The sequence below is a fragment of the Streptomyces sp. NPDC002520 genome (assembly GCF_053595235.1).
The window spans coordinates 1-55735 of the sequence record NZ_JBSFXG010000041.1; the positions used below are offsets into that span (position 1 = coordinate 1).

The following is a 55735-nucleotide window of genomic DNA, read 5'->3' on the forward strand; positions in this document are numbered from 1 at the left end:
ACCACAGAAGTCGGATGCTTCCGGCGGCATGAGTGCTCACCTGCTGGCGGCTACGGCACCGAGTCTCTCCGACCCGGCAAGTCCCATTAGGCGTCAGGGTCGACTTCGGGTGCGTGAACCGCACGGGCTTGCCCAGCGACCGGGCGTAGGCGATTTCGGCTCGGGTGCTGTCTCCGATGTAGTCGCCGACTACGAGCACCTCATCAGCGAGCCGGATCTTCGCCCGGTGCAGATCGTCGAGTCGAACCTTCAGCGCCTCGGCCTCGCCAGGATCGGACCAAAGTTCGTGCGGCGACTTCATGTCACAGCCCGGTTTGACGACAATCTTTCCGGCTTTGGTCTCCCGCAGATCGGCCTCGTTCATCTCGGTCATGAAGCGGGTGGAGCCGCAGATCACGACGATACGCGGGAGGCTCAACAGCTTCTTCGCGTCGGCGAGCTTCTCCTCGGGAGTGAGCAGTTGCGGGTATGACACTGGTTCCTCCTGGTGGTGTGTCCGGGCAGCATGCCGCAGGAGTGCACTTGGCACGGTCCCGCACGGCGTGCGAACGAGTGCGGGACCGCGTGCCCAGCCGTCCTGTCCGAGCGGGGCGTACATGACCATACGGACGGTCAGGTTGTCGACGGTCACGTAATTCCCCCGCGGCAGCCTCAACTTCCCCGCCCACACGTATGAGCCCGCGCCACCCGCCAGCTGCAATGTCACACCGTGCTGACAGCATGCTGCCATGACAACCACATCGCCCGATCAACGGCCTGCCGAGGCCACCCTGGAGTTCCTGCGCTCGGCGTTCGAGCCTGAGTGGCGCGAGCAGCCACTGGGATACGAAGCAGTCGAGGCATGGGAATCCGAGCACGGGGTCGCTCTCCCAGAGCCATACCGCACTGTGGTCGCCGAGATCTGCGACGGATACGGCCTCGGCCCTCCGGAAGATGGCGGCCTGGAGCGACTCGGCTGCCTCCCGACGGGCTGGCCGGACCTCGGATCCCGCCAACCGGGTGCTCCGTTTCCGCTGGTTGAAGGTTGGCCGTGGGAAGACGACGCCAGCGTCGATCCCGATGAAGATGAGCGCATCGACGCCGTCTACACCCAGGGGTCGGTCGTGCTCGGCTCCGAGGACGGTCAGTCCTTCTGGCTGCTCGTGACAACTGGCCCCCGGCGCGGTGAGGTTTGGATGGTCGCTGACGTGGGCGCCGGCCCGGTCCCGGGAGACGAAGCGTGGGGATTCCTGGAATGGGTGCAGCGCTGGCACGCCGGCAACGGTTGGTGGGACTGACGGTGCCCGAAGCTCGCCACTGACGGGTGGCGCGGGGCTCGAACGCGTAGGCGGGTAAGTTGATGCTGCCGCTGCCGAATTACGTGACCGTCGACGGTCAGGTTGAAGGAGCGCTCGACGCACTGTGCTACGGCGTCGGGTCGTCAGGGTCCAGCCGAATGGCAGGCCTGCGCCTCACCCGGGGCGCGCAGGCAGCAGCCTCTGCTGCCCACGATGGAGGAAGACTGCTGCCAAGCCCTGGGCAGTCGGCCACCCACTCACCCAGACGGTCGCCGCAGCCCACCGATGAGACAACGGCCACCCGCCGCATCTACAGGCCGAGTTGGGTAAGGGCCTGCCGTCCCTGGGCGCTCAAGGTCTCCTTGCGGCAGCGCAGGTTGGTCAGCCACTGGCCCAAGCGCACAAGGTCGCCTTCGACGTCTTCGACGTGTCGTTGGGGAACTTTGAGGTGGCCTTCCCGCTCGAGGAACGCCCGTGCGGCCGCCAGTCCTCGTTGAAAGGACCTTTCACGTGCGGGCAGTTGGTGCTGCGATGTGGGAGCGGATTCTGGGTGCAGGTCGACTCCGAGGGCGGTGAGGAGGCGCTGCTGCTCGGGGTGTAGGGCTGGGGCGTGTGCACGCTGGGCCTGGAGCCACTCCCCCGCGTCGGGAGCTGTCTGGGCATCTGTCAGGCCCCGGCGGGTGTCACGGTAGGCACGTTGCCAGGCGATCGGCCAGGGCGGTTTCCACCAAGGGTCCAGGGCGGTGAAGGCCGCAGCGCGTTCGGCGGTCAGCTCGCCGGCACACGCCTTGCCGCTCCACTGAGGGAACTGTTCTTGGATCAAGGTCGCAACGATTTCGGTGGTCACGTCCACTTGGTCATCGTGCATGGTCATTCTCGCGCGCTCTTCCACTAGTCCAATTCGAAACGCCGGAAGCAGGCAAGACCAACTGAGACGACAGCCAGTCTTCCTACGCCAGGGTCCAGATCAACTGAGATTTTCGGCCACCCAGGTGTCTCAACCGTTCTGGTCGCCCCAGGTCACAGCCGCGCCTTCGGACCAGATCACCTGAGACGGGACAACAGCCCGGGGTTCTTGCGGACGAAATCGGCTACTCCTGCAGCGGACCGCCCGGCGAGCTCTGTCATGCCGTCTGCCTGGCGGTCACAGCGGCCGGCCACGTGTAGGCGAGCCACAGTGAAGATGTGCTGGAAGACATGGTCCGGCAGGCCCAGCGCCCCGAGATCGTTGTCGAGCCATTCCTGCAACGGGACGTCGGTGTAGCCGACCGCGCGGTGCAAAGCATCGGAAATCTACGCGGCCAAAGCGGCCATGTCCTGTGATCGGGGACCGGTCAGCTCATAGATCCAGCCGATGTGCCGGGCCGGATCGGCCAGAATCTCCTCGACGACCGCGGCAACGTCACCGTCCGCGATCGGGGAGGTTCGCCTTGCCGAAGGGTCACCTGATGGCGCCGTCCTTGGCGGTCGAGGAAAACGCGGTCTGGAAGAGCGGGGTTCTCCATGAAGACGGTGGGCCTGGCCTGGACCACGGGCAGGCCTGACCCGTCGAGAGCCTGCTCGACCAGCCACTGCTGACGATGCTGATGAGACTCGGAGGTGCTGGTGGCGTCCGTCTCGGAGACAGTCGGCTGCGCCATGTTCACGAACGCCTCCAGCCGTCCGTAGGCGCGCGACCGCCGCTGTGGTCACGGCGGCCAGCAGATACTGAGCCGACACGGCCATGCCGAAACAAACCCGTCCGCAGCCGTCGAGGGTGCGAGGTCGTCGGCGACATCACCGGCACGCGTCAGATCTCCGACGACGACTTCGGCGCCCGTCGCGCGCAGCGCCCGGGCTCGGTCGTCATCCCGGCGCACCCCAGCGCACCAGAGCACGGGCCTGGAGGCTCCGGCGCCGAAGACCTTGGACCACGGTCCTGCCGGCGGCCCCGACGCGCCCGCAGCACCGGTCACCAGAATGGGCCGCACGCCTGCTTCCGGGCTGTAGTCCACGGGGCAGCCTGCGGCCCGCACGACCAGGGCGCAACCGGGGTTTCGTCCAGCCCCCGGACCACCCCAGGGAACGATTCTCCTGAGACGACCGGACCCTCGCGGGCAGAGATCCGGGTGACTATCCGGGTGAGTCCGTCCGCGGCGATCGACGACATGCTGCAGCCGGCGAAGAGATCGGCATGCGTCCAAGGCCTGGCCCGCTCGGCCGCCCCGCCGCCACTCCCGGGCACGCGGGGCAATGAACCCGACGCATCCGCGACAGGCGCCGTAACCAGCGGCTTGGAGCACAGCTCACACCGCGACTCCAGAGATATCACCCAAATACAATTGATCCAACTATGCCCGCTATTGCTGGCAAAAGAGAGGTCCGACCATGGATGGTATCGCCGACATGGGAGGAGCCCCGGGCTGGGGCTCCATGCATCCGCCGAGACGGGATGAACCTGTTTTCGCAGAGCCCTGGGAGAGTCGGGCATTCGCGCTCGCGGTCCTCTCGAACCGGGTGTCCGGGGGAAACCTGGACTCCTTCCGGCACGCGCTGGAGCGCCTGGACCGAGCGCACTACATCGACGACGGCTACTACGGGCGCTGGCTCAACGCCGGAGAGCTGAGACTCCTCGACAGCGCCATCCTGGCGCCTGGTGCGGTCGACGCCCGCGCCCGCAACCTCCGCGGCGAGCACGTGACGGAGCCCCCGATCCCGGAGCCGGCCAAGCCCGACTACGCCCCGACCACCGAGGGCACGCTGCGCTCCCTCGACACCGCGCCCGCCTTCTCCGTCGGCGAGCGCGTGCGCGCCAAGGACATGTCGCCGTCCGGACACACCAGACTGCCGCGCTATGTGCGAGGGCATGTCGGCGTTGTCGACATCATTCAGCCCGCCGGCGTGCTGCCGGACACCAACGCGCACTTCCTGGGCGAGAACCCGCAGTACGTCTACACCGTGCGCTTCGACTCACATGACTTGTGGGGCACCGACGCCGAGCCGTTCGAGCTCACCGTGGAACTGTTCGAGAGCTACCTGGAGACCACCTCATGACCACCACCCCTGGATCGGCCGAGCACCTTCCCCCGGCCTTGCGCACCGAGGCACTCGAGCAGTTGCTGACCGAGCGGGGCCTGATCGACCCGAAGGCGATGAACGGGCTCATCACCACCTATGAGACCAACATCGGACCGCTCAACGGCGCGAAGGTCGTCGCCAGGGCCTGGACGGACCCCGAGTACCGTCGCCGACTGCTCGAGGACGGCACGGCCGCCATCAAGGAACTGGGCTTCGGAGGATTCCAGGGCGAGCACATCGTCGTGGTGGAGAACACCGCGACCACGCACAACGTGGTGGTCTGCACGCTGTGCTCGTGCTACCCGTGGCCGGTGCTCGGCCTGCCGCCGAGCTGGTACAAGGATCCCGCCTACCGCGCCCGGGTGGTGAAGGAACCGCGCGCGGTGCTGTCCGAGATGGGACTCGAGCTGGCCGACGATGTACGGATCACCGTCCGCGACTCCACCAGCGAGGTGCGCTGGCTGGTGCTGCCCGAGCGGCCGTCCGGCACCGAGCATCTGACCGAGGAAGAACTCGTGCCTCTGGTGACGAGGGACGCAATGGTCGGCGTGGCCAAGGTGGCGGCACCATGAGCGCGCCTCTTGACATCGAGGGCCCCGCCGCACCGCCCCGCTCCAACGGCGAGTTGGTGTTCGCCGAGCCGTGGGAGAGCCGCGCCTTCGGGATGGCCGTCACCCTGTACGACGCGGGAGCGTTCACGTGGCCGGAATTCCAGACCGCACTGATCGCCCGGATCGCCGCCTGGGAAGCCTCGGCGGAGCGGGACGAACCGTACAACTACTACAGGCTCTGGCTGGCCGCCCTGGAGGATGTACTCACGGGTTTGAGAGCCGTGACCACAGACGAGGTCACCACACGCGCCCGATCCCTGGCCCAACGCCCCCCGGGCCACGACCACCGCGACCAACGTGACCACTCCGACCACCACGACCACCCACACTGATCCGCAGCGCACTCCCGGTGTTCTCCGCGACGACTTGTCGGCGCGCCCTTGGCAGGTTGGCCGGGCAACGGAGCACAGGAAGTATCGACCGGCCCCAGCCCGCCATCGCGCCACCCGGGGCCAGACCGACCGCACCGAGGCCCGTGCCGTGCCCGCGCCCACGGTCTGCGAAATCCCGTGCGGAGTCCGGCGCGAAGCGGTGGCCGGTCGCCTTCCCGGTGCGGGTCTCGTGCGGGCCGCGGCGCTGGACCTGGCGGACCTGTCGCCGGTGGACGCGTTCGCGCGGGCCTGGCGCGGGCCGCTCGACATCCTTGTCGCCAATGCGGGAATCATGGCGCTTCGCGCTGCATGGTTCGCTGCGCGAGGCAGGCTCGGCCCGCATCGTGGTCGTCAGCTCCGGCGCCCACCGCTGGGCGTCCTTCGACTCGACGACCCACACGTCGATCGGCGTCCCTACGAACCCTGGGCGGCCTACGAGCAGTCCCAGACCGCCGACGTCCTGTTCGACCGCCGACGTCCTGTTCGCCGTGGGCGCCCGTCACTGGGCGGTCAACGGCATCACGGCCAACGCGGTCGACCCCGGGTTCGTCCTCGCCAATCTCCAGCGCCATCTCGACGGCGACACCATCGTTGCGTTCGGCGTGATGGACGAGGACGGGAACCTCACCCCGCTGCCGCACTACAAGACGCCGTCCAGGGCGAAGTGCCCGAGAAATTGGTGGCGAGCTGCATCTCCCAGCCCGCCACGGTGAGGGTCCGCTCCGGCTGGCGCAGGGGGCCGCGACGTCCGTGCTGCTCGCCGCGTCACCGCTGCTGGACGCCGTGACCGGCCGCTACTTCGAGGACAACCAGGAGGCGCAGGTCGTACAGGCGGACGCGGAAGGAGACGACGTCGCCACCCACGCACTGGACCCCGCAGCGACGGGCAGACTCTGCGAGTACGCAGCAGACGCCGTCCGAGCCTGACCGAAGGCGCAGTAGGCACCTCCGACCCCGGCGAGCCCTCGTTCACTGCGGGAGAGCGGCGGTACACGCCGACCACCCGCAGCCAGCTCGCGCGCGCGGCCGCGGCGTTGTCCCTGTCGCTGCCGGAAACCTGCTGGGCGACAAGTCGCACCAAGCTGGACAGACCCGGTGGTCCAGCCGGCGCCGTCGTCGCCTGGATCCTGTTTTTCCTCTCGCAGCGCCGCGCCGCAGAGCCGATCACCCCGCTGCGGCTGTTCCGAGCCGGATATTCGGCGTCGCAACGCTCAGCCGGCCGGCTTCCACCGCCCCGAGCCATCCGGGGTCCATCCGGATACCCCTCCGAGTACCGCCGGCGCTGCACTTCCTGCTGCACCGGTTGAGCCGGGACTGCCGAGCCGGGACTGCTGAGCCGGGATCAGGCATCACCCGCCTGTGGGGCGCTGAGTGTGTAGGTGGTGCCGACGCTTGACTGCACCCATGCGTCCGGGAGAGCTGTGGCTAGGATGTGCTGGGCGCGCCAGCCGGTGCAGTGACCGGGGACGATCAGCTCGGGTGCGAGTTCGGTGAGTGCGGCCACCGTCGGGCCGATGACCGGCTCGAAGCGGGGCCGCTCAGGTGGAAGCCGCCGATGAGGGCCAGCAGTTTGCTGACGCCGGTCAGTCGCATGGCGTGGCGGATGATGTTGACCACTCCGGCATGGCCGCACCCGGTGATGATGACAAGTCCCCGGCCCCGCACGTTGATGACGAGTGCCTGGTCGTCGATGACGGCGGGGTCGTGTCGCCAGCCGTTCCCGTCCCAGGCCTGGTGTGCCTGCGGCATGCCGTGCTCGAACGGTGACGCGATCCACCTCGCCGGTGATCAGGATGCCGCCGGCCAGCAACGACGGCTGCCGCCGCTCGATTACCTCGAACCCTTCGCGTTCCAGGGCACCCCGTGACAGCGTGGGTATCTCCAGACCCTGTCCGGCGGGTAGTGCCAGGCGGCGGCGGGTCCAGACCGCGGGGTGGACGGTCAGCGGCAGGCCGGAGCGCCCGCGCAGCCGGGCCAGCCCGTCGAAGCCGCCCGCGTGGTCGAAGTGTCCGTGACTGAGCACGACGCTCTGCAGGCCGCCGACATCGACGCCAAGACGCTCGGCGTTCACCGCCAGCCCGTCCGGTGACGCGCCGGTATCGAACAGCAGCGTGCTGCTCGCGTTCCCGCTTTGGACGGTGACCAGGGCGGAGAAGCCGTGCTCGGCACGCAGCCCCGCGAGGGCCTCGCCGCCGGCGAACTGTCGCGCGGTGGTCCGCCCGGCAGCGATCGACGCCCGGGTGACGCCTTCGGCAGAGGCCAGCAGGGCGTCGAAGGTGTTGTCGACCATCGTCGTGACTCTGACCTCGTCGACCTCGGGCAGCGTCACCGGGTCAACAGCCGGTCCCTCCGCGACGCGAGGCGCTGACCACGCCGCCTCGGTCACCGAGTGCCCGTGATCGTCGCACATGCTAGAAAGCGCCTCCCCGCGGATACGACCACCGGCCAGGGAAGCAGATCCCGGCACCAGCCGCAGGCCCACGGCGGTCACGCCTGCCGGACCGGCCGCAGGCGCCGCGCGGTGTCATGCTTCCACTCGCGCCGGCGGGACGGCGACGTCGATGAGCCCGGTGGCCACGTCGTACACGAGCCCTGAGACGAGGGCTCCGGCCGGAAGCTTCCGCTTGAGGATTTCGACGTCGACACGGACGGCGGCGACCGGGTCGGTGACCGCCTTGGCGTCCAGGGCTCCGGCCGGAACTTCGAAGTAATCGGCCAGCAGCTCGGGGAACGCGGCCAGGTCCGTGATCCCGCAGTCGGTGTGGTGCAGGACCGCATAGTGGACGTCGCCCGGGCGAGGGCCGCCCGTGCGGGCCTGGACGACCTTCGAGAGCATCCCCAGCGTCCGGAGTGTCGCGGGCGTGACCCGCCCTCCGACGTTGCGGATCACCGCTGCCTCGCCGAGCTTGAGCCCGAGCACGTCGGACGGGTCGACACGAGGGTCGACGCATCCGATGACCGTCAGACTGCCGCTGGGCATGAGCTTGAGGTCGGCGAACGATCCGCCGTCGGCGAACCCGGCGTTCCGCTTGGCCAGCTCGTCCGTGTCGATCACTGTGACGGTAACCCCTTCTCGCTCTGAGCATGGACGCCCGGTGGCGCGACGGCGACCTCCAGCTGCCGCCAATCCTGGACCGCCGCTGCCGCCCATGCCACTCGACTTTGCGGCAAATCGTGATCATGCAGGTCAACGCGTTGCCTGATCCGACACGGCGAGTCGGCGCCACGGCGCGATTCGTAGCTGAGGGCCGTCACCTCTGCGGGCACGATTGGCCGGCTGTCTCCCGTCACCATGGTCACCCGGTTCCGGTGCGCCACGAGGCGCACGGTGTCCGAATAGCGTGCGGCCCCGACGGCAATGAACAGGTCGTCCTGTCAGCCCATCGCGGTTGAACTCCGCCGACAGCGTCGGAACAACCCTCAGGGCGCGGTCGATATCGCGTCGAGGACCAATTGCGCGGCCATCCTGCGGCCGGCCGGGCTTGCGCGATGGGTCCGACAGCAGCTCCAACATCAAGCCCACCACGCGACGCGGGGGTTCGACGCGGGCGAACCGGTCCGCGATGCGGCCCATCAGGGCCTCGAACGGCTCCTGCCAGCAGGCGGGTCTACGCTGTGACCTGCGGCCACCGCGTGATCGTTTGTCTTCATACACCGATGATCAGCGGTGGCCGCATCCCCTTGTCGGCCGGGCCTCCCGACAAGACCACCAGCGGTGCGACCGACCGGGAAAAGTCGGCTGCCCCCCGGGTCATCCCTCCTTGAGGACGCTCCGGGCGATGACCGCCTCACGAAGGCGTGCGGCCATCGAGGCCGCCTGGTCCGGCGACAGCTCCAGGACACCGTTCTCCGTCATCAGGGTGTGGAACTGCTGCTCAGGGTAGGGGACGCCGGGCGGCAGAGCGGCGATGTGCCAGTGCAGATGAGCGTTGCCCTGCTGGCTGCCGAGCGAGTACAGGTACGTGCGCTCCGGCTCGCAGACAGCCTCGACGGCGAGGGCGATCTCCCGGACGAACAGCATGAGCCGGCTGTAGGCCGCCTCGTCCAGGTCGCGCACGACGTGCTCAAGGTGCGCCTTCGGCGCGACCAGGACCTTGCCCGGCACCGTGGGCCACCTGTCCAGGAACGCCACGTGATCGGCGTCCTCAAAAACCGTCACATGCGGGTAGTCCGGGTTCCCGGCCAGGAACGCACACACGAAGCACGGGCCGCTCCGAGTCCGCTCCATGTACACCTCAAGGTCCATCGACTGTCGATCCACTGACACCTGCGCACCTCTCCGCGGGGGGGTGCACCAGTCTGCCGCGGCCATACGATCCCACCGACGCACAGCGATCCAACATGATCAGGAGCCGTTCGCGTAAGGCGCGGGCCGCTGCTCCGGATCGCAGCAGGTTGGCGGACCTGAAGCAGGGACCACATGTTGTGGATGTTGAGGTCCACCGATCCATGCGGGGGTGCGATCCCCTCGACCAGGTGGGCAAGGAGCCGGTCCCCGTGCCGGGCCGAGAGACCCGTCGGCAATGAACTTGTCCGAGAACTGTGGCACGTTCGTCTCACCGATCCATGGAAATCGGTAAGAGGTGAAGGTTTGATCCTGCCCCCTCGAACGCCTCCCACCAGGTGCTTTTACGGAAAACTTCACTGCTTCTAGAATCTCTCATACCTGCGTCGGGAGGCGCGGTCGGACCGGATCGGTGAGCCTGATCTCAAGTGGATCGCCACGAAGGACATGCGTGGAGCCGGAGGAAGAGTCCCTCAACCCAACGGTAGCCGCGATGAACAGCACTTTCCGTGGCCGGGGCATCCGGGCGGTAGCCGCCGAGGTCCTGACGGCAGAACTCACGGATGGAGCGGCCGACCCGTCGCTGTGGGCTCAACGCCCCCTACGCGATGTCAACTGACCGGCTAAAGGGCCGAGTGCGACAGGAGAAGCGGTTCCTGGGATCGAGGTGCCTGTGATGCCTTTCAGCACAGGATGGCGGCGCGTGATGACGGTCGCAGCCGCGGCCACGCTCAGCGCGTTCACAGCCGTGCCAGGCCTGCCATCATCGACCGCCGCTGCGCTGTCCCACGGGCCCGCCCGGTCCGGCGTCGGCACACCGGCTCCCGTCGTCGACTGCCGGGTCACCAAGTGTGTCGCGCTGACCTTTGACGACGGACCGACCCAGTACACAGCGACCGTACTCGACACACTCGAGCGCCAGCACACCGTGGCCACGTTTTTCCTGATCGGACCGCACGCTCTTCGGTACCGGAAAGATGTATTGAGACAGCAGCGGGACGGCGACGCGATCGGCGACCACACGGTCACCCACCCCTACCTCACCCGCCTCCCACCCGCCCGGATCGACTACGAACTAAAGACCGCGGCGGGGCAGATCGCCTCCGCCACAGGGCACCGGCCGACCCTGTTCAGACCGCCGTTCGGAGCATGGAACGCCAAGGTGCGTGCGGCAGCCGGTGCGGAACGTCTGTCGGTGGTGATGTGGAGCGTCAGCCCCAAAGACTGGAAATACCACAACCCTCACCTCATCGAGCAGCGTGTGCTGGCCCGTGTGCGCCCCGGCGCGATCATCGTCCTGCACGACCGGTACGCGACGACCCCACCAGCCGTCCCCCACATCATCGCCGCGCTGAAGGCCCGCGGCTATGTCCTGGTCACCATCCCCCAGATGTTCGCCACGTCCGGCGGCCTGCAACCCGGTGTGGTCTACCACCATGGGCCGTAGTCGAGCCCTCCGAGGGCGGCAGTGTGCTCGGCTCTGCTGAGCGGCGGATACACCAGCCGCGACCACCCCGTGCCAGCCCGGTGAGCATCGCGCTTTCATGAGCTCGTCCACGCTTGATCAAATAAGCGGAGAGAGCAGCTGGCGTGCAACGATTGGACTTTTCTAGGGCACTTGGCTGTACGGAAAGAAGCACTCGCCAGGTGAGCAAGCGTATCGGGGCCTACCCGCGTGTCCGCGTCGAGGCCGGTGGCAGCGGGAGGTCTCGCAGGCCGCGGGGCGGTGCTGCTGGTCGAGACGCTCCGCAAGTCCGGCCTGGACACCGCCATATCGGCGGCAATGGCGCCGTGACGCAACAGGCGCGGCAAGCCGTCTGTCAGCGTTCCCAAGGTCCGACTGGGCCAGCCGTCCGAGCGCCTGATTCCTTGCGCGCCGCGAGCTGGAACAGGACGGCACCGGCGGCGCCGAAGGCGCCGCCGACGTACATGCAGGCCATGACCGTCTCGTAGGAGGCGTCGGCGATCCGGGGGATGCTGTTGACGACTATGAGGGCGTAGAAGCACAGGAAGCCGTAGGCGCGAAACCGCATCCCTGCCTGCCGCTTCCGCATCCACGACGGTGTCCACCCTGCCAGCAGCACCGCCACCGGGACCGGCAGCATGAGCAACGTCGACACGGCCAGCCCCATCCAGTGGTACAGCGGATTGCCGTTCACCCTGCCCCCTTCGTAGGCGGTCACCAGCCTACGGAAGGGTGACGAGGCCCGTCCATGGTCGACGCCCGACGGGTAAACAGGCACGTGAAGCCTCTGGTGGAGACGGTTCTCTTGGCCGAAAACCCATCCACCAGGGGCTTCACCACGTTGTCAGCCCAACTGCCAATCTCGCGGGCCAGGTTGGAAAGGGCTCACTGCCTGAAACCTGGCCGTAAGATCCTCAGAACTCCCGGCCCCGGGTTGCGTCAATGACGAAGGAGCTCCCGCATGAGCACGTTCACGACGACCGATGGCGTCGAGCTTGTCTACGAGGACCGCGGCACCTCAGGCCCGCAGCCGCCGCTGCTGATGCTCCACGGCTGGGGACAGACACAGGCGATGTTCCGCCACCAGTTGGAAGAGCTGTCCCGGACCCGCCGCGTGGTGACCGTCGACCTGCGCGGGCACGGGCGCTCGGCCAAGCCCCGCCACGGCTACCGCATCGCTCGCTTCGCCCGCGACGTCCAAGAACTCCTCGACCACCTGGACCTGACTTCCGTCGACGCACTGGGCTGGTCCATGGGCGTGTCGGTGTGGTGGAGCTTCATCGACCAGTACGGCACCGGCCGTATCCGGCGTCTCGTCGCGGTCGACCAGCCCGCCGCGGTCGCCGCCGTGCCGTGGATGTCACCCCAGGCCCAGTCCGACAGCGGAGCGATCTTCGACGTCACCGACTTGCTGGCCCTCGGTGACGCGTTGAACGGACCCGAGGGCGCCAAAGCCACCCGGGACTTCGTACGGAGCATGTTCAGCGGCGAACCCGACCCAGAGGTCTGGGCGTTCGTCGAGCAGGAGATCACCCACACCCCTGCCTACGCCGCCGTTCCCCTGCTGTGGGACCACTGCGCGCAGGACTGGCGGGACGTCCTGCCCCGCATCGACGTCCCCACCCTGGTCATCGGCTGCGACGGCAGCCACGTTGCCCCCTCCTCCCAGCGTTACATCGCCGAACAGGTCCCGGGCGCGCGGCTCCACATCTTCCCCCGGGACGTGGCCAACTCGCACTTCCCCTTCCTGGAGAACCCGCCGGCCTTCAACACGGTGGTGGAGGACTTCCTCGACGGGGAGTGAACGCCCTCTGGGCCGGCCGGGACACCAGCCGACGTCAAGCAGGACCTTGCCGGCGACGCCCGTCGAGAGGCGACCGCATCCACACAGCACCTGCGCGGAGGCCGCCCGACTCGCCAGAGATCGCAGAAGCGTGACGAACGGTGAAGCGCACCCCACAAGATGCGCTGTTCGGGAATGCGGTTCCGTTCGGCGCCGCGTTGTTCTGGGGTGTGTTGTCATGCGCCGCTTCTTCCAAGCACCTGCTTTGTTTCTGCATGGCGCAACTCGCTGCCACTGCCCATCAAACGCGTTCGTGACTTGGTAACCGAGGAAGGGCGGAACGTCGCGCTCTAACCGTGGAAGCCACCAGGCAGCGTCCGCTGGCGGCGACGCCTGCCTGGCCTTCCCCGCAAGCGGAACCTCCGACTGGCCCCTGGACGACTCCGCGGGCAAGACCGTCGAAGTCGTCCGCCTCATCCGCGACGAAATCGAGCGCCGCGTCCACGGCCTCCTCGATGAACTCGGCGCCCCGGCCCGTCGACTGACCACATGTCATGTGCGTAGCGGTACAGACTGACGTGCCCTGCCAGCCGCTCAACGGCCGGCAGGGACTCAGGCGTCAAAGTCAGCTGGTCCGAGCTGGGGGCAGGAGCACCCCGGGACTCCAAGCCACTCCCGGTCCGGCGTTACGCAGCGCTACATGTCCGTTCGCCGTAGCTATACGAGAACGGCGCCGAATAGTCGCCACAGATCTTCGTCCTCCGTAGCCGAAGCAGATCGCCGAACGCCATAAAAGGCGTCGCGATGCTCACGACACCGCGCGTCCAAGTTCATCTTGAAAGTGCTTCGCATCAGGGCCAAACATGGGAATCCGTCTCGTCGGCGACTATGTCAAAAGCACGGCCGACTTCGACCGACTGCTCGCCGACGATCACCCGAACGAGTCGGAAAGCCCTTCGTCGACGTCCGTCAAGGGCCGAGTTGCAAGCACAGTTGCTCTCACAAACGGTCGTTCCGATCCTCCTCATGGGCCGGTATACCTATCTGCGCGTGCCCCACGGCCCGGAACTCGCGGACGGGTGGCCCGTCGTGCTGTTCGTCTTCGGGCCGGACGTCTACCGGACCGACCATCCGCCGCACCCCCACCCATTCGGCCAGGAGAGCAATGGTGTCATCCGTGCAGAGCACACGTTTCGAAGGCAAGGTCGCGATCGTCACCGGCGGCAGTCGTGGGATCGGCGCGGCCGTCGCACGACGGCTGGCCAGCGAAGGCGCAGCGGTGGCGATCGGCTACCGAGGCAACAAGGAGGCGGCTGACGCCCTCGTCACCGAACTGGGCGAGCGTGGCGGTCGGGCGATCGCCGTGCAGGCGGACGTCGCTGATCCGGAGCAGACCCGGGTACTGACCGAGCAGACCGTCGCAGAGTTCGGCCGGCTGGACGTGCTCGTGTCCTGTGCCGGTGTCGAGCACTTCGACGCCCTGGAGAAGATCACGCCTGCCGACTTCGACCGGATCTTCGCCGTCAACACGCGCGGACAACTGTTCGCAGTCCAGCACGCCGTGCCTCACATGCGCCGGGGCGGCCGTATCGTACTCACCTCCTCGGTGAGTGCCTCCAAGGCGTTCTTCCGCCACACGCTGTACGCGGCCAGCAAGGCCGCGGTGGAGTCGATGGTCCTGAACCTGTCCGCCGAGCTCGGGCAGAAGGGCATCACGATCAATGCCGTCGCCCCTGGCGGCACTGCCACGGACATGGCCGCGGAGTTCGGCGCGGGCTACCAGCACCCGGAGCTGGTCGGCCGGCAGGACCTGTCCGAGTGGCTCGACACCGCGGTGGCGCTCCGCCGGCTCGCGGAGCCCGCGGAGATCGCAGCAGGCTACGCCTTCCTCGCCTCGGACGATGCGGCCTACATGACGGGCCGCACACTGCAGCTGGACGGCGGGATGTTCTGACGGGCAGGCCTGCTTCCCGGCGGCGGTGGCCACGCCGCCGCCCTGCCTCTGATCGACGGCCAGGGTGTCCCAGTCCGGCTCGCCCATGACCAGCCGCCCGCCGGGTCGTGGCACGCGGTGAATCTCCCGGAGCGCTCGGACAGGATCAGCGACGTGTTGCAGCACCCGGTCGGTGCGGGCACGGTCAGCGGCCTGGTCGGACGGCGGCAGGTCGTGGATGTCACCGAGTCTTACCATGACAGTGCGCTGGTCCGCGGTGCGCTCCCTGGCCGCGTCGACCGTGGCCTGATCATGGTCGACACCGATCACCGTGCCTGCCGCGGCTGTCGCCGGGAGGGACAGTTCTTCAGTGCTGGATGTCCTGGACGACGAGGCTATGCGTGTCCATGTTGATGCTGCTCTGAGGGTTCCGTACGACGGTTCCGGGCGCGGCCCTGGTTTGTGATCACGGATGGGGTTTCTGCCGACGACCGTTCCCGATCCTGCAATCATTCGACCGATTCGGTGTCAGTAAGTGACATCTGGCACCGGATGTGTCGGCGGTACGCTGGGATGGCCCGAATCACCAGCAGTGAGTCGCTTTGAGGTTGTGATGGCAGATACGGGCAGAATGATGGCTGGCCGAGCGGCCTTCGGCGCGGGCGCGTCGGCAACCGCCGAGGATCGGTTCCGGGGGCTGCTGGAAGCGGCTCCGGATGCCATGGTCATCGTGGACGACACCGGCACCATCAAGCTCGTCAACGCACAGACCGAGGCCCTGTTCGGCTACCGCCGCGAGGAACTCCTCGGGCGCCCGGTGGAACTGCTCGTACCGGCCCGGTTCCGGGAGCACCACACCCACCACCGCGACCACTACGTCGCCAACCGGCAGGTGCGTCCGATGGGTGCCGGGCTGGAGCTGTACGGGCTGCGCAAGGACGGCACCGAGTTCCCCGTCGAGATCAGCCTCAGCCCACTGGAGACTGCCGAAGGCCCCCTCGTCTCCGCCGCCGTCCGCGACATCAGCGAACGCAAAGCCGCCGAACAACGCATCAACGAGCTCGCCGGCCTCGTCGAGTCCTCGCAGGACGCCATCCTCGCCAAGACCCTCGATGGATACATAACCTATTGGAACGCCGCCGCCCAGTGCATGTACGGCTACACGGCCGCCGAGGCCATAGGCCGCCATGTGAGCTTCCTGGCCCCGGCCGACTGCGGGGACGAGGTCAGCGCGCTCCTCGACCGACTGAGGCATGGGGAGAAGGTCGAGCACTATGAAAGCCTCCGGGTCACCCGCGCAGGCAATCTGCTGGACGTCGACGTCACACTGTGGCCCACCCGCACCGCTGACGGCACCGTCAACGGCGTGTGCGCCATAGTCCGTGACATCAGCGACCTCAAGCGCGCCGAGGCCGAACTCACCGCCCTCTACGAACAGCAGCGCCACATCGCCCTCACCCTCCAGCGCAGCCTCATGGGCACCCCACCCGATCTCCCCGGCCTGGCCGCCGCCTACCGCTACCGGGCCGCCACCCAGGGCGCCGGAGTGGGCGGCGACTGGTTCGACCTCATTCCCCTGGGCGCCGGCCACGTGGGAATCCTGATCGGCGACGTGATGGGCCGCGGCCTGGAGGCCGCTGCCGTCATGGGACAGCTGCGCTCCGCCGCCCACGCCCTGGCCACAACCGGCATGGAACCCCGCCAGCTGATGCAGGCCCTGGATACGTTCGTCACCGGCCTGCACGTCCCCGACCAGCTCGTCACCTGCTGCTATCTCGTCATCGCCCCGGACGCCGGAGCGGTGACCCTCTGCTCGGCCGGACACCTGCCCGTCCTCGTCGCCGTTCCCGGCGATCACGTGCGCGCCCTGCCCACGCCGGTGAGCGCACCGCTCGGTGTCGGCGGCATCCCCCACCAGCAGAACTCCGTCATTCTGCCCCCCGGCGCCACACTCGTCCTCTACACCGACGGACTGATCGAAACCCCCGGCAGCGACATCGAGCACCGACTCACCGAGCTGACAAGCGCCCTCGACCATGTCCTCGCCACCACCGACGACCTGGAAACCGCCGCCGAGCACGTCCTGACCACGCTCCTCCCCGACACCGAGGAACACACCGACGACGTGACCCTGCTCCTGGCCCGGCTCCCAGCGGCGCCCCTGGCCACCGCCACCACCGACCTGCCCGCTGCTCCCTCCTCCGTACCCGAAGCACGCGCCTTCGTCACGAAGGTCCTCACCTCCTGGGGCAGCATCCACCGAGCCGACGACGCACAGCTCCTGGCATCCGAGCTACTCACCAACGCCGTCCGGCACGCCGAAGGCCCCCTCCGCCTGCATCTGCGCCGCCACCCCAATGAGCTCGCCGTCGAGATCAGCGACCGCAGCCCCCACCTGCCCCAGCCGCGTCTGGCAGACGTGGAGGACGAGTCCGGACGCGGCCTCCTCCTCGTCGACGCATTCGCCGACAGTTGGGGGGTGCGTCCCACCGAGGAAGGCAAGACCACCTGGTTCACCCTGTCCCTGGAAACGGCAGTGGATGACTCGGTGAGGCTGTAGTGCGTAGGTCCGCCCGCTTCGGGGACGGAGAAGTCCAACACGCGCGTTGTTGGAACCCCGCCAGCCGTTCGAACGCGAGCACGGAGACACTGGACCCCAGGTGGATGACGGGTGTCCACAGCGACTTGTGAGGAGTGGCCGGGGCTCCGGACGGCGGGGCGCCTTGGCGGTGCGGGTCGCGGTAACCGGGATCGGACGGACCTCGCTGCCTGACACTCACCCGTCACCCCTCCTGCCTCGTCCAGCCCGGCCTCCACCGCAGCGGCGCTGCCACCCCCGCCACGCCGCCGGCGCCGGCGCCGTCAGTTGATCGCCTGCTCACTTCCTGCCGCCACGTCGAGCACCACCAGCGCAGAGCGCGCGTCGACCATCGCGTGTGCGTCACGCCAGTCGAGGCCGGTGAGCTCGGAGATGCGGCGCATGCGCTGGCTCACTGTGTTCGGATGGACCGTGAGCAGGTGCGCTGTCGCATTCCGGTCGAGGCCGGCGTCGAGGTAGACGCGCAGTGTTCTCAGCAACTCCGCTCCGTGCTCCTCGTCGTATCGCACGAGAGCACCGAGGGTGCGTTCGGCGAAGGCGCGCAGGCGGGCCGAGTCGCCGAGCTGAAGCAGCAAGCCCCCCACGCCGAGATCGTCGAGGGTCAGCGCCTTGCCGCGACGACCGCTCCGGGTGGCGAGGAGGACCGCTCCGCGCGCGGTGCGGTAGGCGTCCACGAGGTCCGCGGTGCCGTCCGAGACGACGACGGTGGCTTCCTCGACTCCGGGAACCGAGGTGAGCGCGGAGCGCAGCGCGTCGCCCGGGACCGGTTCGGTCGCACCCTTTGGCCACAGCGTGATCACCAGGTCGTGATGACCGGAGATCAGCGGGCGCGGCCGTACTCCCGCGGTCAGTCGCGTGGCCGCGGTCACCGCCCGCTTCAGCGTGTCTCCCGCAGTGGTGGACCCGTCCTGTGCGGTCATCTGCGCGACGAGCACCGCGTGGGGCCGACCGAGGTCGTGGCCCAGAAGTGCCGCTCGGTCCCGGATGGACGGGGCGGCCGGGTCGGCGCCCGCGAGCAGATCGGCGAGCAGTTCCCCGCGGACGCTCTGCTCCGCCTCCGCGGCGGTGCGGAGCCGGAACAGTTCGAGGGCGAGCACGACAGCGGCATGCTCCAGAGCGCGACGGTCGAGGGCCGCGAGTGTGCCCGCCCGGCCGGGGATCCGGACCCGGGCGGCGACCGCCCCGGCCAGCACGACGTCGACGACGACATCGCTGCCCTCATCGCGTACGAGCTGGGACCCGGCGGGACGGTCCTCCCCGATCTCACCCCAGCCGGGATGATCCGTCGGCTCCTCGCCCGCCGCCGCCAGAAGCTCTCCTCGCGCGTCGTGCACCAGCACCGGAGACCCGAGCAGCTCATGCAGGGCGTCGACGATGCCGGCCACACCACCGGCGCGGACGGACACGCGCAACAGCCGGTCGTGGATCTCCTCGGAACGGGTGACGAGCTCATGCTGAAGGCGGAGGTCCTCCAGGTGCCGCGCCGACGTGATCGCTATGGCCGCGTGCTCGGCGAGGAGTTGCAGGCGCTCCACCTCGTCCGTGCCGAAGACGTGCACCGAGGTGCGGTAGCTGTTCAACGTCCCGATCACCCCGGAGGCCGTGACCAGCGGTACCGACAGCATCGACCGATAGCCCTGCTCCCGGGCGACTCCGCCCCATATGAAGCCGGGCTCTTTCTCGATGTCGACGATCGCGCACGGAAGGCCGGAGCGGAACGCCCTGCTGGACGGCGCTCCGCTGTCGGCGTCGGCCTCCAGCCGGACGGGTCGGTCCGTGTTCACCCGCTGCACGTACTGCTCACTGAGGCCGCTCCAGCCGGCGATGATCAGTTTTCGGTGGTCCTCGTCCGGGACGAGCACGCCGCAGAAATCGAGTGTGAGCAGTTCCCGGGCCTTCCTGGCCACGAGGTCGAGTACGTCCCGGAGACTGCGTCCCGCGTTGACCGCCGCCGTCAGGTCTCCGATCGCCGACAGCCAGGGGCGCAGGGCGTCGTCCGAATCGTCACTCATCGTTCGAGTGTGGCACGGGACATCGCAGCGACGGAATGGTGTTGCTCCAGACATCGACGACGCGGATTCGGACAGCCAGACTTTCCTCACTCGCACCGGTGCCCGAAGGGCCACGGCGTGTCGACGACGACCTCGTCGCCTCGCAAGCCTCGACGTCACGTGTGCGGGGAGTCGGTCTCCCCTCCGTTCCGGCGTCGACCGGTGATCCGGGCCGCGCCTGACGGCGCGACGGCGCCCGTTCCCGGCCAGTCCGGCACCCGCGGCACGGTCCGCACCCGCACCCGTTTCCGCGGCCCCGGCCACGGAACGGTCCCCGCACGGGCAGCCCCTCACGGGCAGTCCCGTCCCCCATAGCCCCCGTCCCCTCCCCACAGTGCCCGTCCCCACCCCCCACAGTTCCCGTCCCGACGTCGACCCCTGTTCCCCGACCTCCGGCAAAGGAGCCGTACATGTCGGACATACTCGTCGCGCCCTCGTGGCGCTCCACGATCACCCGAGTCCAGTGGCTGGTGCTCGCGGGCACCACCATGGGCTGGGCCCTGGACGGCTTCGCGAGCAGCCTGTACTCGCTGATCCTCGGTCCGGCGATGACCGAGTTGCTGCCGCACAGCGGCATCAAGGTCGGCACCGACACGATCGGGCTCTACGGCGGCATCACCGTCGCCGTGTTCCTGCTCGGCTGGGGCACCGGCGGAATCCTGTTCGGGATCCTCGCCGACTACTTCGGCCGTGTCCGGGTGCTCTCGCTCGGCGTCCTCACCTACGCGGTGTTCACCGCGCTCGCCGCGGTCGCCGACACCTGGTGGCAGCTCGGCATCCTGCGGTTCATCGCCGGGTTCGGCTCCGGTGTGGAGGCGCCGGTCGGCGCGGCGCTGATCGCCGAGGCCTGGCGCAACCGGTACCGGGCCCGCGCCAGCGGGGTGATGATGTCCGGCTACGCGGCTGGGTTCTTCCTCGCCGCCCTGGCCTACGCGCTGCTGGAGAACCAGGGCTGGCGGGTGATCATGGCCATCGCCGTACTCCCCGCGCTGCTGGTGTATTTCCTGCGACGCCACGTCCCGGAGCCGCCGGAGGTGAGCCACGGGATCGCCGCCCGCCGGCAGCGCAAGGCCCGCGGACACCGTACGGCCGAGGACCGGTTCGTCGTGCGCCGCCTGCTCGCTCCCCCGCTGCTGCGGCCGACCCTGGTGCTGTCCGCGCTGGCCACCGGTTCGCTGGTCGCGTTCTGGAGTGTCTCGACCTGGTACCCGCAGGTCATCCGGCAGGCCGCGACGGCCGCGGGGCTGTCTGCTCAGATCGCCAACGGCCGGGTCGCGACGGCGTCGATGCTGTTCAACGTCGGCGGTGTCCTCGGCTACGCGAGCTGGGGCTTCCTCGCCGACGCCATAGGCCGGAAAAAGGCCTTCCTGGCCAGTTTCGTGATCTCCGCGGCGAGCGTGGTGTTCCTGTTCGCCCTCTCTCCCGGCTGGACGGCGTTCCTGGCCGTGCTGCCGGTCGCCGGGTTCGGCATCTACGGCGCGCTGGGCGGACTGCTGGTCTACGGCCCCGAGCTCTACCCCACGTCGGTGCGCGCCACCGGCGTCGCGCTCTACAACGGCATCGGCCGCTACTTCACCGCGGCCGGTCCCATGGTCGCGGGCGTGATCGCCGCGTCCTGGTTCGGCGGGAACCTCGCGCTGGCCACCACCTGCGTCGTCGGCGTCGGCATGCTCGGCGCGATCGGGCTGGCCTTCGCACACGAGACCCGCGGCGAGCCCCTCCCGACCGATCCCGTCGCAGAGACCACCGACGGCACCACCGACGCCACCGCCGACGCGAACCCCGTCCCGACCACCACACAGGAGATCCACTGATGGCCCCTTACGCAAACGCCCGCGCCGCCGTGATCGGGGGTTCCATCGGCGGCCTGACCACTGCCCTGCTGCTGCGCGACCTCGGCTTCGACGTCGACGTCTACGAGCGCACCCCCACCGCTCTCGACGGCCGTGGCGGTGGAATCGTGCTGCAGCCCGACACCGTCCGCTGGTTCGCCGAGCGCAGCACCCAGAACCCGGAGGCGCTGTCCACCTCGACCGAGTACGTCCAGTACCTCGACAGCGCCAACCAGCTCCAGCACCGCGACGAGCGCCGCTGGACCTACACCTCGTGGGGCACCTTCTACCGTGCCCTGCTGGCCGACTTCGGCACGGAGCGGTACCACCTCGGCGAGTTCGCCTGCGGCGTCGGACAGAACGGCGACACCGCCACCGTCCGGTTCGTGACCGGGCGCCGGGTCGAGGCGGACCTGGTGGTCTTCGCCGACGGCATCAACTCGATCGGCCGGTCCCTGCTCGACCCCGGCGCGACACTGGAGTACTCCGGCTACATCGGCTGGCGCGGCACCGTGCCCGAGCACGAGCTCAGCGAGGAGACCCGCGAGCTGCTCGGGAACGCGGTCTCCTACAGCGTGGTGCCGAACTCGCACATCACGCTCTACCCGATCCCCGGAGAGGGCGGCACCGGCCCGCGCGACCGGCTGATGAACTACGTCTGGTACCGCAACGTCCCCGCCGGCAGCGAACTGGCCGAGATGCTGATCGACAAGCGCGGCATCAGCGCCACCGTCTCGGTGCACCCCGGGCAGGTGCAGGACCGCTACGTCGACGAGATGCGCGAGACCGCGGCCGGGCTGCTCGCCCCGGCGGCGGCGGAGGTCGTCACCTCGACCGAGCAGCCCTACATCCAGGTCGTCTCCGACGTCCGGTCCTCCCGGATGGCCGAGGGCCGGATCGCCCTGATCGGCGACGGCGCCGCCGCGGCCCGCCCGCACGCCGCCGCGGGCACGGCCAAGGCCGCCGCCGACGCCTGGGCCCTCGCCGACGCGCTCACCGCCGCCGACGGCGACATCTCCGCCGCCCTGCGCAAGTGGGAGCCCACGCAGCTGGAGCTCAGCGCGCAGCTGATGGACCGCGTGAAGGACATGGGCGAACGCTCGCAGTTCCACAACACCTGGACCCCCGGCGACCCCAGCCTGCGGTTCGGGCTCTACGCCCCCGGCCGCTGACCTACGCGAAAAGGACACGACATGAACGACACCGGTTTCCTCTCCGACCTCCCGCTCGCCGGCACGCTCGTCGGCTCCGACTTCACCGGCTGGTCCGACGAGCTGCGCGCCGAGTTCGAGGCCCGCGCTTACGACGGCGAGGTCGGCTCCCGGCTGCTCAGCAGCAACGAGCGGGTCCGTGTCTGGGAGATCCGGCTCGCCCCCGGCGAGCGCTGGCACGCCCACCGGCATGTTCTGGACTACTTCTGGACCGCCGTGAACGCCGGCCACAGCCGCCAGCACACCAGCGACGGCACCACCCGGGAGGTCTCGTACTCCGCTGGCGAGACCCGGCACTTCACCTTCGCCGAGGGCCAGTACCTGCTGCACGACATCGAGAACATCGGGGAGGGCGAGCTGGTCTTCACCACCGTCGAGCACCTGGACAGCGCGAACGCGCCCCTGGAGCTGAAGTGACCGGACCGATCGACGTCCACGCCCACTGGCTGCCCCAGGAGCTGTTCGACCTCCCGCCTGGAGCACCGTACGGGCCGCTGAACGACCGGGACGGGGAGCTGCACCTCGGTGACGTGCGGCTGTCCATCGCCACCCGGGCCATGAGCGACGTCGCCGCGATCCGCGCCGACATGGCCGCCGCCGGGATCGGGGTACGGGTGCTGTCGGCGCCGCCCTTCGCCTTCCCGGTCGGCGGGCCTGCCACGGACTACGTCGACGCGTTCAACACCGCGCTGGCTCAGGTCGTCGCCTCCTCTGACGGCGCGCTGCTCGGGTTCGGCCTGGCCGCGCTCGACCACCCCGCCCCGCTGGACGCGCTGGCCGCGACGCCCGGGATCGCGGGCATCGCGATCCCGCCACTGCTCGGCGGGGAGTCACTCGACCGCGGCGTGCTGCGCGCGGTCCTCGCCGAGGCGGCCCGGACGGGGCTGTCCGTGCTGGTCCACCCCATGCAACTTCCCCGTCCCGAATGGCGGGACCACTACCTGGCGAACCTCATCGGCAATCCGGTCGAGACGGCCACCGCCGTGGCCTCGCTGCTGCTCGGCGGCGTCCTCGACGAACTGCCGGGCCTGCGCATCTGTTTCGTGCACGGCGGCGGGTGCACGCCGGGTCTGCTGGGCCGCTGGGACCACGGCTGGCGGGCCCGCTCCGACGTCCGCAGCGGCTCCTCCCGCCCGCCGGGCGAGGCCGTGCGGGGCCTGTGGTTCGACACCGTGACCCACGATCCCGCCCTGCTCGACCTGCTCACCGCCCGTGCCGGCAAGACCGCGATCGTCTGCGGCAGCGACCATCCCTTCGACATGGCCGAGACCGACCCGGTCGCCTTCGCCACGGCAGGCGGCCTCGACACCGCGGACCTCACCGCCAACGCCCGGGCGTTCCTGGGCCTGGGAGACGAGCACGACCTCTGATCACGCGGGCCGAGGCGCCGTACCCTGCCCACCGGACGGCCCGTGACCATCCGAGGGGACGCGGCGGAGGGCTGCCTTGACAGCGCAAGAGGCAGCCTTTCACCGCGCACCGCTTGAGGGTGGGTCAGGGCACTGTCCACTTGATTGCGGTCGGTCGGCGAGATGATCGTTCAGATTGGTCAGGGGGGTTGGGGAGGGCGTGGCGTGGCGGCCGGGGCGGCGGTGTCGTACAAGGGGGGCCCGGTTCCTTGCGGAGGTCATCTCGCACGCGGCATGGCTCTACCACCGCGTCCCGCTCTCCTACCGCGAGGCCAACGAGCCGCCGGAGGACGCCGTACGCCGGGAGCTCATCAAGGAACTCGCACTTCACGTCAGCCTGCTCGGGCTGCTGGTGGTGGACTGGGCGGCCCCGCACAGCCCCTGGAGTGATCAACTCGCATTCGTCTTCGATGCGGCACCATCGACCAGGACCAGGACCAGGACCAGGCCGACCGGCTACAGCCGCGAGACGAAGAACTGTCCGAGGTCGCATTCGTCACGGCCACCGAAGCCGGGATTCGGCTCCGTGACCGGCTCCGGCGCCAGTTCCAGAGTGCCCCGAAGGCTACGGACGCGAGACGCCCTCTGTACCTCCGCAACGGGGCACCCGTCCTGTGATCGACGGCCCACCATCTGCCACGAACGCCAGGCCGACTTGTGGACGACATGCCGCAGTCACCCGCCTGGCTTCGTTCGCTTTCAGCAACAGCGTTCATCCACGAGATTCAGCAGCAGTGGGCGATCAGCGGGCTCGCGCTGGTTCATGGGAAATGACGGCACTGTGAGGTCGTCAGACGGCGCGAGCCCGCAGCTCCTCAGCGCAGATACTCGATCAGTCGGTCGACCAGCTCGACCGGGCGCGACAGCGCAACCAGGTGACCGCCGGGAACCTCGTCGGCGTTGATCCCGAGGCGGTCGCGGGCCACTCGGCGCTGGAACTCCAGGGGGAAGAACCGGTCCTCGGCTGCGGCAAGCACGCGAGTGGTCACGTCCGGCCATCGTTCGATGTCGCAGGGCTGGCTGAACGCGGCGTCGGCCTCAGGCCGGTCGTGCGCCGCGCCTGCGGCGGCGACTTCGGCCGGCACGTCGTGCAGGAAGTAGGTGAACAGGTCGAACTCCGGGCTGTACCCACCTGCTTCGGCTGCTGCAACGCGGGCCGACGGCGATCCGGTGTTGTCCCACCACTGTCCGGGCGTCTCGCCCGGCAGCGGGATCATCGCGTTAACCAGCACCAACAGATCTACTTGCACGCGCGCGCAGACCATCGGGGCGGTGAAGCCGCCCATCGACTGGGCCACCAACACAACGTCGTCATGGTCGCCGATCGCATCAACCACCGCATCGGTGTACTCGGGCAGCCCCGCGGACTCGTCGGCGCCGGGCAGTTCAACAGCGACCGCCTCGTGCCCCCTGGCGTGCAACTCGGGCACCACACGATGCCAGTACCAGGCCGCACCTCCAGCACCGGGGATCAGAACAAACATGCCATACCTCGCACTCTCTGCTGCACTCTTGGAACATTGAGACCGTCGGGAACGATGAGAATCATCGGTCATGACTGTGTCGGCAACCGTTTGGCAACCGAGCCACAGACAGCGCCACGTTCGACTGACCGCGGGACGACCGGCCTCTTTGACGAAGAGCATCCCGATGCAGCCCCGGCAAGATCCGAGGTGCGATCAAGATTCGCTGGCCACCGCTCCCCTCACTCCTGCATCGTGACGGTGTGAGACCGCTCGCCCAACGGAGGCGCAATGACCGAAGAAGCTCCCATCCGGGTAGGACTCCGCGTCGAGGATGTGGCCGAGGCGGCCACGTTCTATCAGGGGCTCGGCTTCGAGCAGACCGGATCGATATCCAACCCCGACGGCCGGACGGTCATGGCGATCCTCAGACGCGGCGACCTCCAGCTGCTCGTCGATGCCCTGGTCGGCATGCCGTTTCCCGACAGCGACCGTGAACGCATGACGAGGACCAGCCCACGGGGCCTCGGTGTGGTCATCGGCATCGAGGTGACCGACGTCGACGCGACCGCGGACTACTGCCGCTCGGCCGGATGCCAGGTCACCACCGGCCCGGCCGACGCACCATGGGGCGAACGGTACGTCGAATGCCTCGATCCGTACGAGTACGCATGGAAGTTCTTCCAGCTGCTCCCGGACCCGCCGCCGGACAGCTTGAGCGCCACTCGCGACAACTGGTTCGCCTGAACCGCACCCGAGCCAGCCACCACCCGCCACACAACAGGGGGTCTCAACCGTTCCGGGTCCGGTGGAGGGCGCTGATCCCTTGGAAGGATTCATCGGTGGACCGCGTCGGACATGGGATTGAGGCTGTCGCCGACGAACCCCTAGATCCGGCGCACGCCCGCCGCGTAAAGGACCTCGATGAGCTACCCGGCGACCGTGCCGGTCATCGGTCCTGCTTTCGCGCGGTGCCGTCCAGCAGGACGTGCCATTCACGGACCTCGGCCGTGACACCGCCGGAGCGGACGACCGGGCTGTTCCGGTACAGCTCCCGGGCCTCTCCCAGGGACTCACAGCGCAGAACGGCCATCCCGACGCGGCCATCGGCGAACGGACCCGACATCACGAGCACGCCCCGCTCGACGAGCCCGGCCAGGAACGCCTGCTGGGCCTCCCCCACCCCGGGGCCGGGCTCGCCGGTGAAGGCGAGCATCACGACGAACTGCTTCATGTCATCCTCCTCATCGTCGATTCACGGGACTTGAACCACCTGAACCATGTGCTTCGCGGCGGCCGGTCGGTCCGGCGGGAAGGCGGCAGAGCCTCCCCGCCGGACCGCCGGCGGCGGTCAACTGGTTCCGCACTGCCGGGAAGCGCGGAGCGAGCCACTCGACGACCATCCGCAGGGCCTCAGCCCGCTTCGGGGGCGGCGTGGCGAAATGATCGGCCGCGACGAACCGGATGGTCTTGTCCTCGGCCGGACTGACCTCGAACTCCGCCTGGATCTCGTCCGGGAAGCAGAGGTTGTCCGAGGTCAGGCTGATCATCAGGAGCGGGTCGCGGACCGACCGCACGGAGTCGATGAGCCGGGCTCTGGTCGACAGCCCCGACCAGGTGCTCAGCCACGCCCGCGGAGTGACGAGCCGGCCGAACCCGCCGGGGGCGTAGTTCGTCCGGTCCGGCCTGGGTCCGAGGATCGAGGCCGACTTCCGGGTGGACCTCCAGGAGTGGAGGCTCACGTCCAGGTACGCCGGATCGGCCTCGGTCCGGTGGACCACCATGTACTGGCCCACCACCGCCCGACGAGTGATGTGGTTCCGCTCCTCCAGCTGCAGGTCCGAGAACCCGGGCGCCTCCATCTTCCGCAGATGGCGCCGCTGTTCGGCGACCAGCGTCCGGGCCCGGGCATCCAGGCGCGCCACCCGCTCCCGCTGCGCGGCCCGGTAGCGGTCGAGGAACTCCGGCGCATACTTGCTCGGCTCGGGGGGCTCGCGGAACCCGTTGGCGGGGTTGTACATGTCCAGTTCCGGGTCCACGGCGAGCGGATCGTCCTCGTCGACCACCGACGGGTCGATAGCGGTCATCATGAACGTCCCCTGGCCGGGGGTGGGCGGCGATCAGCACGAGCCCGTCGGCCTTGGGCATGTCGACTTCGTTGAGGTCCAGCGGATCCCCGGACGCGGTGTTCGCCAGCCGTCCGGGCGGGGCGGTGCCGGCCTGCTGCTGGTGGAACGCGAGCAGGGATCCCCCGCCGCTGTTGCCGAGCAGCACGATCCGTTCGTAGCCCCACTCCTCCTTCAGCCGGCGCAGCCCCGCCGCCAGATCGAGCAGCAGCCGCTCGTGCTCGACGTCGACGTCATTGTTGAAACTCCGGGGCTGGTGGGCGTAGAAGGCGTAGCCGGCCTCGAGCACGGCAGGCGCGGCGTAGTGGTGGCTCATGTCACCGCGAGGGTGCGAGACCACGACCACCGTCCGCTCCCCGCCACGGGAATAGAGGAATCCGCGCGGGAGACGGCGCCGTCGTCCGCGGCGACGGTCACGACGGCCGTCCCGGTGCCGGCCGGCAGCGTCTCGAAGTCGATCAGGCCGACGGCGTTGGCCCCGCCCTGCTCCCGTTCGGGCACCGCTACTCGCCTCCCTTGGCGACGGTGCCCTCGGAGTAGTGCTCGCCCCGCCGCTGCGCCGCCTGCAGTTCCGGTGCGACGGCAAGCGGGTTGGCCACGTCCAGGAAGATGATCTGCATGTCGATCCGGTCGCCGGGCTTGACGTTCGCCCGCAGCTTCTTCTGCAGCTCGGCCAGGAAACCGTGATGGCGGCCACGACGGACCAGGGAGACGCTGGCCGGGGCGACCTCCACCTGCATGGCCGTGCCGGCGTGGTGGAAGGTGAACTCGTCGTAGTCGACGTTCCGGTGGTACGGAGGGATCAGCTCGGCGTCCCCGGCGGACTCGAAGGGCCACGGCAGGAGGTTGCCCAGCAGGAAGCGCTCGGTCAGAAAGCCGTGTACGCGGGCGGCACTCCGCGAAGCCGCCGTCGCCACCCCGCGTCATGCCCACTCCTGGATCCTCCCGGGCTCCATCGGCGCAGGCAACGCCCTCGGCGGCCTGGCGGCGATCCGGAGCAGGTTTCTAACCGACCGCAAATGCGACGCCCGTCCGCCGCGACACAGCGGGCGCGGACAGAACCTTTCGGTCCGCAATCCTCTGCCGAGGACCTGGCATTGACGGCGGCCAGGGCATGCACGGGCTCCCGCAGACGACTGCTTCCGGATGGTCCGTCCGGGGTCGTGCCGCGTCAGGGGCACCGGTGCTCACCGGTCGAGGTGCCCCCCTCTGCTGGGCCGAACTGCACCTTCTCATGACCCGTCCCCGGGGAGCCTGCTGGTTTCGGAGAGGCGCGCCGATCCGGCGCCGCGGTCGGTTCCAGTTACTCGTTGCCTGCGGGGGATCACCGTATGGATCTGGCGCATCCTGGTCCCACCAGCGCCTCGCCGGAGTCCTCGGGGTGCGCGGATTGCGGTCCATGATCGCCGTATGCAGCATGTTCCGAATCGCCCGTTCCCGGACGGCGACCGGGGTGGCGCAGGTGTGTAGGCGTGGCTCATGGGGTGAACTGGTGATCCTGGAACCACTCTCACCGCCCCCGGAGCCGACATGACTACCAGGCCGCCGGTACCACCCTTCACACACGAGACCGCCGTACAGAAGGTCCGCGGGGCCGAGGACGGCTGGAACTCCCGCGACCCTCAGAAGGTCTCCCTCGCCTACACACCCGACAGCGAATGGCGCAACCGCGCCGAGTTCATCCACGGACGCGACGAGATCATCGAGTTCCTCACCCGCAAATGGCACCGCGAACTCGACTACCGCCTCATCAAGGAACTCTGGGCCTTCGAAGGCAACCGAATCGCCGTCCGCTTCGCCTACGAATGCCACGACGACTCCGGCAATTGGTACCGCTCCTACGGCAATGAGAACTGGGAGTTCAACGACGACGGCCTCATGCGCCGCCGCATCGCCAGCATCAACGATCTCCGCATCGACGAATCCGAGCGCAAATTCCACTGGCCCCTCGGCCGCCGCCCCGACGACCACCCCGGCCTCTCCGACCTCGGCCTGTAGCCTCGACCTTTCGTGGGGGTCCGTCGACGGGATCGGCGGACCTTTTGGCTATCGGGGTGGGTGGTGCGCAGGCCGGTCGCGCGGGCGGCCCGGACTTGCTCGACACAATCGCCGACGACGCGCCCAACCTCGACCCCGCGGTCGACCCCACCGTCCGCGAATGCGCCGACAACGACCGACGCCGGCCTCGTGAGAAGGAGGGGGGTGATCTCAGCTCGACCCGGCCGGCGCCGTCTCGCTGTGGCCATCCCCCGGCTCCGCCTGGCAAAGCGTTTCCTCGGCCTTCCGCCGCGGCGTCCTTGCTCCGTACATCGCAGCAGCGGCACGAGCCAACTGCCCCTGCAACTGCCTGAACGCCGGCGACGCTGACCGCTTGCGCCTGTGACTTCCGCTCATACAGCAGTAACGCGCCAACACACCGCACGTAACCGCACGACCTCCGAATGGAGCAAGCCGTGAGTGGGTCAGGTGCGCTGCCAGCGCATGGCCAGGGCCGGAGATGGCCGTGGCAGGGGGTTGGCCGCGTCTGCTTGATGATTCCGATCTTGCTTCGGTCGAGGGAGACCAGGACGGCCGGGGCGAGGATGATGCCCTTGGTGAAGGTCTGTTCGGCGGAGCCGACTCCGATGAGGAGCAGGCCGCTGGAGAGTATGGAGATGATCAGGGCACCGACGATGATGCCGGTGATCCGGTTCAGGCCGCCCGTGAGGGGTGTGCCGCCAGATGACGGTGAGGACAACCTCCGCGATCAGGATGCCGGGCGCGACGTCGAGGGAGGGCAGGAAGCCGGCGGTCGGCATGGGCTTGGAGGAGCCGTCGCTGATGAGGCTGGCGAGGCCGCTGGCGGCTTGGGGCATGCCCAGGGCGACGATGAACGACGGGATGCGATCGAGCCACCCCCGTCTACGCGACACGGGCGATGGCGGCCTGTCGCAGAACTCTCACAGATGAACATTTATGAGAATGACCGTGTGTGACGCACGGTCGGCGGCGGAGAGGTCCTCCATCATTTCTCCGCGGTGGTGAGGGTCCGCCCGCGATGGCGGCTGTGAAAATCGCTGTCCGATTGTCGGAACGCAGTGATAGAGATTCAGGGTGACACTGACACTCGAGTTCCCCGTTCTGCTGCGACTGATCGACGAACGGTCGACTGCCTTCCGCGCCGCGGTCGCCTCCGCGCCCAGCCTCGACGTACAGGTGCCGACCTGCCCCGAGTGGACGCTGTTCGATCTGGCGCAGCACATCGGCGAGGGGCGCCGCGACTGGGCCGCCACCGTCGCCGCAGGGCCTGCTCCGGCCAAGTCCGCAGCGGACGGCGCCCCGGCTGCGCCTCGGGAGCGCGAGGCCCTGCTGGCCTGGTTGGCGGAGTCCACGGAGCAACTGCTGGACGCATTGCGGAAGGCCGGCCCGGATCGCGGTTGCTGGACGTGGTGGGGGACGTCGCAGTCGCCGCAGACCTCCGGTGCCGTAGCTCGGCACCAGCTCCAGCAGATGGCGGTGCACACATACGACGCCCAGATCACCGTAGGTACCCCGCAGCCGCTGCCGGACGAGGTGGCGCTCGACGGTGTCGACGAGTTCCTGTCCACCTGCGTCGCAACGACAAGTGCCTGGCCGCACAAGCCCGCTGCCATCGACTTCCACGCCTCCGAGGGCCGCTCCTGGCGCCTCTCGCTCTCCGCCGACGGCGCACGGACCGCCCGCATCCCCGGGCCCGGCACCATGCTGGCCACCGCTGCCGGCCAGGACCCGGACGCGGCCGCCGCCTTCTTCTCCGCTCAGGGCACGGCCAGCGAGCTGGTCCTCATCCTGTACAACCGTATCCCGATCAACTCCCTGAAGATCGACGGCGACCGACGTCTCTTCGAGCAGCTCAGCGCCTGGGACCCGGATGAGTAGGACGTGACGATGCGCCACCTCGTACGCCCCGGGGCATGCCTCCCGCCAACGGCTACAACCACGCCGTGGTGGCCTCGGGGCCGCGGGAGGAGCAGACCGTCACGGCTGCGAAGCGGCTGACCAAGGCGGCGGCTCACGAGCTGATCAGTGCGCCTGGTCGGCACCTGACGCGGACGGTCGCTTCGCTTCATCCCCCGTGCCGCTGGCCGGCGTAGGCGTTCACGTCGTCGGCCTTGATCGGCATGCCCGCCCTCGCCCCGGCTTGTCCAGACGAACCAAAGGAGTCCACGCACCGCAGGTGCAGGCCGCCAAGGTATCCAGGAAGATGGCCCGGCAGTGTGAGGACACCGACCGCAAGTGGGCCAAGTCCGTCATGCGCGGCCATGACGCCGTGGCTGTGGAGGACTTCCGGTCGAAGTTCCTCGCGAAGACGACCATGGCCCGCAAGGCGGCTGATGCCGCCATCGCCGCGACGAAGCGTGCCCTGGTCGAGACGGGCCGCAAGCACGCACGGGACGTCCGTCTCGTGCAACCCGCGCACACCACGATGGACTGTGCGCAGTACGGAGCGAGAACCAAGCACGCACCACCTCTCTCGATGAGAACGTACGCCTGCACCGCGTGCGGAGCCGTGTCCCCCCGCCGACTGCTATCCCGGGGTGCTGTCTTCGGTCATGGCCTGGGTGCCGATGACGTTGAGGAGCCTCAATCGGTCGGCGGTGTCGCTGCCAGGAGCGGTGGTGTAGGCGACGATGCGCAGATCGCTGCCGGGGGCCATGAGTACGTCACAGTCGAGGGTGAACGGGCCGACATCGGGGTGATGGACGGTCTTGGTGTCCGACTCATGGACGCCCACGATGCCCGCGTCCCACAGGTGCGCGAAGTCGGTGCTGACACCCCGCAGGTCCTTGATCAGGGAGCGCAGGTCGGCATCGGCGGGGTAGCGGGCGGATGCCGATCTGAGGTCGGCGACCACGGCCGCCTCGAACCGGCCTTCCTGCTCGGGGGTGTGGCTGACCCGGCATGGCAGACCGGCGAAGTGCCGCCAGACGATGTTGCGTTCCCGTCCGTGCAGCGCGGACGGGTCTCCGAACAGGGCAGCCCACAACGGGTTCCACAGAATCAGGTTCCAGGCTGCGTCATGCACGCTCAGCGGTGAGCCGTCCAGCTGGTCGAGCAGCCTCCGAACCCCCGGCGGGATGTGCGCCGACAGCCGCCCGGGGCCCGGCGCCGGCTGGCCCGCGAGGAGATACAGGTACGCGCACTCGGCTGCCGACAGCCGCAGGGCGCGAGCCAACGCGGTCAGGACCTGGGACGACGGGGAGGTGGCCCGCCCCTCTTCCAGGCGGGCGATGTAATCCACCGACAAGCCTGCGAGCTGGGCCAGTTCCTCTCGGCGCAGCCCCGGGGCCCGACGTACCCCGCCCACGGGCAGTCCGACCGTTGCGGGGGCGATCCGGTCCCGCCAGCCATGCAGGGCTCTGCCCAATTCGCTGGATTCGCTCACCCTCCCAGTATCGCGCCGCCGCGCCCGCACAGCCTGGTACTGCTGATCCACTGGCTGAGGCGGGCACTGTCTGTCTCTCGACGGGGCGAGGAGAGTGAAGGCGTCACCACCCCATCGAACACGGAGTGAACAGATGACCACCACATTGATCACTGGAGCGAACAAGGGCCTCGGTTTCGAGGCCGCCCGCCGTCTGATCGAGGCCGGGCACACCGTCTACGTCAGGGCACGCGATGCCCAGCGTGGCCGAACGGCCGCCGAGAGCCTCGGCGCCCGCTTCGTCCAGCTCGACGTCACCGACGAGGATTCCGTCAAGGCCGCCGCCGAATTCGTCCGTGCGGACGCCGGCGGCCTCGACGTCCTGGTCAACAACGCCGGGATCGTGGGCGCGGGCAAGCTTGGCCGAGTCGGCGAGGTCACCGGGTCCGACATGCTGACCACGTACGACACGAACGTCTTCGGCGTCGTGCGCGTCACGCACGCCTTCCTGCCGCTGCTGGAAGCGAGCGAAGCCCCGGTCGTCGTCAACGTCAGCAGCGGTCTGGGCTCGCCCGCGGCGTGCGCCGACCCCAGCCGGGTGGAGTTTCATGTGACGATGCTGGACTACAACTCCTCCAAGACCGCGCTGGTCATGGTCACCTCGCAGTACGCCAAGGCTTTCCCCGCCATCCGGTTCAACGCCGTGGACCCCGGCTACACCGCCACCGACCTCAACGGCCACCAGGGCACCCAAACCGTCGCGGAGGGGGCGGAGATCATCGTCCGCATGGCCTCGATCGGCGCCGACGGCCCGACCGGCGGCTTCTTCGACAAGACCGGCCCGGTCGTATGGTGACGACCCGCTGATGCGTCGGGACGGCAATCCAACGGATGGGCCTGTTCCCATGGCGCGGCTGCCATCACGCGCACTCGGGCATGCCCGGCATCAACCACGTTGGACAGTTCGCGCAGTGGTGTTTGCGGACGTCAACTCCACGCGGAACGGCGTTGGCCAGGCCAGGACGCTACGCCCGGACATCGTCGGCAGTTACGGTCCATGCGCGTGCGCGTCGTCCTGACCGCTCATGTCGTGTTCCCGCGTCCGGCCAGCCAGTGCTTTGACCCGGAAGGTTCGCCGGGTTGGCGCTCAGGCTGCTGAAGCCTCCGACGGTGCCGGAAGGTGCCACGCGGGTGCTGGGCGTGGACGAGTTCGCCTTCCGTAACCGCGCCCCCGGAGGGGTCATCGGTCGCCTCCCAGGATGAGCCCGCTGGTCGGCACGCCGGTGCCGGCGGTGACGAGTGTGTTGTCGACGCCGTCGGGCTGATTCACCGAGGTGCCGCGGACCAGCCGGACGCCTTCGGCGATTCCGTTCATGCCGTGCAGATAGGCCTCGCCGAGCTGGCCCCCGTGGGTGTTCATCGGCAGCCGGCCGCCGATCTCCAGGTTTCCGTCCGCGATGAAGTCCTTGGCCTCACCCGTGCCGCAGAATCCGAGCTCCTCCAGTTGCGGCAGCACCAGCGGGGTGAAGTGGTCGTAGAGGATCGCGGCGTCGATGTCGCCGGGGCGCAGGCCGCTCTGGGCGTAGAGCTGTCGGCCGACCAGGCCCATCTCCGGGATGCCGGAGATCGTGGGCCGGTAGTAGCTGGTCATCATGTGCTGGTCCGCGCCCAGGCCCTGGGCCGCCCCGCGGATGACGGCGGGCGGTTGCGGCAGGTCCCGGGCCCGCTCCGCCGACACGATCACCAGGGCCTGGCCGCCGTCGGTCTCCTGGCAGCAGTCGAGCAGGCGCAGTGGCTCGGCGATCCAGCGTGAGCTCTGGTGGTCCTCCAGGGTGATGGGGCGCTCGTAGAACCAGGCGGCCGGGTTGCTGGCGGCGTGCTTGCGGTCCACGACGGCGACCCGGCCGAAGTCCACGCTGGTGGCGCCGTACTCGTGCATGTACCTGCGCGCGAACATGGCCACCCACTGGGCGGGCGTGTTCAGGCCGAACGGAGTCATCCAGGCGTACGCGGCACGGTCGGCGGTGGTGTCCATCGGCCGGTCGGCCTGCCCGAGCCCATAGCGTTCGCCGGAGCGCTCGTTGAAGGCGCGATAGCAGACGACCACCTTCGCGGCGCCCGTGGCGACGGCCATGGCCGCCTGCTGCACGGTGGCGCAGGCGGCCCCGCCGCCGTATCCGATCCGGGAGAAGAACGTCAGCTCGCCCATGCCCGTGTTGCGGGCCACGTGGATCTCGGAGTTCGTCTCGGCGGTGAAGGTGACCAGGCCGTCGACGTCGGCGGGGTGCAGCCCGGCGTCGGCGAGGGCCGCGAGCACGGCCTCGCAGGCGAGTTGGAGCTCGCTGCGTCCGGAGAACTTGGAGAACTCGGTGGCGCCGATGCCCACGATGGCGGCGGTCCCCGCGAGGGCACTGCCGGTCATCGCACGTCCACCCTCTTCGGGAGCTCCACGACGGCCGTGCCGGTGACGTGGGAGCCCAGGCTGTTGGTGCCCTTCACGGAGATCTCGACGCGCCGGCTCTCGTCGGTCTTGGCCGTCACCGTTCCGTTCAGCACCAGCGTGTCGCCGGGGTAGTTGGGGGCGCCGAGACGGACCCTGATCGCCTTGACGACCGCTGCCGGGCCGGCCCACCCGGTGATGTACCGGTCGACCAGTCCATTGCTGGTGAGGATGTTCATGAAGATGTCTTTCGAACCTCGGTCGACGGCGAGCGCGGGGTCGTGGTGCACGTCCTGGTAGTCGCGGCCGGCGAGGGCCGTGGCGACGATGAGCGTCCGGGTCAGGGGGATCGTCAGCTCGGGGAGCGTGTCGCCGACGGCGACCTCGTCGTACGTCCTCGTGGTCGGCGGCGTGGTCGGCGTCGTCATGAGGCCACCGCTTCGCGGGCCAGGACCGCTCCGAGCCGCGACAGACCGGCGCCCGCCCCGCCCAGGGTCGTGGAGATCTGCTTGCCCCACAGGAAGTGGCGGTGCACCGGATAGTCGGTGTCCACACCCATTCCGCCGTGCACATGCTGGATGCGGTGGACGACGTTCAACCCGCCGTCGGTGGCCCACCACTTGGCCACCAGCACCGCCCGTTCGGCGTCTTCGCCGTCCTCGAGCGCGGTCACGGCCTGCCACAGCGTCACCCGCATCGCCTCGATGTCGATGTAGCAGTCGGCCAGTTGGTGCTGCACGGCCTGGAAGGTGGCCAGCGGACGGCCGAACTGGTGACGCCCGGTGAGGTACGTGGCGGCGTGCCGCAGCGCGCCCTCGGCCACACCGAGTTGCACGGCGGCCAGCGCGACACCGGCGCGGCCGACGGTCCACTCCACCACTGCGGTGCCCGGAGCGCCGACGGCGTCGGCGAGGGCATTGTCGAGGACGAGGTGGGCGCTCAGGTCGTGGCTGGTGGTCTCGGCCTGCTCCCAGGCCAGTCCGGTGGCGTCCGTGGCGACCAGGAAGAGGCCGGTGCCCGCGTGGGTGGTGGCGGTGACCAGCACCTGGTCGGCACCGGACGGTGAGGGCACCACTGCCTTGGTTCCTCTGAGCCGCCATCCCCGCCCGTCGGCCGTTGCCGTCGTCAGCGGTGCGACCGGATCGGCCGAGCCGAACTCCTCCAGCGCCAAGGTCAGCCGGGCCGTGCCGTCCACGGCCGACGGCAGCAGCGCCGACCGCTGCTGTACAGACCCGCGTGCGGCCACCGCCAGCGCTCCGACGACGGCGGGCCAGACCGGGACGGGCGCCACGCATCTGCCCTGTTCCTCCAGCAGCACGCACAGTGCGCCCAGTCCGAGGCCGGCTCCGCCGGTCTCTTCGGGGAGGGCGGTGCCGATCAGCCCGGCATCGGCCAAGTCCGTCCAGAGCTTGTCGTCGACGCGCGTCTCGGATGCCTCCACCGCCCGTACCCGCTCGGTGGTGGCGCGGTCGGTGAAGATCTCACGTGAGAGGTTACGGACTGCTTCGAGCTCTTCTGACAGGGAGAAATCCATCAGTGGTACTCCTTCGCGACCGGCCGGAACACCGGCAGCGACACGTCGGGGTCGGCGTCGAGCCAGTCGAGGACGACGGGCATGTCGATCTCGACGTCCTGAGGGGCGATGCCGACCAGGTCGGTGATGAGCCTGGTGCCCTCCACGAGTTCGACCACCGCGACGACCAGGGGGAACTCGAACGCGGGGTGGCGTGGGTGGTGGTTCACCACGAAGCTGTAGACGTGGCCGCGTCCCGATGCCTCGACGACGTCCCAGGCCAGGGAGTTGCACTGCGGACAGCAGGGCCCGGGCGGGTGCCGCAGGGCGGTGCACGACGCACAGCGCTGGATCAGCAGCCGGTGCTCCTTCGCCGCCTCGAACCAGAAGGAGTTGTCCTGGTTGACGGCCGGCCGGGGACGCAGCGCCGACGGCTCCTCGACCGGCTCGCGGACCGGCTTCGCGATGGGCTTCGTGGGCCGGAACCGCAGGGTGCGCCAGCGCTGGGTGGCGACGATCTCGCCGTCCTGGTCGCGGTAGGTCTTCAGGGTGGTGACGAACCGTCCGACGCCGAGCCCGGTCCTCTTCTGCGCCGAGATCGACTCGACGACCTCCTGCTGGCTGACGTGGTCGCCCGGCACCAGCTCGCGCAGGAACTCCAGCTCCGAGTCGGTCGCCACCACGGACGTGTAGCCGCCCTCGTCGAGCAGCTCGACCAGCTCGTCGAACCCGCGGCGGCCGGGCGCCGGGGACACCGTGGCGGCGAAGCCGCGCATGGTCCACGCCTGGACCATCGAGGCCGGGGCCACCACGCCGGCACGCCCCGTGGCACGGGCCGCCCCCTCGTCGACGTACACCGGGTTGCTGTCCCCCATCGCCTCGACCCAGTGCCGGATCATCGGCTGGTTCACCGGGTCCTGGCCCGGGGTGGGTGCGTTCAGCTCACGGCCGACGAACGCCTGCAGCCGTTTCTCGTACTCCTCGCTCACGCGCCGCGTCCCTTCCGGGGAAGCCCGAGGCCCTGGGTGGCCACCATGTCGCGGAGGACCTCGTTGACGCCGCCGCCGAAGGTGTTCACGATGCCCTGGCGCGAGAGCTGCTCCACCTGTCCGGCCAGCACCGCACCCGGTGACTCCGGACGGATCCGGCCCGCCACCCCCAGGATCTGGGTCAGCGTCCGCTGCACGTCGATATGGGTCTCGGTACCGTACACCTTGGCCGCACCGGCGTCCGCGCCGGTCAGTGATCCCTGGGCGACCGCACTGGTCATCTTCCAGTTCATCAGCCGCATCGCCTCCAGCTTGGCGTAGGTGCGCGCGAACTCCTGGCGGACCCAGGGAACTTCGATGGTCCCGTTGTCCTTGGCCCACTCCAGCGCCCTCTCCCACAGCTGGACCATCCGGCCGCCGAGTGCGGCCAGGCCGATCCGCTCGTGGTTGAGCTGCGCCGTGATCAGCCGCCAGCCGCCGTTCACCTCGCCCACCACATCGGTGACCGGCACCCGGATCCCGCTGTAGTAGGTCGCGGTGACGACCATGCCGCCGACGGTCTTGATGGGACTCCAGGAGAACCCCTCGGCGTCGGTCGGGACGATCAGGATCGAGATGCCCTGGTGCTTGGGGGCGTCCGGGTCGGTCCGGGCCGCCAGCCAGACGTAGTCGGCGGTGTTCGCACCGCTGGTGAAGATCTTGCTGCCGTCGACGACGAAGCCGTCACCGTCGCGGACGGCTCGCGTCGTCAGCGACGCCAGGTCCGTGCCCGCCTCGGGCTCGGTGTAGCCGATCGCGAACACGATGTCGCCGGACAGGATGCCGGGCAGGAAGCGCTTCTTGTGCTCCTGCGACCCGTACGACATGAGCGTGGGTCCGACGGTGTTCACTGTGACGAACGGGAAAGGCAGACCGGCCCGCTGGACCTCGTCGAAGAACACGTACTGCTCCTCGATCGAACGGCCCTGACCGCCGTACTCCTCCGGCCAGCCGATGCCGAGCCAACCGTCGGAGCCGAGCCGCTTGACCACCTCGCGGAAGCGGTTCCCGCCCACACCTTCCTCGCCGACCCGGCGGCGCTCGTCCTCAGGCATCAGGCCCGAGAAGTACGCCCGCAGCTCCACGCGCAGCCGGCGCTGCGCGGCGCTCTCGCGCACGTGCATGTGGTTCTCCTCTGTGTCGGTGGCCGGACTGTGCGGTCAGGGCCCGTGCGGTCAGAGCCCGTGCGGTCAGAGCCTGTGCGGTCAGGGAAGGAAGCGCTGCCGCCCGTTGGCGACGAACTCCGTGCGCAGCGTGGCCTTGTCGTCCTCGCCCATCACGGCGTATTCCGGCGCCCCGCGTCCGGCCCAGCGGTATACCGGGTCGTCGGTGGACCAGCCCTCGAGCTGCATCTCCTTCTTGCGCAGCTTGTTCGAGCCGGTGGTCGGCAGCGCGTGCGAGACCCGGACGAAGCGCGGTGCGCCCTTGGTGCCGAGATCCTCCTGCCGGGACAGGAACTCGGGCAGGCCCAGGTCCTCGAAGCCCGTCCCCTCGGGGATCTCGACGGCGGCCATCACCTGGTCCCCCGAGCGTGAGTCGGGCACGCCGAAGACCGCGGCGGCGAGGACGGCGGGGTGCCGGCGCAGGATGCGCTCGGTCAGGAGCGCGGAGGTGTTCTCTCCGTCGACCCGGATCCAGTCGCCGGAGCGGCCCGCGAAATAGAAGTAGCCGGCCTCGTCGACGTATCCGAGATCGCCGGTCCAGTACCACCCGTGGCGTACGCGCTCGGCGTTCGCGGCGGGGTTGTTGTAGTAGCCCTCGAACCTGGTGGCGCCCTCGGTGTCGACGATCTCCCCGATGGCCTCTTCAGGGTTCTTCACCGTCCCGCGCTCGTCGAGAACCGCCGGAGGGCATGTCTCGCGCGTCTCCGGGTGGACGATCCTCACGCTGTCGCGGGCGGGCACACCGAGTGCGCCGACGGGACCGTCGGGGGCCTGTCTGAGCATTCCGGCGCCCTCGCTGGAGCCGTAGCCCTCGACGAGCCGACATCCGAAGCGGCGCAGGAAGGCGGCCCTGTCCTCCGGTGAAGCCTCGGTTCCGAAGGCGTGGGTCAGCCTGTTGTCCCCGTCGTCGGCCTGCTCCGGCCTCGCCAGGATGTAGGAGATCGCCTTCCCGACGTAGGTGAAGAAGGTCGCGCCGAAATACCGTACGTCCGGCAGGAAGCCGGAGGCCGAGAACTTCGGTGTGAGGGCCACGCAGGCGCCCGCGGCCAGGGCCGGAGCCCACAGCGCCATCAGCGCGTTCCCGTGGAACAGGGGCATCGGGCAGTAGCAGATGTCGTCCCGGTCGATGTCGTACTTCGCGCTGTTGGCATGGCCGAGCGCGGTCAGCCGGCCCTGCGAGCAGATCGCCGCCTTCGAGGCGCCCGTCGTACCGGAGGTGAACAGCAGCAGCATCCGCGTGTCCGCGGCGACGGCCGGGTCACGGGTCGCCTCACCGGCGTGGGCGGCCACCTGCTTCGCGTACGCCGGATCGTCCACGAGCAGGAACCGGTCACGGTCCACGCCGACGTCCAGACCGTCGAGCAGCGCGAGCCCGGCCCGGTCAGTGATGATCAACTGGCATTCGGTGTGCCGCACTTCCCGCTCGAGAAAGGCGCCGCGGCGAGTGGAGTTGATGCCGACGACGGCCGCCCCGCCGAGGGCGGCACCGCCGAGCCAGAAGATGTGCTCCGGCACGTTGTCCAGCAACACCCCGATGTGGAAAGGGCCCTCGATGCGCAGCGACCTCGCCAGCGATGCGCGCGCCGCGCTCTCGCGGACGACCTCGTCCCACGACCAGGTCCGCTCCCGGGTCCGCAGACCCGCACGGTCGTCCCCGACACGGTCGAGGAGGAGGTCGGCAATCGTCTCGCGTGGCATCCTCGATCCCTCTCACCCCTGAGTGCAGCGGGTTGTGAACCATAGCCAGCCGGATCGGGCGCCGGTACGTGTGTTTCCCACTCAGCGGGACGTGAGGGGACTCGGAGTTACACCCAGTGCGACGGGATATGGGGGCCGTCGGTGCGCACGCCTCCCCCGCAGCCACCGACAGCCGCGGATGCCGCCAACTCCGCCGAGGTGAGCGCCATGCGACGAAGCATCAGCACCAGCGTGGCCATGAAACGGTCGATCGAATCCCCCAGGTCCCAGTCCATCTCGGCTTCCACATGTGTGAGCCGACTCGCCACCGTGCTGTGATGGACGTGCAGTTCGGCGGCGGTTCGCCGAAGTGAGCCGTAGACACAGAACGCCTCGAGCGTGTCCACGTCCTGGGCACCCGACGCGGATGCGGCAAGGGCGTTGATGCGTGCGACACCCCGGGTCTCCAGCAGGCGTTCAAGGGGAACGTCGGCGAGCAGGTCCAATGGCCCGAGCCGCCCGAACTCCACCGCACGCCGTCCGTACACGGTGGACGACGCGAACCGCAGTGCCCGGCGGGCCTGTGTCCACGCAACGGGTGCGGCCTGGACGCTCACGCGCTCGCCGATACCGACCCATGGTCCGCGACCACCACTCGGGCGCTGTGACGCCGGGTGTTGGGCGACGATCGCCGCATGCAGTGCGTCGCAGAGTCGCCGGCTCTCGAAGGGCGCCTGCATCAGAACCGCGGTCAGGTTCCCCATCGCGACCGAGGGGACGAAGCGACCCGGACACGTACGCTCGAGCAGTTCTACGACAGTGCCCACGTCCTCCGCGTAGAGGGCCAGCACCCGTAGGTCCCCACCAGGGTCGAGCCCCAACAACTCGACGGCCCGGACACGATCCTCTCGTCGCTCCCTGTCGGACAGGATCACCTCGACCATCGCCGGATCGCCCAGGCGCAGATCGGTTCTCGAAACCGACGTGACGTCCACCATGCGCAGCGTGTGTCGCAGTCGGTCCAGCAGGACCGTGTCCAGCGCGTGATCGGCTCCGGTACGTTCGAGCCATACCTCGAGATCTTGCGGCACCGGGCCGTTCGGGCCCCTGCTGTCGAGCAGATCACCCAGCGCGCCGTACCGTATGACGGTGCCCGAGGGCCAACGACAGCCGACGCCGCACCCCGCGAGTACGGCCGCGGATCGCACGACGGTGTCCGCGTCCGCCGCGGATTCTCCGAGCTCGTCGAAGTACGAGACGATCCCCATCATCGACGCCGGGTCGGCGCCCAGTTCGGACATCCGCAGCTGCTCATGCCTCATCTCTGACCTGTTTCCTCATGGCAGTCCGTCGACGTCGTCGATCCACCGGGCCCCGCAGCCTAGTGAGCCCTCTTCCTCCTGGACAGCGGTCGTCCTCAACAGTCCGCGCACGGCCCCGCGTCCAGCTACCCGACGAGAGTCGGGGGCGCCGTCGGAATCGCCCGACGACCGTCTGCTGTGAGTCCAACACGGCCGGGTCACAATCGAGGCTCCGAGGTCGGATCAGCAGAGATCGCGTCGACCGTCGGGCACAAAGTCCCATCCCCGCGACGGAACAGGAGCTCAATTCATGCCCGTTATCGACCCGACTCGCACATGGGCGCCGCTTGAGGAACGTCTTGCAATCACGACGGACGAACGGCACCGGGTGGTACTGAAAGCTGTCATCGAACATATGAAGGCCGAGGCGGCAGCGGACCTCGACCGGCTGATGGCGACCCTGAGCCCCACCCCCGCGTACCACTTCTGGTCCGGGGGAAACGACGTCGGACCGAAAGGCACCGACGGTGTGCGAACGTTCTACTCGGACTTCGTCGCGTCCCGGAGCAACGTCCTTGAATACGCCCTCGACCGGCTGGTTCTCGACGATCACTGCCTGGTGACCGAGGGATTCCTGAGGCAGCTCTATCCCGGCTCGTACGCGGCGCAGCTTGGATTCCCGGTCGACGACGAATCCGCCGACTACCTCATCGTGCACCGCCAGCTGCTGCTGTGGCCGGTCGACGAGAACGGATTGATTCAGGGCGAGGATTCCTACAGCACGGGGCCGGCGAGCATCACGAAGCTGTCGCCCGAGGAGCTCCCGCAGCAGTACGTCGATCTCGTTCGGTAGGTGTTTTGAACGTCGGCTGCAAGTCAGTGCGGGGCATTGCGTCGACGGTTCCGGCGGATGCGCCGGAACCGTCGCAACCGTCGACGCCTTGCGCGTCGGGCTGTGCCGGCTCGCGTCGGGCGGCAGACAGGTGGTGTGACGGACCGCGGCGAGCCGGATGCCGGCGACGAGGACGAGGCCTTGCCCGAGCTGTGCGTTCTGTGCGGTGTGGTGGTGGCGGACAGCACCGAGTGGTATTCCGTCCCGGACTTGTCGGTCGTCCACGCCGTCGACCCACGGCTCGACGGTTCTCCAGACACTCGGAGGTCTCGTTCAGGCGCCGGTAGAGCGGCGGCAGACGAGAGAAGAGTTCCTCCGATGGAGTCGCGTATCTCGCGCACACGCTGCAAGTCGGCGAAGGCGCCGTACCAGGCGCAGCGCAGTCACTCGATGGGTGCCGACCGGCAATGGAGACGGCTTCTGGCAGGCGAACGTCTCCTCGGCCCAGGACTTCCTGAGCTGGTACGAACGCCGGCTCGACCACATGCGGGACGGTAAGGACAACCCCGCGCTGGGCCTCACTTCTCCGTCGACCGTCGCAAGCGCCCTTCGGGGCTCCCGGGTCACTGCCGGGAGAACTCGGTGGCCGTACGCCGCAGAGGGCTGAGGGGACAGGACGCGGAACCGGGTTCCTCGGCGCCGCGTTGAGCCCGGCCCGCTCGGTCCTCGAACCGGGCGGCAGCGATCCGGCCCTGAGCCTGGAAGGCGCGCCTGTGGACCACGCTTCCCCGGGATCGTCGGCGCGGGCGAGAGGCCCGGCGTCCGGGCGGTGCGGACCCGCTGCGGGACCAGCGTCACCGGTGCGGGTCGCGGCCTCGTCAGTCGGCGGCGATGATTGCCGCGCCGAGCGCCGCGATGGAGTCGGCGAGTTGATCCATCCATGCTGAGACGGGCTTGCCGCCTTCGGACTGCAGGGCGACGAACGCGCCGTCGTAGCCGGCCATTCCGAAGGGGGCGAGGGCCTCCGCGATCTTGTCGGCGGTCTCTTCGCCCGCGCTCTGGAAGGACGAACGGATCATGTGCGCCATGTAGGCGCGCCCCTCGTCGCGGACCGCGATCACGGTCTGCAGGGCCTCGGGCGCCTCTGCCGCCTCGCGGCTCATCACCAGCACGAGCAGCAGGCGCAGGAACTCCTCGCCGTTCTCCATGACGTCGCCGGTCCGGCGCAGGTACCAGCGGAGCCGCTCGCGGGGGGTGCCGTCCTTCGGGGGGTTGCGATGGGCTTCGCGCATGGCGTCGAAGAAGCCGTGCGCGCCCTGTTCCATGACGGCCGAGAGCAGTCCCGCCTTGGATTCGAAGTGGTGGTAGAAGGCGCTCTTCGGCAGGCCGGTCTCCTTGGCGAGAGCCGACATCGAGGTTCCGGCATAGCCGCGTACGGACATCACGCGGGCGGCCGCGTCAAGGATCTCCTGCCGTGACCGGCGGCCGCGGCGGTTGGTGCGTGTCTCCGGCGCGGGCGGCTCGATCATCTCCACGTTCCGGAGTGTAGGCGACGCACGGGTGCGCTTCCCACCAGGGCCGATCACCGGGTCCCGCCACCGGGACCGGGTCTCGGTCATGCGGGAAATCCCTGTCCGGAATCTCTTGACGGGCTGCGGAGGGGCGCTGCTACCTTCAAAATGTACCGACCGATCGGTCCAAAACTTTCTGCCTTTGCGTTCGAGCCTGACCCACGGAGCCAGCGCATGACCAAGAGATACGACGCGGATGTCGCGATTGTCGGCTACGGCCCGACCGGTGTGATCGCCGCACTCACCCTTGCCAGATACGGCGTCTCCGCCGTCGCGTTCGAACGGGACCGGGACATCTACCCCCGGGCACGTGCCGTGACGGTCAACGACTGGACGATGCGGATCTTCCAGGACCTCGGCATCGACGAGCGGATCGACAAAGTGATCGACCCGCAGCGGGCCCTGCGCTGGATGACCTACGACCGCACGGAGATCATGCGGATCGAGCACCCGGCGTCCACCCTGGGCCGCACTCCGCGCTTCTACAACATCTACCAGCCGACGATGGAGGCCGAACTGCGCGCGGCCGTCCAGGAGCGGTACGACGACCTGGTCACCGTCCACTACGGCGACGAGGTCACCGGCATCGAGCAGGACACCGACGGCGTCACCGTCACCTCGACCGCCGACGGAGCGACCCGCACCACCCGCGCCCGGTACGCGATCGGCGCCGACGGCGGCAGCAGCGCCACCCGCGGCCGGATCGGCTGCAATCTGCTGGGCGACACCGACGACGTCACCTGGGTGGTCGTCGACTGTCACGTCAAGCGCTGGTGGCCCGACCGCGACTTCCTGACCTTCTGGTCCGACAAGGAGCGCCCGGTCGTCGACATCGCCCTGTCCGCGGGCAACCACCGGTGGGAGATCCCGCTCAAGCCCGACGAGACCCCGGCGGACTACCCCACGAGCGCCGAGATATGGCCTCTGCTCAAGGCGCTCGGCGTTTCCGAGGACGATGTCGAGATCCACCAGCACGCCTTCTACCAGCACCACGTCCGGATGGCCGACACCTTCCGCCGGGGACGGGTGTTCCTGGCCGGGGACGCGGCCCACCTGATGCCGCCGTGGGCCGGCGCCGGCATGCAGACCGGCATGCGCGACGCTCACAACCTGGGCTGGAAACTCGCCCGCGTGCTCAAGGGCGAGCTGCCCGAGAGCTGGCTGGACACCTACGAGGCGGAGCGGCGCCCCAACGCCGTCTTCTACACCGGCCTCGCGGTCGGCCTCGGCCGGGTGATCAAGCAGGAGGTCTCCGAGGAGGAGCAGGCCGCGATGAACGCGGTGCCCGAGAACACGGTCACCCCGTTCGAGCCGCCGCTCACCGCTCCGCCGGTACTGGCGGGTGGCTGGATCCGTGGCGAGAGCGGTGACGCCAGCGTCATCGGTCGCATGATCCCGCAGCCGATCACCGGTGACACCGCCGGCCGGATGGCCCGCCTGGACGATCACCTCGGCCACCACTTCGTGCTGCTCGGCGACGACGTCGACCCGGCGACGCTGCTGTCGGCCGAGGAGAAGGCCGGCTGGGACGAGCTCGGGGCCCACTACCGCGCGGTACGCCCGAAGACCTCGCACACCCAGGGGCCGGACGAACTGGTCGACCTGGACGAGGTCGTCCTGCCCTGGATGCGCCGGTACGGCGCCCGTGTCATCGCGGTCCGTCCGGACAGGTTCGTCGCCGCCGCCGACACCCACGGCCTCGCCGTCCCCGCCGTCTGACAGCGGGCCGTAACCCCACCACCCCGCGCAAAAGCCCGCGCAGAAGCGGGCGAAACGTCTGCCGAGAAGGAGAAGGACTTGTCTGGTGTCAAGGAGCTCGGATACGTCGTCTACGAGGTGAGCAGCCTCGCCGACTGGGAGCACTTCGGTGTCACCCTGCTCGGCATGCAGCTCGGCGAGAAGACCGGGAACGGGTTCACGCTGCGTACCGACGAGAAGGCCCACCGCTGGGTCGTCAACGAGGGCCCGGCCGACGACCTGGTGGCCACCGGTTACGAGGTCGAGGACGCGCAGGCGCTCGACGCGCTGGCCGAGAGGCTGCGTGCGGCCGGCGTCGAGGTCACCGAGGGCGACGAGGCTCTCTCCGCCGCCCGCAAGGTGGACCGGATCTTCGTCACCGCCGACCCGATGGGCAACCGGATCGAGCTGGTCGACGGCCTGGCCGACGCCGCCACGCCGTTCGAGTCCGCGTCGCTGCTCGGCGGCTTCGTCACCGGTGCCGGCGGCGCAGGCCACCAGGTGCTGCTGGCCCACGGCGTCTCCCGGGAGACCTACCTGGGCTTCTACCTCGACCTGCTCGGCTTCAAGATCAGCGACATCATCGTCGAGGAGCTCGCCCCGGGCGTCGTCGCCGACCTGATCTTCCTGCACTGCAACGGCCGCCACCACACCGTCGCCTTCGGCGACCTGCCGTCGCCGAAGAAGACCCATCACTTCATGGTCGAGGTCACCGACATCCGCGACGTCGGCCTGGCCTACGACCGGTGCATGGACGCCAAGCAGCCGTTCGAGATGACGCTCGGCATGCACCCGAACGACCACATGTTCAGCTTCTACGTCCTCACGCCGTCCGGCTTCAGCATCGAGTACGGCTGGGGCGGGCTGATCATCGACGACGAGACCTGGGAGGTGAAGACGCTCGACCGGCTGCACAGCTGGGGCCACCGACCCCCGGGCATCGTCGCCGGCCTGCTCGCCGCCGCGCCGAACCCGATGGGAGAGAACCACTGATGAGCATCGACCCGCAGGACATCGCCCGCATCGTCGAGACCGCCGACTGGAAGCTCCGCTACTACGAGGCGGGCTCCGGCCACCCGGTCATCCTGCTGCACGGCAGCGGCCCGGGCGCCACCGGCTGGAGCAACTTCTCCGGCAACATCGAGGCCCTGGCCGAGCACTTCCACGTGTACGCGGTCGACATGCCCGGCTGGGGCGAGTCGGACGCCGCCACGGTCGACCGGCTCGACCACGTCGAGGCCGCGATCCAGTTCATGGACGCCCTCGACATCGACAAGGCCGCCTTCGTCGGCAACTCGATGGGCGGCCAGACCGCGATCCGCCTCGCCACCGAGCACCCCGAGCGGATCTCCCACCTGGTCACCATGGGCCCGCCGGTCGGCATGCGGCTGCCGACCCTCTTCGGCGCCGGTGACGGCCCGTCCGAGGGCCTCAAGGTCCTGATCGAGGCCTACCGCGACGCCAGTGCGGAGAACATGCGCCGGCTCGTCGAGATCATGGTCTACGACAAGGCCCGGTTCGCCACCCCCGAGCTGTGCCAGGCCCGTTCGGACGCCGCGCTCGCCCGCCCGGAGCACCTGCGCAACTACGTGGAGGGCCTGCCCCAGGGCGCCCCGCTGCCGAAGTGGGTCAAGCCGGATCTGCTGCCGACGATCCAGGTGCCGACCCTGCTGATCCACGGCCGCGACGACCGCGTCGTCTCCTACGAGACCTCGCTGTTCCTGCTGGCGAACATCCCGAACAGCCGCCTGTTGGTGCTCAACCACTGCGGCCACTGGGCGATGATCGAGCACGCCGACGAGTTCAACCGGCTGGTCACCGACTTCGTCGCCAACAACTGAGCAACGGGCCGAACGGCCGAGAAGGGCCTGTACGACACCGCCGCGCCGGCGGCGTCGTACAGGCCCGCCCGCTTGTCAGGAGCTCTCCTCTGCTTGTCAGGAGCTCTCCTCTGCGAGGTCCTGCTCAAGGGCGTGCGCCGCCGCGTCCAGGGTGGCGACCAGAGACCGCAGGCGGTGCGGGTCGTAGCGCACGCTGGGCAGCGACACCGACAGACCGGCCAGCGCGGTGCCGTCCCGGTCGCGCACCGGTACGCCGACGGCGACCAGACCTCGTTCGGACCGCCCCCGGTTGACGGCGAACCCGTTGCGCCGCAACCGCCGCAGCTCCGCCCGCAACCGGTCGGGATCCGGGCGGTCGGACGGACGCTCCCGGGACCGCTCGGCATACACCTCGTCCAACTCCTCGTCAGAGAGCTCGGCGAGCAGCAGCAGCCCCGCCGTGGTGCGGTGGGCCGGGAACACCATGCCCTCCCGGGAGCCGACCCGAAGCGCCTGCCGGCACTCCACGCTGGCGATGAACCGCACGGTGTCCCCGGTGCGCACGATCAGGTTCGCCGTCTCGTCCAGCAGGTCGACGACGCGTTGCAGATGCGGGAGGGCCGCGGCCCGCAGCCGTGAGACCAGGGACTGGGAGTGCGAGGCGAGTTCCAGCACCGGGCCCGCGCGGTAGACGCGGTCCTCGCCCTGGACGGCGAAGTCCCGGTACACCAGCATCGCCAGGATCCGGTGCGCGGTCGACCTCGCGACGCCCAGCCGTTCGGCGATCTGCGACACGCTCGCGCCGCCCTCCAACTGCAGGATGGTCGCCGCCCGCAGTGCGTGGTCCACGCTGGCGATGGGGTAGGGCGGCGGGGTCTTGAGCGGCTTGTCCATGGCGTGCTCCCCGTGGTTGTTCTGCTCTACAGAATCTACATGTTCTCCAGAGGGAAACGGCGCACGCTTGCGCTTGTGACTCACTCCTCCCTCGCCCACGACACCACCTCGGGCTCTCCCGTGCGGCTGCAGGCCGTCTCCGCAAAGGGGCAGCCCGAGGTCACCCCGGCTCTCACGGAGCTGTACCGGGGCTTCGAACAGGAACTGCTCGTCCCGCTGTGGACCGAGATCGGCGACCTGATGCCGGCCCATCCGCGCTCGCGCGCCGTACCGCACCTGTGGCGCTGGGAACGGTTGCGGGAACTGGCCGCACAGGCCGGCGACCTCGTGCCGGTCGGCCGCGGCGGCGAGCGACGGGCCATCGCACTGGCCAACCCCTCCCTGGGCGGGCGGCCCTTCGCCACCCCGACGCTGTGGGCGGCGATCCAGTACCTGATGCCCGGTGAGGACGCCCCCGAGCACCGGCACACCCAGCACGCCTTCCGCTTCGTCGTCGAGGGCTCGGGCGTGTGGACGGTCGTCGGCGGCGATCCGGTGCCGATGAACCGCGGCGACTTCCTCCCGCAGGCCGGCTGGAACTGGCACGCCCACCACAACGCCACCTCCGAACCGATGGCCTGGATCGACGGCCTGGACATCCCGTTCCAGTACGTCACCGAGGCGCAGTTCTTCGAGTTCGGCCGCGACGAAAGCAGCGACGCCGAGCGGATCACCCCCGAGCGGTCGCGCTCCGAGCGTCTGTGGGGCCACCCCGGCCTGCGCCCGCTGTCGGCCGCCCCGGCCACCCCGGGCAGCCCGCTGCTGTCGTACAAGTGGGAGTACACCGACGCCGCCCTGCGCGACCAACTCCTGCTGGAGAAGGAGGGGTTCGGCGGCACCGTCGAGACCGGCCACGCCGCGGTGCGCTACGCCAACCCGCACGACGGCTCCGACGTGCTGCCGACCGTCCGCGCCGAGTTCCACCGCATCGCCCGCGGCGCCGAGACCGCGCCCGTGCGCGAGACCGGCTCCTCCGTCTACCAGGTCTTCGACGGCGCCGGTGTGGTGACCGTCGGGGAGAAGTCCTGGACGGTGACCCGTGGCGACCTGTTCGTCGTCCCGTCCTGGGAGCCGTTCTCCGCCCGGTCCGAGGCCGGTACGACCGACTCCGACTCCGGCGCCCTCGACCTCTTCCGCTTCTCCGACGCACCCGTCTTCGAGGCGCTCAAGCTCCACCGCACCCAGAAGGACGCCTGACCATGAAGCTCGCCACCCTCCGCACCGCCGCCGGCACCCGGGCGGTCCGCCTCGACGGCGACCTCCTGGTCGACCTCGGGTACGCCGACCTGGGGGAACTGTTCGCCGCGGCCGACTGGCAGGCCGAGGCCGCCGCCGCCTCCGGTACCACCTACCCGGTCGAGGGCGCGGACTTCGCGCCGGTCGTCCCCCGCCCGTCCAAGGTGGTCTGCGTCGGCCACAACTACACGAACCACATCAAGGAGATGGGCCGGGAGCTGCCGAGCTACCCGACCCTCTTCCCGAAGTTCGCCGAGACCCTGCTGGGCGCGGGCGACGACATCGTCAAGCCGGCCGAGACCGACGCGCTCGACTGGGAGGTCGAGCTGGCCGTCGTGATCGGCGAGAAGGTGCGCCGCGCCGACGAGCGGCAGGCCGCCGACGCCATCGCCGGCTTCACCGTCATGAACGACATCTCGGTGCGCGACTGGCAGTTCCGCACCATCGAGTGGACCCAGGGCAAGATCTGGGAGGCCTCCACCCCGGTCGGCCCCTACGTCGTCACCCCCGACGAGGTCGGCGGCGTGCGCCCCTCGCTCGAGGTGAAGACGGTCGTCGACGGCCAGGTCATGCAGCAGGACGACACCGGCACGCTGCTGTTCGATCCGGTCTTCCTGGTCCAGTACATCTCCACCGTCATCACCCTGAACCCGGGCGACATCATCGCCACCGGCACCCCGGCCGGCGTCGGCAACGCCCGCGACCCCAAGGTCTTCCTGCTCCCCGGCCAGACCGTGGTCACCGAGATCGCCGGCCTCGGGGCCTGCACCAACAAGGTGGTCGAAGCGTGACGGACACCGCACGGACCTTCGCCGACGCCCGTCGGTGGGCCCTGATCGGCGCCGAACTGACCTTTGATGCCGTCGCCGGGCTCGACGACGCCGGCTACGCCGCGCCCAGCGCGCTGCCCGGCTGGACCCGTGCCCACGTCGCCGCGCATGTCGCCGCCAACGCCGAGGCCCTGTCCAACCTGGTCCACTGGGCCGCCACCGGCGAGCCCACCCCGATGTACGCCTCGCCCGCGGAACGCGCCGCCGGCATCGTACGCGGCCGCGCTCTGCCGGCCGGCCGGCTGACCGCCTGGCTGCGCCGCTCCGCGGACGCGCTGGAGGCGCGGATGGACGAGCTCGGCGAGGAACAGTGGCGGCACGAGGTCGTCACCGCCCAGGGCCGGACCGTCCCCGCCACCGAACTGCCCTGGATGCGCTCCCGCGAGGTGTGCGTCCACGCCGTCGACCTGCTGACCGGCCTCTCCTTCGCCGACCTGCCGGCCGGCTTCCTCGCCGCCCTGTGCGACGACGTCGCCGGCAAGCGTGCCGCGGCCCCCGGCCCGGCCGTGACCCTGCGGGCCTCGGCCACCGGCGCCACCTGGGAACTGCCGGGCGACGGCGAGCCCGTCCCGGTCACCGGCGAACTGCACGACATCGCGGCCTACCTCACCGGACGCCACACCGACCTGCGCACCGCGGACGGCTCCCCCGCCCCCGCGCTGGGCGCCTGGCTCTGATCCGGGGCCTGCCCCACTGAAGGAACAGCACATGAACACAGAACCCACCCCTGCCGGACAGCCCGACGTCCTGGTGGTCGGCGGCGGCATCGGCGGCCTCAGCACCGCCTACGCCCTGTCCCGCCAGGGACTGCGCGTACGCGTCCTCGAACAGGCCCCGGAGTACGGTGAGGTCGGCGCCGGCCTGCAGATCGCCCCCAACTGCACCCGTATCCTCGCCGAGTACGGCCTGCTCGACGAGGCCAAGTCGCTGGGCGTCGTCCCGGAGAACATGGTGATGCGGGACGCGCTCGACTCTCAGGTGCTGACCCGGCTCGACCTGCGCGACCTCGAACGCCGCTACGGCTTCCCGTACATGGTCATCCACCGCAGCGACCTGCACGGCATCTTCCTGCGCGCCTGCGAGCGCGCCGGTGTCGAGCTGCTGAACGACCAGGTCGTCGTCGGCTACGAGAACGTCGACGGCGGTGCCCAAGTGCGTCTCGAGGACGGACGGGTGGAGTCCGCTCCGCTGGTCATCGCCGCCGACGGACTGAACTCAGTGGCCCGCCGTCAGCTGATCGGCGACGACGTGGTCAGCTCCTCCTACGTCGCCTACCGCGCCGCCGTCCCGATGGAGCAGGTCACGGACAACGGCATCGCGGAGAAGGACGTCACCGTCTACGTCGGCCCCCACCGCCACTTCGTCCAGTACGCCCTGCGCGGCGGCGAGATGTTCAACCAGGTCGCGGTGTTCGAGTCGCCCAAGGCCCTCGCCGGCCAGGAGGACTGGGGCACCCCGGACGAGCTGGACGCGGCCTTCGAGGGCAGCTGTGACACCGTGCGCAAGGGCATCCCGCTGATGTGGCGGGACCGCTGGTGGCGGATGTTCGACCGCGACCCGATCGAGACCTGGGTGCACGGCCGGATCGTCCTGCTCGGCGACGCCGCGCACCCGCCGCTCCAGTACATGGCGCAGGGCGCGATCATGGCGATCGAGGACGGCTGGGTGCTCGCCCGGCACTACGCCCGGCCGGCCGAGGCCGCCCCGGCGGGCGTCGAGCCGGAGTGGGACGGCGCGCTGGCCGCCTACGAGGCGGTCCGGGTGGAGCACTGCCGCCGGGTGCAGACGACGGCCCGTGCCTGGGGCCGGCTGTGGCATCTCGACGGGGAGGCCCGGCTCCAGCGCAACGCGATCATGCGGGCGCGGGACATCTACGACTACGCCTTCACCGACTGGGTGTACGGTCCGACCGCGCTGACGCCGGACGAGGAGCCCGAGATGTTCACGCCGATCCCGCTCTCCTCGGCGGCCGTCGAGGAGCCGGCGGCCTGACCACCCGCGTGCCCCGAACCGGGCCGGGTGTGACGCGATCGGCGTCACACCCGGCCCCGGCGTTTCAGGGGCGCCGGCGGGCGAGGGTGGAGCCGAGGGCCGTGGCCGCGGCGCGCACGGCGTTCGCATGGGATTCGGGGCGGAAACGTCCGACCGGGCCGGTCACGCTGATGGCGGCGACCACTGTCCGGCCGTCGGGGGTGAGGACCGGCGCGGCGACGCAGAGCAGGCCCGGTGTGGACTCCTCGATCTCGTAGGCGATGCCTGTCTCGACCGCGTTCACGAGCTGCCGGCGCAGCAGGCCCGGGGCGATCACGGTGTGCGGCGTGCGGCGTTCGAGCGGGGCGGTCAGCACGGCGGCCTGCTCGTCCTCGCCGGCGTGGGCCAGCAGCACCTTGCCGATCGCCGTGCAGTGGACCGGCATCCGTCCGCCGGTGCGGGAGGGCGCCTTGGCCTGGCGGTGTCCGCCGATCTTGGCGAGGTAGACGACCTCATGGCCCTCGAGCACGCCGAGGTGCACCGTCTCGTGGGTGCGTTCGTACAGATCCTGCAGAAACGGCATCGCCAGCTCCAGCAGGGTGCGTTCGGTGGCGGCGCGCAGACCGAGCTCGAAGAGGCCCCCGGAGAGCCGGTAGCCGTGGTCGGTCTTGTCGAGCAGCCGGTGGTGGACCAGGTCCCCCGCCACACGATGGACGGTGCCCTTCGCCAGACCGGTACGCCGCACCAACTCGGCGAGAGGCAGCACGGAATCGGCCGGGCCGAACGCGCGCAGGATCGCCAGTGCCTTGCCCAGGACGGTGTCGCTGTCCTTCATGGAGAAGAGCGTACCGCTGAGTGGAACGCCGTCGTGGAGCTCGAGCGCCCCATGCCGCAGATTGGACGACATGCCCCAGAACCACACCACTGTCGGCACCGACCGCATCGCCGCAGCAGCGGCCCGGCTCCGCGAGGCCGCTGCCACCGGCATCCCCGCCGCCCCCGTGCGCGATCTCATCGGGCGCGACGACGTCGAGGCCGCGTACGCCGTGCAGCAGCGGCTCGCCGCCGAGCGGATCGAGGCCGGTGCCACGGTCGTCGGCCGGAAGATCGGCCTCACCTCCGCGGCCGTGCAGCAGCAGCTCGGCGTCGACCAGCCCGACCTCGGCTTCCTCTTCGACGACATGGAGTACGCCGACGGCTCGGTCGTCCCTGGCGACGCGATCCTCCAGCCGCGGGTCGAGGCCGAGATCGCCTTCGTGCTGGGGGCCGACCTGGCCGAGGGACCGCTCGACGACGCCCAGGTGCGCGAAGCCATCGACCACGCCGTCGCCGCGATCGAGATCTGCGGCAGCCGGGTGGCCGACTGGGACATCAGCTTCGGTGACACGGTCGCCGACAACGCCTCGGCCGGCGGTTACGTCCTCGGCGCGCAGCGCGTCCCGCTCACCGGTTTCGACGCCGTCGCGGCCGAGATGGCCATGACCGTCGACGGAAAGACCGTCTCCACCGGCAGCGGCGCCGCCTGCCTCGGCGACCCGGTGGGCGCCGTCGTCTGGCTCGCCCGCCAGGCCCGCGAACTGGGCGAGCCGCTCCGCGCGGGCCAGGTCATCCTCTCCGGTGCCCTCGGCCCCATGCGTCCCGTGACGCCGGGCGCCGCCGTCCACGCCACCGTCACCGGCCTCGGCACGGTGTCGGTCAACTTCTCCGCTTCTCCTCGTAAGGAACGACGATGAGCAAGACCAAGGTCGCCATCATCGGGTCGGGCAATATCGGCACCGACCTGATGATCAAGATCATGCGCACCGCGCAGCACCTCGAGATGGGGGTCATGGTCGGTATCGACCCGGCCTCCGACGGTCTGGCCCGCGCCGCGCGCCTCGGGTTCGAGACCACCGCCGAGGGCGTGGACGGGCTGCTGAAGTCGCCGCTGATCGACGAGATCGGCATCGTCTTCGACGCCACCTCCGCCGGTGCGCACACGTACAACGACGAGAAGCTGCGCCCGCTCGGCATCCGCATGATCGACCTGACGCCGGCCGCGATCGGTCCGTACGTCATCCCGGCGGTCAACCTCGAGGAGCACCTCGACGCGCCGAACGTCAACATGGTCACCTGCGGTGGCCAGGCGACGATCCCGGTCGTGGCCTCGATCAGCCGGGTCGTCCCGGTGGCGTACGCGGAGATCATCGCCTCGATCGCCGCCAGGTCGGCCGGACCCGGCACCCGGGCCAACATCGACGAGTTCACCGAGACGACCTCCTCGGCGATCGTGCGGGTCGGTGGCGCCCAGCGGGGCAAGGCGATCATCATCCTCAACCCGGCCGAGCCGCCGCTGATGATGCGTGACACGGTCTTCGCGCTGGTCACCCTGGACGAGGGCGAGGACGGCGAGACCGTGAAGGCGCAGATCACCGAGTCGGTCCGCAAGATGGTCGCCGAGGTCTCGGCGTACGTCCCGGGCTACCGGATGGTCCAGGACGTCCAGATCACCGAGATCCCGGCCGACCAGCCCGTCGAGACGCTGCTGGCGGACGACGCGACCGCACGACCGACCCACCAGGTGTCGGTCTTCCTCAGGGTCGAGGGCGCGGGCATGTACCTCCCGGCGTACGCCGGGAACCTCGACATCATGACCTCGGCCGCGGTGCAGATGGCCGAGAAGATCGCCGCCGCGAAGGAGGCCGCGAAGTGAGCACCCCGATCTTCGTCCAGGATGTCACCCTCCGCGACGGGATGCACGCCGTCCGGCACCGCATCACGACCGAGGACGTCAAGCGCATCGTCGTGGCCCTGGAGGAGGCCGGCGTCGACGCGATCGAGGTCGCCC

53 protein-coding genes and 4 pseudogenes (1 of these 57 cut by a window edge) are annotated in these 55735 nt (G+C 69.5%); 33 read left to right on the forward strand and 24 right to left on the reverse strand.

Translation table 11 applies throughout. The annotated features are described in order from the left end of the window. Positions 1-86: 86 nt before the first annotated feature. Positions 87-475, reverse strand: a pseudogene (locus ACWD5D_RS37090) (hypothetical protein). Positions 476-728: 253 nt separating this feature from the next. Between ACWD5D_RS37090 and ACWD5D_RS37095 the strand changes: the two are divergent. Further along, complete coding sequence (locus tag ACWD5D_RS37095) at positions 729-1277, forward strand: SMI1/KNR4 family protein (RefSeq protein ID WP_451377203.1); 549 nt, start codon at positions 729-731, stop codon at positions 1275-1277. A gap of 310 nt (positions 1278-1587) precedes the next feature. Here ACWD5D_RS37095 and ACWD5D_RS37100 read toward each other — a convergent pair whose 3' ends face one another. Then, positions 1588-2130 carry a helicase associated domain-containing protein gene (locus ACWD5D_RS37100; protein ID WP_451377204.1) on the reverse strand — a complete coding sequence of 181 codons (543 nt, stop codon included), beginning with the start codon at positions 2128-2130 and terminating at the stop codon, positions 1588-1590. 332 nt (positions 2131-2462) lie between these two features. On the opposite strand from ACWD5D_RS37100, the gene ACWD5D_RS37105 reads away from it, so the two are divergent. The 6 genes from ACWD5D_RS37105 (at position 2463) to ACWD5D_RS37130 (ending at position 6243) form a co-directional block, all read left to right on the forward strand. Beyond that, positions 2463-2600, forward strand: a complete 138-nt coding sequence (locus ACWD5D_RS37105; RefSeq protein ID WP_451377205.1) for a hypothetical protein — start codon at positions 2463-2465, stop codon at positions 2598-2600. A gap of 1044 nt (positions 2601-3644) precedes the next feature. Then, the gene (gene nthB / locus ACWD5D_RS37110) at positions 3645-4310 is read left to right on the forward strand and encodes a nitrile hydratase subunit beta (protein ID WP_451377206.1); all 666 of its coding nucleotides are present in this window, start codon (positions 3645-3647) and stop codon (positions 4308-4310) included. Next, on the forward strand, positions 4307-4906 hold the full coding sequence (nthA, locus tag ACWD5D_RS37115; RefSeq protein WP_451377207.1) for a nitrile hydratase subunit alpha: 600 nt from the start codon (positions 4307-4309) through the stop codon (positions 4904-4906). The genes nthB and nthA overlap by 4 nt, the downstream gene beginning before the upstream one ends. Next, positions 4903-5277: a nitrile hydratase accessory protein gene (locus ACWD5D_RS37120; protein WP_451377208.1), complete on the forward strand. Its 375-nt coding sequence runs from the start codon at positions 4903-4905 to the stop codon at positions 5275-5277. Before nthA ends, ACWD5D_RS37120 begins: the two co-directional genes overlap by 4 nt. A gap of 320 nt (positions 5278-5597) precedes the next feature. After that, positions 5598-6029 (forward strand): hypothetical protein, encoded by a 432-nt coding sequence (locus ACWD5D_RS37125; protein ID WP_451377209.1) that lies wholly within the window; start codon positions 5598-5600, stop codon positions 6027-6029. A 37-nt stretch (positions 6030-6066) separates the two neighbouring features. After that, positions 6067-6243 (forward strand): hypothetical protein, encoded by a 177-nt coding sequence (locus ACWD5D_RS37130; RefSeq protein ID WP_451377210.1) that lies wholly within the window; start codon positions 6067-6069, stop codon positions 6241-6243. Positions 6244-6658: 415 nt separating this feature from the next. Here the strand turns inward: ACWD5D_RS37130 and ACWD5D_RS37135 are convergent, their stop codons facing one another. The 3 genes from ACWD5D_RS37135 to ACWD5D_RS37145 form a co-directional block, all read right to left on the reverse strand. After that, positions 6659-7726 (reverse strand): MBL fold metallo-hydrolase, encoded by a 1068-nt coding sequence (locus ACWD5D_RS37135; RefSeq protein ID WP_451377211.1) that lies wholly within the window; start codon positions 7724-7726, stop codon positions 6659-6661. A 114-nt stretch (positions 7727-7840) separates the two neighbouring features. After that, positions 7841-8371, reverse strand: coding sequence for a carbonic anhydrase (locus ACWD5D_RS37140; protein WP_451377212.1), 531 nt, complete (start codon positions 8369-8371; stop codon positions 7841-7843). 696 nt (positions 8372-9067) lie between these two features. After that, a complete protein-coding gene (locus ACWD5D_RS37145) occupies positions 9068-9583 on the reverse strand; it encodes an HIT family protein (protein WP_451377213.1) in 516 nt (171 codons plus the stop codon). 694 nt (positions 9584-10277) lie between these two features. Here ACWD5D_RS37145 and ACWD5D_RS37150 point away from each other — a divergent pair. Both ACWD5D_RS37150 and ACWD5D_RS37155 read left to right on the forward strand, forming a co-directional pair. Next, a complete protein-coding gene (locus tag ACWD5D_RS37150; protein ID WP_451377214.1) occupies positions 10278-11048 on the forward strand; it encodes a polysaccharide deacetylase family protein in 771 nt (256 codons plus the stop codon). Positions 11049-11248: 200 nt separating this feature from the next. Further along, positions 11249-11393 (forward strand): annotated as a pseudogene (locus ACWD5D_RS37155) (IS1380 family transposase); the annotation flags it as partial. Between the two features lie 28 nt (positions 11394-11421). Here the strand turns inward: ACWD5D_RS37155 and ACWD5D_RS37160 are convergent. Further along, positions 11422-11784 (reverse strand): hypothetical protein, encoded by a 363-nt coding sequence (locus ACWD5D_RS37160; protein ID WP_451377215.1) that lies wholly within the window; start codon positions 11782-11784, stop codon positions 11422-11424. Positions 11785-12027: 243 nt separating this feature from the next. On the opposite strand from ACWD5D_RS37160, the gene ACWD5D_RS37165 reads away from it, so the two are divergent. Together ACWD5D_RS37165 and ACWD5D_RS37170 are read left to right on the forward strand one after the other, a co-directional pair. Then, positions 12028-12870 carry an alpha/beta fold hydrolase gene (locus ACWD5D_RS37165; RefSeq protein ID WP_451377216.1) on the forward strand — a complete coding sequence of 281 codons (843 nt, stop codon included), beginning with the start codon at positions 12028-12030 and terminating at the stop codon, positions 12868-12870. Between the two features lie 1156 nt (positions 12871-14026). After that, positions 14027-14803 (forward strand): SDR family NAD(P)-dependent oxidoreductase, encoded by a 777-nt coding sequence (locus ACWD5D_RS37170; protein ID WP_451377217.1) that lies wholly within the window; start codon positions 14027-14029, stop codon positions 14801-14803. Positions 14804-14854: 51 nt separating this feature from the next. Here ACWD5D_RS37170 and ACWD5D_RS37175 read toward each other — a convergent pair. Continuing rightward, a pseudogene (locus ACWD5D_RS37175) lies at positions 14855-15118 on the reverse strand (methyltransferase domain-containing protein); the annotation flags it as partial. Between the two features lie 298 nt (positions 15119-15416). Between ACWD5D_RS37175 and ACWD5D_RS37180 the strand changes: the two are divergent. Further along, positions 15417-17342, forward strand: coding sequence for a PAS domain S-box protein (locus tag ACWD5D_RS37180; RefSeq protein WP_451377218.1), 1926 nt, complete (start codon positions 15417-15419; stop codon positions 17340-17342). Positions 17343-17644: 302 nt separating this feature from the next. On the opposite strand, the gene ACWD5D_RS37185 is transcribed toward ACWD5D_RS37180, so the two are convergent. Further along, positions 17645-19393, reverse strand: a complete 1749-nt coding sequence (locus ACWD5D_RS37185; RefSeq protein WP_451377219.1) for a helix-turn-helix domain-containing protein — start codon at positions 19391-19393, stop codon at positions 17645-17647. 449 nt (positions 19394-19842) lie between these two features. Between ACWD5D_RS37185 and ACWD5D_RS37190 the strand changes: the two genes are divergently transcribed. Genes ACWD5D_RS37190 through ACWD5D_RS37205 form a run of 4 tightly spaced genes read left to right on the forward strand, consistent with a single transcriptional unit; the run spans position 19843 to position 23845 of the window. Beyond that, positions 19843-21246 carry an MFS transporter gene (locus ACWD5D_RS37190; protein ID WP_451377220.1) on the forward strand — a complete coding sequence of 468 codons (1404 nt, stop codon included), beginning with the start codon at positions 19843-19845 and terminating at the stop codon, positions 21244-21246. Then, on the forward strand, positions 21246-22436 hold the full coding sequence (locus tag ACWD5D_RS37195; RefSeq protein WP_451377221.1) for an FAD binding domain-containing protein: 1191 nt from the start codon (positions 21246-21248) through the stop codon (positions 22434-22436). Before ACWD5D_RS37190 ends, ACWD5D_RS37195 begins: the two co-directional genes overlap by 1 nt. Positions 22437-22457: 21 nt before the next feature. After that, entirely contained in the window at positions 22458-22892 is a 435-nt protein-coding gene (locus ACWD5D_RS37200; protein WP_451377222.1) for a hypothetical protein, read from the forward strand. Continuing rightward, entirely contained in the window at positions 22889-23845 is a 957-nt protein-coding gene (locus ACWD5D_RS37205) for an amidohydrolase family protein (RefSeq protein ID WP_451377223.1), read from the forward strand. Before ACWD5D_RS37200 ends, ACWD5D_RS37205 begins: the two co-directional genes overlap by 4 nt. 854 nt (positions 23846-24699) lie before the next feature. On the opposite strand, the gene ACWD5D_RS37210 is transcribed toward ACWD5D_RS37205, so the two are convergent. Next, positions 24700-25368, reverse strand: a complete 669-nt coding sequence (locus ACWD5D_RS37210; protein ID WP_451377224.1) for an alpha/beta fold hydrolase — start codon at positions 25366-25368, stop codon at positions 24700-24702. Positions 25369-25638: 270 nt separating this feature from the next. Between ACWD5D_RS37210 and ACWD5D_RS37215 the strand changes: the two genes are divergently transcribed. After that, positions 25639-26094 carry a VOC family protein gene (locus ACWD5D_RS37215; RefSeq protein WP_451377225.1) on the forward strand — a complete coding sequence of 152 codons (456 nt, stop codon included), beginning with the start codon at positions 25639-25641 and terminating at the stop codon, positions 26092-26094. A 202-nt stretch (positions 26095-26296) separates the two neighbouring features. Here ACWD5D_RS37215 and ACWD5D_RS37220 read toward each other — a convergent pair whose 3' ends face one another. From ACWD5D_RS37220 to ACWD5D_RS37235, 4 genes are all read right to left on the reverse strand, one after another. Next, the gene (locus ACWD5D_RS37220) at positions 26297-26581 is read right to left on the reverse strand and encodes a YciI family protein (protein WP_451377226.1); all 285 of its coding nucleotides are present in this window, start codon (positions 26579-26581) and stop codon (positions 26297-26299) included. A 10-nt stretch (positions 26582-26591) separates the two neighbouring features. Beyond that, positions 26592-27437: a hypothetical protein gene (locus tag ACWD5D_RS37225; protein ID WP_451377227.1), complete on the reverse strand. Its 846-nt coding sequence runs from the start codon at positions 27435-27437 to the stop codon at positions 26592-26594. Between the two features lie 348 nt (positions 27438-27785). Beyond that, positions 27786-27974: a hypothetical protein gene (locus ACWD5D_RS37230; protein ID WP_451377228.1), complete on the reverse strand. Its 189-nt coding sequence runs from the start codon at positions 27972-27974 to the stop codon at positions 27786-27788. A gap of 2 nt (positions 27975-27976) precedes the next feature. Continuing rightward, positions 27977-28390, reverse strand: a complete 414-nt coding sequence (locus ACWD5D_RS37235) for a hypothetical protein (protein ID WP_451377229.1) — start codon at positions 28388-28390, stop codon at positions 27977-27979. A gap of 613 nt (positions 28391-29003) precedes the next feature. On the opposite strand from ACWD5D_RS37235, the gene ACWD5D_RS37240 reads away from it, so the two are divergent. From ACWD5D_RS37240 to ACWD5D_RS37250, 3 genes and pseudogenes are all read left to right on the forward strand, one after another. Then, the gene (locus ACWD5D_RS37240; RefSeq protein WP_451377230.1) at positions 29004-29471 is read left to right on the forward strand and encodes a nuclear transport factor 2 family protein; all 468 of its coding nucleotides are present in this window, start codon (positions 29004-29006) and stop codon (positions 29469-29471) included. A 1095-nt stretch (positions 29472-30566) separates the two neighbouring features. Beyond that, entirely contained in the window at positions 30567-31370 is an 804-nt protein-coding gene (locus ACWD5D_RS37245; RefSeq protein ID WP_451377231.1) for a maleylpyruvate isomerase family mycothiol-dependent enzyme, read from the forward strand. Between the two features lie 244 nt (positions 31371-31614). Continuing rightward, positions 31615-32013: pseudogene (locus ACWD5D_RS37250) on the forward strand (RNA-guided endonuclease TnpB family protein); the annotation flags it as partial. Positions 32014-32019: 6 nt separating this feature from the next. Here ACWD5D_RS37250 and ACWD5D_RS37255 read toward each other — a convergent pair. Beyond that, positions 32020-32877, reverse strand: a complete 858-nt coding sequence (locus ACWD5D_RS37255) for a helix-turn-helix domain-containing protein (protein WP_451377232.1) — start codon at positions 32875-32877, stop codon at positions 32020-32022. Positions 32878-33010: 133 nt separating this feature from the next. On the opposite strand from ACWD5D_RS37255, the gene ACWD5D_RS37260 reads away from it, so the two are divergent. After that, on the forward strand, positions 33011-33712 hold the full coding sequence (locus ACWD5D_RS37260; protein WP_451377233.1) for an SDR family NAD(P)-dependent oxidoreductase: 702 nt from the start codon (positions 33011-33013) through the stop codon (positions 33710-33712). A gap of 384 nt (positions 33713-34096) precedes the next feature. On the opposite strand, the gene ACWD5D_RS37265 is transcribed toward ACWD5D_RS37260, so the two are convergent. The 7 genes from ACWD5D_RS37265 to ACWD5D_RS37295 all read right to left on the reverse strand — a co-directional run bounded on the left by ACWD5D_RS37265 (position 34097) and on the right by ACWD5D_RS37295 (position 41999). Then, positions 34097-35278 carry a lipid-transfer protein gene (locus ACWD5D_RS37265; protein ID WP_451377234.1) on the reverse strand — a complete coding sequence of 394 codons (1182 nt, stop codon included), beginning with the start codon at positions 35276-35278 and terminating at the stop codon, positions 34097-34099. After that, positions 35275-35724, reverse strand: a complete 450-nt coding sequence (locus tag ACWD5D_RS37270; protein WP_451377235.1) for a MaoC family dehydratase — start codon at positions 35722-35724, stop codon at positions 35275-35277. Before ACWD5D_RS37270 ends, ACWD5D_RS37265 begins: the two co-directional genes overlap by 4 nt. Further along, positions 35721-36830 carry an acyl-CoA dehydrogenase family protein gene (locus tag ACWD5D_RS37275; RefSeq protein ID WP_451377236.1) on the reverse strand — a complete coding sequence of 370 codons (1110 nt, stop codon included), beginning with the start codon at positions 36828-36830 and terminating at the stop codon, positions 35721-35723. Before ACWD5D_RS37275 ends, ACWD5D_RS37270 begins: the two co-directional genes overlap by 4 nt. Next, positions 36830-37798, reverse strand: coding sequence for a bifunctional MaoC family dehydratase N-terminal/OB-fold nucleic acid binding domain-containing protein (locus ACWD5D_RS37280; RefSeq protein ID WP_451377237.1), 969 nt, complete (start codon positions 37796-37798; stop codon positions 36830-36832). Before ACWD5D_RS37280 ends, ACWD5D_RS37275 begins: the two co-directional genes overlap by 1 nt. Continuing rightward, positions 37795-38961 carry an acyl-CoA dehydrogenase family protein gene (locus ACWD5D_RS37285; RefSeq protein WP_451377238.1) on the reverse strand — a complete coding sequence of 389 codons (1167 nt, stop codon included), beginning with the start codon at positions 38959-38961 and terminating at the stop codon, positions 37795-37797. The genes ACWD5D_RS37280 and ACWD5D_RS37285 overlap by 4 nt, the downstream gene beginning before the upstream one ends. Before the next feature lie 81 nt (positions 38962-39042). Further along, positions 39043-40698 carry an AMP-binding protein gene (locus tag ACWD5D_RS37290; protein WP_451377239.1) on the reverse strand — a complete coding sequence of 552 codons (1656 nt, stop codon included), beginning with the start codon at positions 40696-40698 and terminating at the stop codon, positions 39043-39045. Positions 40699-40805: 107 nt separating this feature from the next. Beyond that, positions 40806-41999 (reverse strand): PucR family transcriptional regulator, encoded by a 1194-nt coding sequence (locus tag ACWD5D_RS37295; protein ID WP_451377240.1) that lies wholly within the window; start codon positions 41997-41999, stop codon positions 40806-40808. Positions 42000-42288: 289 nt separating this feature from the next. On the opposite strand from ACWD5D_RS37295, the gene ACWD5D_RS37300 reads away from it, so the two are divergent. Next, entirely contained in the window at positions 42289-42831 is a 543-nt protein-coding gene (locus ACWD5D_RS37300) for a hypothetical protein (protein WP_451377241.1), read from the forward strand. A 433-nt stretch (positions 42832-43264) separates the two neighbouring features. Then, entirely contained in the window at positions 43265-43477 is a 213-nt protein-coding gene (locus ACWD5D_RS37305) for a hypothetical protein (RefSeq protein WP_451377242.1), read from the forward strand. Between the two features lie 211 nt (positions 43478-43688). On the opposite strand, the gene ACWD5D_RS37310 is transcribed toward ACWD5D_RS37305, so the two are convergent. Beyond that, complete coding sequence (locus tag ACWD5D_RS37310; RefSeq protein WP_451377273.1) at positions 43689-44339, reverse strand: TetR/AcrR family transcriptional regulator; 651 nt, start codon at positions 44337-44339, stop codon at positions 43689-43691. 216 nt (positions 44340-44555) lie between these two features. Here ACWD5D_RS37310 and ACWD5D_RS37315 point away from each other — a divergent pair, with 216 nt between their 5' ends. From ACWD5D_RS37315 to ACWD5D_RS37325, 3 genes are all read left to right on the forward strand, one after another. Continuing rightward, positions 44556-46100, forward strand: coding sequence for an FAD-dependent monooxygenase (locus ACWD5D_RS37315; RefSeq protein ID WP_451377243.1), 1545 nt, complete (start codon positions 44556-44558; stop codon positions 46098-46100). Positions 46101-46178: 78 nt separating this feature from the next. Beyond that, the gene (locus ACWD5D_RS37320; RefSeq protein WP_451377244.1) at positions 46179-47111 is read left to right on the forward strand and encodes a VOC family protein; all 933 of its coding nucleotides are present in this window, start codon (positions 46179-46181) and stop codon (positions 47109-47111) included. After that, positions 47111-47959, forward strand: coding sequence for an alpha/beta fold hydrolase (locus ACWD5D_RS37325; protein WP_451377245.1), 849 nt, complete (start codon positions 47111-47113; stop codon positions 47957-47959). Before ACWD5D_RS37320 ends, ACWD5D_RS37325 begins: the two co-directional genes overlap by 1 nt. A gap of 96 nt (positions 47960-48055) precedes the next feature. On the opposite strand, the gene ACWD5D_RS37330 is transcribed toward ACWD5D_RS37325, so the two are convergent. Further along, the gene (locus tag ACWD5D_RS37330) at positions 48056-48832 is read right to left on the reverse strand and encodes an IclR family transcriptional regulator (RefSeq protein WP_451377246.1); all 777 of its coding nucleotides are present in this window, start codon (positions 48830-48832) and stop codon (positions 48056-48058) included. A gap of 75 nt (positions 48833-48907) precedes the next feature. On the opposite strand from ACWD5D_RS37330, the gene ACWD5D_RS37335 reads away from it, so the two are divergent. The 4 genes from ACWD5D_RS37335 to ACWD5D_RS37350 are packed head-to-tail and all read left to right on the forward strand — an operon-like array spanning position 48908 to position 52929. Continuing rightward, complete coding sequence (locus ACWD5D_RS37335) at positions 48908-50068, forward strand: cupin domain-containing protein (RefSeq protein WP_451377247.1); 1161 nt, start codon at positions 48908-48910, stop codon at positions 50066-50068. 2 nt (positions 50069-50070) lie between these two features. Then, positions 50071-50898 (forward strand): fumarylacetoacetate hydrolase family protein, encoded by an 828-nt coding sequence (locus ACWD5D_RS37340; protein ID WP_451377248.1) that lies wholly within the window; start codon positions 50071-50073, stop codon positions 50896-50898. Beyond that, on the forward strand, positions 50895-51614 hold the full coding sequence (locus ACWD5D_RS37345) for a maleylpyruvate isomerase family mycothiol-dependent enzyme (protein WP_451377249.1): 720 nt from the start codon (positions 50895-50897) through the stop codon (positions 51612-51614). The genes ACWD5D_RS37340 and ACWD5D_RS37345 overlap by 4 nt, the downstream gene beginning before the upstream one ends. Positions 51615-51645: 31 nt before the next feature. Then, a complete protein-coding gene (locus ACWD5D_RS37350) occupies positions 51646-52929 on the forward strand; it encodes an FAD-dependent oxidoreductase (protein WP_451377250.1) in 1284 nt (427 codons plus the stop codon). 64 nt (positions 52930-52993) lie between these two features. Here ACWD5D_RS37350 and ACWD5D_RS37355 read toward each other — a convergent pair whose 3' ends face one another. After that, entirely contained in the window at positions 52994-53743 is a 750-nt protein-coding gene (locus ACWD5D_RS37355) for an IclR family transcriptional regulator (RefSeq protein WP_451377251.1), read from the reverse strand. Between the two features lie 70 nt (positions 53744-53813). Between ACWD5D_RS37355 and ACWD5D_RS37360 the strand changes: the two genes are divergently transcribed. The 3 genes in view from ACWD5D_RS37360 to dmpG are tightly spaced (each overlapping or abutting the next) and all read left to right on the forward strand, a layout consistent with a single transcriptional unit that may run on beyond the window. Further along, positions 53814-54641 carry a 2-keto-4-pentenoate hydratase gene (locus ACWD5D_RS37360; protein ID WP_451377252.1) on the forward strand — a complete coding sequence of 276 codons (828 nt, stop codon included), beginning with the start codon at positions 53814-53816 and terminating at the stop codon, positions 54639-54641. Then, on the forward strand, positions 54638-55600 hold the full coding sequence (locus ACWD5D_RS37365; protein WP_451377253.1) for an acetaldehyde dehydrogenase (acetylating): 963 nt from the start codon (positions 54638-54640) through the stop codon (positions 55598-55600). The genes ACWD5D_RS37360 and ACWD5D_RS37365 overlap by 4 nt, the downstream gene beginning before the upstream one ends. Then, positions 55597-55735 carry the start of a 4-hydroxy-2-oxovalerate aldolase gene (gene dmpG / locus ACWD5D_RS37370; RefSeq protein ID WP_451377254.1) on the forward strand. The gene runs 872 nt beyond the window's last position, so 139 of the gene's 1011 nt are visible here — the first part of the coding sequence; it begins with the start codon at positions 55597-55599; its stop codon lies beyond the right edge, outside the window. The genes ACWD5D_RS37365 and dmpG overlap by 4 nt, the downstream gene beginning before the upstream one ends.

What these genes read in the sequence shown, in the direction of transcription:
- ACWD5D_RS37350 (WP_451377250.1), top strand. Translation starts at nt 51,646, where the DNA reads ATGAACACAGAACCCACCCCTGCCGGACAGCCCGACGTCCTGGTGGTC.
- ACWD5D_RS37290 (WP_451377239.1), bottom strand. Translation starts at nt 40,698, where the DNA reads ATGCCACGCGAGACGATTGCCGACCTCCTCCTCGACCGTGTCGGGGAC.
- ACWD5D_RS37330 (WP_451377246.1), bottom strand. Translation starts at nt 48,832, where the DNA reads ATGGACAAGCCGCTCAAGACCCCGCCGCCCTACCCCATCGCCAGCGTG.
- ACWD5D_RS37120 (WP_451377208.1), top strand. Translation starts at nt 4,903, where the DNA reads ATGAGCGCGCCTCTTGACATCGAGGGCCCCGCCGCACCGCCCCGCTCC.
- ACWD5D_RS37325 (WP_451377245.1), top strand. Translation starts at nt 47,111, where the DNA reads ATGAGCATCGACCCGCAGGACATCGCCCGCATCGTCGAGACCGCCGAC.
- ACWD5D_RS37165 (WP_451377216.1), top strand. Translation starts at nt 12,028, where the DNA reads ATGAGCACGTTCACGACGACCGATGGCGTCGAGCTTGTCTACGAGGAC.
- ACWD5D_RS37095 (WP_451377203.1), top strand. Translation starts at nt 729, where the DNA reads ATGACAACCACATCGCCCGATCAACGGCCTGCCGAGGCCACCCTGGAG.
- ACWD5D_RS37260 (WP_451377233.1), top strand. Translation starts at nt 33,011, where the DNA reads ATGACCACCACATTGATCACTGGAGCGAACAAGGGCCTCGGTTTCGAG.
- ACWD5D_RS37225 (WP_451377227.1), bottom strand. Translation starts at nt 27,437, where the DNA reads ATGATGACCGCTATCGACCCGTCGGTGGTCGACGAGGACGATCCGCTC.
- ACWD5D_RS37270 (WP_451377235.1), bottom strand. Translation starts at nt 35,724, where the DNA reads ATGACGACGCCGACCACGCCGCCGACCACGAGGACGTACGACGAGGTC.
- ACWD5D_RS37215 (WP_451377225.1), top strand. Translation starts at nt 25,639, where the DNA reads ATGACCGAAGAAGCTCCCATCCGGGTAGGACTCCGCGTCGAGGATGTG.
- ACWD5D_RS37125 (WP_451377209.1), top strand. Translation starts at nt 5,598, where the DNA reads ATGCGGGAATCATGGCGCTTCGCGCTGCATGGTTCGCTGCGCGAGGCA.
- ACWD5D_RS37135 (WP_451377211.1), bottom strand. Translation starts at nt 7,726, where the DNA reads ATGTGCGACGATCACGGGCACTCGGTGACCGAGGCGGCGTGGTCAGCG.
- ACWD5D_RS37300 (WP_451377241.1), top strand. Translation starts at nt 42,289, where the DNA reads ATGCCCGTTATCGACCCGACTCGCACATGGGCGCCGCTTGAGGAACGT.
- ACWD5D_RS37210 (WP_451377224.1), bottom strand. Translation starts at nt 25,368, where the DNA reads ATGTTTGTTCTGATCCCCGGTGCTGGAGGTGCGGCCTGGTACTGGCAT.
- ACWD5D_RS37295 (WP_451377240.1), bottom strand. Translation starts at nt 41,999, where the DNA reads ATGAGGCATGAGCAGCTGCGGATGTCCGAACTGGGCGCCGACCCGGCG.
- ACWD5D_RS37195 (WP_451377221.1), top strand. Translation starts at nt 21,246, where the DNA reads ATGGCCCCTTACGCAAACGCCCGCGCCGCCGTGATCGGGGGTTCCATC.
- ACWD5D_RS37150 (WP_451377214.1), top strand. Translation starts at nt 10,278, where the DNA reads ATGCCTTTCAGCACAGGATGGCGGCGCGTGATGACGGTCGCAGCCGCG.
- ACWD5D_RS37355 (WP_451377251.1), bottom strand. Translation starts at nt 53,743, where the DNA reads ATGAAGGACAGCGACACCGTCCTGGGCAAGGCACTGGCGATCCTGCGC.
- ACWD5D_RS37360 (WP_451377252.1), top strand. Translation starts at nt 53,814, where the DNA reads ATGCCCCAGAACCACACCACTGTCGGCACCGACCGCATCGCCGCAGCA.
- ACWD5D_RS37200 (WP_451377222.1), top strand. Translation starts at nt 22,458, where the DNA reads ATGAACGACACCGGTTTCCTCTCCGACCTCCCGCTCGCCGGCACGCTC.
- ACWD5D_RS37275 (WP_451377236.1), bottom strand. Translation starts at nt 36,830, where the DNA reads ATGGATTTCTCCCTGTCAGAAGAGCTCGAAGCAGTCCGTAACCTCTCA.
- ACWD5D_RS37310 (WP_451377273.1), bottom strand. Translation starts at nt 44,339, where the DNA reads ATGATCGAGCCGCCCGCGCCGGAGACACGCACCAACCGCCGCGGCCGC.
- ACWD5D_RS37365 (WP_451377253.1), top strand. Translation starts at nt 54,638, where the DNA reads ATGAGCAAGACCAAGGTCGCCATCATCGGGTCGGGCAATATCGGCACC.
- ACWD5D_RS37240 (WP_451377230.1), top strand. Translation starts at nt 29,004, where the DNA reads ATGACTACCAGGCCGCCGGTACCACCCTTCACACACGAGACCGCCGTA.
- nthB (WP_451377206.1), top strand. Translation starts at nt 3,645, where the DNA reads ATGGATGGTATCGCCGACATGGGAGGAGCCCCGGGCTGGGGCTCCATG.
- ACWD5D_RS37190 (WP_451377220.1), top strand. Translation starts at nt 19,843, where the DNA reads ATGTCGGACATACTCGTCGCGCCCTCGTGGCGCTCCACGATCACCCGA.
- ACWD5D_RS37185 (WP_451377219.1), bottom strand. Translation starts at nt 19,393, where the DNA reads ATGAGTGACGATTCGGACGACGCCCTGCGCCCCTGGCTGTCGGCGATC.
- ACWD5D_RS37180 (WP_451377218.1), top strand. Translation starts at nt 15,417, where the DNA reads ATGGCTGGCCGAGCGGCCTTCGGCGCGGGCGCGTCGGCAACCGCCGAG.
- nthA (WP_451377207.1), top strand. Translation starts at nt 4,307, where the DNA reads ATGACCACCACCCCTGGATCGGCCGAGCACCTTCCCCCGGCCTTGCGC.
- ACWD5D_RS37340 (WP_451377248.1), top strand. Translation starts at nt 50,071, where the DNA reads ATGAAGCTCGCCACCCTCCGCACCGCCGCCGGCACCCGGGCGGTCCGC.
- ACWD5D_RS37315 (WP_451377243.1), top strand. Translation starts at nt 44,556, where the DNA reads ATGACCAAGAGATACGACGCGGATGTCGCGATTGTCGGCTACGGCCCG.
- ACWD5D_RS37265 (WP_451377234.1), bottom strand. Translation starts at nt 35,278, where the DNA reads ATGACCGGCAGTGCCCTCGCGGGGACCGCCGCCATCGTGGGCATCGGC.
- ACWD5D_RS37285 (WP_451377238.1), bottom strand. Translation starts at nt 38,961, where the DNA reads ATGCACGTGCGCGAGAGCGCCGCGCAGCGCCGGCTGCGCGTGGAGCTG.
- ACWD5D_RS37220 (WP_451377226.1), bottom strand. Translation starts at nt 26,581, where the DNA reads ATGAAGCAGTTCGTCGTGATGCTCGCCTTCACCGGCGAGCCCGGCCCC.